At 35.2% G+C, this 57,671-nt stretch carries 50 protein-coding genes and 2 pseudogenes (1 of these 52 running past the window's edge); 40 read left to right on the top strand and 12 right to left on the bottom strand.

From position 1 onward, the window contains the following. Window positions 1–44: 44 nt before the first annotated feature. A complete protein-coding gene (locus B371_RS24340) occupies window positions 45–173 on the top strand; it encodes a hypothetical protein (protein WP_255348680.1) in 129 nt (42 codons plus the stop codon). Between the two features lie 157 nt (window positions 174–330). Then, window positions 331–615 carry a hypothetical protein gene (locus tag B371_RS0120520; RefSeq protein ID WP_019416209.1) on the top strand — a complete coding sequence of 95 codons (285 nt, stop codon included), beginning with the start codon at window positions 331–333 and terminating at the stop codon, window positions 613–615. Between the two features lie 67 nt (window positions 616–682). On the opposite strand, the gene B371_RS0120525 is transcribed toward B371_RS0120520, so the two are convergent. Then, window positions 683–1,654 carry an IS30 family transposase gene (locus tag B371_RS0120525; protein WP_019416210.1) on the bottom strand — a complete coding sequence of 324 codons (972 nt, stop codon included), beginning with the start codon at window positions 1,652–1,654 and terminating at the stop codon, window positions 683–685. Between the two features lie 875 nt (window positions 1,655–2,529). Between B371_RS0120525 and B371_RS0120530 the strand changes: the two genes are divergently transcribed. The 7 genes from B371_RS0120530 (at window position 2,530) to B371_RS0120555 (ending at window position 11,811) form a co-directional block, all read left to right on the top strand. Further along, complete coding sequence (locus tag B371_RS0120530; RefSeq protein WP_019416211.1) at window positions 2,530–4,281, top strand: sensor histidine kinase; 1,752 nt, start codon at window positions 2,530–2,532, stop codon at window positions 4,279–4,281. Beyond that, the gene (locus B371_RS0120535) at window positions 4,274–4,909 is read left to right on the top strand and encodes a response regulator transcription factor (RefSeq protein ID WP_019416212.1); all 636 of its coding nucleotides are present in this window, start codon (window positions 4,274–4,276) and stop codon (window positions 4,907–4,909) included. The genes B371_RS0120530 and B371_RS0120535 overlap by 8 nt, the downstream gene beginning before the upstream one ends. A 151-nt stretch (window positions 4,910–5,060) precedes the next feature. After that, window positions 5,061–6,494: a S8 family serine peptidase gene (locus tag B371_RS22280; protein ID WP_050995819.1), complete on the top strand. Its 1,434-nt coding sequence runs from the start codon at window positions 5,061–5,063 to the stop codon at window positions 6,492–6,494. Between the two features lie 259 nt (window positions 6,495–6,753). Further along, the gene (locus B371_RS24205; protein ID WP_255348681.1) at window positions 6,754–7,701 is read left to right on the top strand and encodes a S8 family serine peptidase; all 948 of its coding nucleotides are present in this window, start codon (window positions 6,754–6,756) and stop codon (window positions 7,699–7,701) included. Continuing rightward, a complete protein-coding gene (locus tag B371_RS24345; RefSeq protein WP_255348683.1) occupies window positions 7,623–9,203 on the top strand; it encodes a S8 family serine peptidase in 1,581 nt (526 codons plus the stop codon). Before B371_RS24205 ends, B371_RS24345 begins: the two co-directional genes overlap by 79 nt. 910 nt (window positions 9,204–10,113) lie before the next feature. Continuing rightward, a complete protein-coding gene (locus tag B371_RS0120550) occupies window positions 10,114–10,374 on the top strand; it encodes a hypothetical protein (RefSeq protein ID WP_019416213.1) in 261 nt (86 codons plus the stop codon). 459 nt (window positions 10,375–10,833) lie between these two features. Continuing rightward, on the top strand, window positions 10,834–11,811 hold the full coding sequence (locus B371_RS0120555; protein ID WP_019416214.1) for an LCP family protein: 978 nt from the start codon (window positions 10,834–10,836) through the stop codon (window positions 11,809–11,811). Window positions 11,812–12,070: 259 nt separating this feature from the next. Here the strand turns inward: B371_RS0120555 and B371_RS0120560 are convergent, their stop codons facing one another. From B371_RS0120560 to B371_RS22295, 3 genes are read right to left on the bottom strand one after another with little or no spacing between them, the layout of a single operon-like run. Further along, window positions 12,071–12,919: an alpha/beta fold hydrolase gene (locus tag B371_RS0120560; protein ID WP_026023156.1), complete on the bottom strand. Its 849-nt coding sequence runs from the start codon at window positions 12,917–12,919 to the stop codon at window positions 12,071–12,073. Between the two features lie 54 nt (window positions 12,920–12,973). Further along, complete coding sequence (locus tag B371_RS24215) at window positions 12,974–13,219, bottom strand: hypothetical protein (RefSeq protein ID WP_019416216.1); 246 nt, start codon at window positions 13,217–13,219, stop codon at window positions 12,974–12,976. Window positions 13,220–13,233: 14 nt separating this feature from the next. Continuing rightward, window positions 13,234–13,875, bottom strand: coding sequence for an alpha/beta fold hydrolase (locus B371_RS22295; protein ID WP_019416217.1), 642 nt, complete (start codon window positions 13,873–13,875; stop codon window positions 13,234–13,236). A gap of 278 nt (window positions 13,876–14,153) precedes the next feature. Here B371_RS22295 and B371_RS0120570 point away from each other — a divergent pair, with 278 nt between their 5' ends. Further along, the gene (locus B371_RS0120570; RefSeq protein ID WP_019416218.1) at window positions 14,154–15,242 is read left to right on the top strand and encodes a diguanylate cyclase; all 1,089 of its coding nucleotides are present in this window, start codon (window positions 14,154–14,156) and stop codon (window positions 15,240–15,242) included. A 124-nt stretch (window positions 15,243–15,366) separates the two neighbouring features. Here B371_RS0120570 and B371_RS0120575 read toward each other — a convergent pair whose 3' ends face one another. Next, window positions 15,367–15,936: a GNAT family N-acetyltransferase gene (locus B371_RS0120575; protein ID WP_019416219.1), complete on the bottom strand. Its 570-nt coding sequence runs from the start codon at window positions 15,934–15,936 to the stop codon at window positions 15,367–15,369. A gap of 467 nt (window positions 15,937–16,403) precedes the next feature. Between B371_RS0120575 and B371_RS0120580 the strand changes: the two genes are divergently transcribed. Further along, the gene (locus tag B371_RS0120580; RefSeq protein ID WP_019416220.1) at window positions 16,404–16,607 is read left to right on the top strand and encodes a hypothetical protein; all 204 of its coding nucleotides are present in this window, start codon (window positions 16,404–16,406) and stop codon (window positions 16,605–16,607) included. 407 nt (window positions 16,608–17,014) lie between these two features. Beyond that, window positions 17,015–19,474, top strand: a complete 2,460-nt coding sequence (locus B371_RS0120585) for a cell wall-binding repeat-containing protein (protein WP_019416221.1) — start codon at window positions 17,015–17,017, stop codon at window positions 19,472–19,474. 144 nt (window positions 19,475–19,618) lie between these two features. Here the strand turns inward: B371_RS0120585 and B371_RS23170 are convergent. From B371_RS23170 to murJ, 3 genes and pseudogenes are all read right to left on the bottom strand, one after another. Beyond that, window positions 19,619–20,009 (bottom strand): annotated as a pseudogene (locus tag B371_RS23170) (IS30 family transposase); the annotation flags it as partial. A 444-nt stretch (window positions 20,010–20,453) separates the two neighbouring features. Further along, complete coding sequence (locus B371_RS0120590; protein ID WP_019416222.1) at window positions 20,454–21,896, bottom strand: O-antigen ligase; 1,443 nt, start codon at window positions 21,894–21,896, stop codon at window positions 20,454–20,456. A 14-nt stretch (window positions 21,897–21,910) separates the two neighbouring features. Next, window positions 21,911–23,422, bottom strand: coding sequence for a murein biosynthesis integral membrane protein MurJ (murJ, locus tag B371_RS0120595; protein WP_369751131.1), 1,512 nt, complete (start codon window positions 23,420–23,422; stop codon window positions 21,911–21,913). A 231-nt stretch (window positions 23,423–23,653) separates the two neighbouring features. On the opposite strand from murJ, the gene B371_RS0120600 reads away from it, so the two are divergent. Then, window positions 23,654–28,291, top strand: coding sequence for a cell wall-binding repeat-containing protein (locus tag B371_RS0120600; RefSeq protein WP_019416224.1), 4,638 nt, complete (start codon window positions 23,654–23,656; stop codon window positions 28,289–28,291). A 550-nt stretch (window positions 28,292–28,841) separates the two neighbouring features. Further along, window positions 28,842–29,456, top strand: a complete 615-nt coding sequence (locus tag B371_RS0120605) for a CoA pyrophosphatase (protein WP_019416225.1) — start codon at window positions 28,842–28,844, stop codon at window positions 29,454–29,456. A 134-nt stretch (window positions 29,457–29,590) separates the two neighbouring features. On the opposite strand, the gene B371_RS0120610 is transcribed toward B371_RS0120605, so the two are convergent. Then, window positions 29,591–30,100 (bottom strand): GNAT family N-acetyltransferase, encoded by a 510-nt coding sequence (locus tag B371_RS0120610; protein WP_019416226.1) that lies wholly within the window; start codon window positions 30,098–30,100, stop codon window positions 29,591–29,593. A 212-nt stretch (window positions 30,101–30,312) separates the two neighbouring features. Between B371_RS0120610 and B371_RS0120615 the strand changes: the two genes are divergently transcribed. After that, window positions 30,313–31,050 (top strand): SurA N-terminal domain-containing protein, encoded by a 738-nt coding sequence (locus tag B371_RS0120615; RefSeq protein ID WP_019416227.1) that lies wholly within the window; start codon window positions 30,313–30,315, stop codon window positions 31,048–31,050. A 98-nt stretch (window positions 31,051–31,148) separates the two neighbouring features. On the opposite strand, the gene B371_RS0120620 is transcribed toward B371_RS0120615, so the two are convergent. Together B371_RS0120620 and B371_RS24220 are read right to left on the bottom strand one after the other, a co-directional pair. Continuing rightward, complete coding sequence (locus B371_RS0120620) at window positions 31,149–31,769, bottom strand: LysE/ArgO family amino acid transporter (RefSeq protein ID WP_019416228.1); 621 nt, start codon at window positions 31,767–31,769, stop codon at window positions 31,149–31,151. Between the two features lie 190 nt (window positions 31,770–31,959). Then, window positions 31,960–32,119 (bottom strand): annotated as a pseudogene (locus tag B371_RS24220) (hypothetical protein); the annotation flags it as partial. A 499-nt stretch (window positions 32,120–32,618) separates the two neighbouring features. Here B371_RS24220 and B371_RS0120625 point away from each other — a divergent pair. The 12 genes from B371_RS0120625 (at window position 32,619) to B371_RS0120685 (ending at window position 43,625) form a co-directional block, all read left to right on the top strand. Further along, window positions 32,619–33,638: an ABC transporter substrate-binding protein gene (locus B371_RS0120625; protein WP_019416229.1), complete on the top strand. Its 1,020-nt coding sequence runs from the start codon at window positions 32,619–32,621 to the stop codon at window positions 33,636–33,638. A gap of 108 nt (window positions 33,639–33,746) precedes the next feature. Beyond that, entirely contained in the window at window positions 33,747–34,607 is an 861-nt protein-coding gene (locus B371_RS0120635) for a proline/glycine betaine ABC transporter permease (protein WP_019416231.1), read from the top strand. A gap of 58 nt (window positions 34,608–34,665) precedes the next feature. Further along, on the top strand, window positions 34,666–35,841 hold the full coding sequence (locus tag B371_RS0120640; RefSeq protein WP_019416232.1) for a glycine betaine/L-proline ABC transporter ATP-binding protein: 1,176 nt from the start codon (window positions 34,666–34,668) through the stop codon (window positions 35,839–35,841). Between the two features lie 261 nt (window positions 35,842–36,102). Further along, window positions 36,103–36,447: a cupin domain-containing protein gene (locus B371_RS22300; protein WP_019416233.1), complete on the top strand. Its 345-nt coding sequence runs from the start codon at window positions 36,103–36,105 to the stop codon at window positions 36,445–36,447. Between the two features lie 333 nt (window positions 36,448–36,780). Beyond that, window positions 36,781–37,506, top strand: a complete 726-nt coding sequence (pxpB, locus tag B371_RS0120650; RefSeq protein ID WP_019416234.1) for a 5-oxoprolinase subunit PxpB — start codon at window positions 36,781–36,783, stop codon at window positions 37,504–37,506. After that, window positions 37,494–38,447, top strand: a complete 954-nt coding sequence (locus tag B371_RS0120655) for a biotin-dependent carboxyltransferase family protein (protein WP_019416235.1) — start codon at window positions 37,494–37,496, stop codon at window positions 38,445–38,447. Before pxpB ends, B371_RS0120655 begins: the two co-directional genes overlap by 13 nt. A 32-nt stretch (window positions 38,448–38,479) precedes the next feature. Then, complete coding sequence (locus B371_RS0120660; protein WP_019416236.1) at window positions 38,480–39,202, top strand: SDR family oxidoreductase; 723 nt, start codon at window positions 38,480–38,482, stop codon at window positions 39,200–39,202. A gap of 31 nt (window positions 39,203–39,233) precedes the next feature. Beyond that, window positions 39,234–39,986 carry a LamB/YcsF family protein gene (locus B371_RS0120665; protein ID WP_019416237.1) on the top strand — a complete coding sequence of 251 codons (753 nt, stop codon included), beginning with the start codon at window positions 39,234–39,236 and terminating at the stop codon, window positions 39,984–39,986. A gap of 179 nt (window positions 39,987–40,165) precedes the next feature. Next, window positions 40,166–41,185: a TRAP transporter substrate-binding protein gene (locus B371_RS0120670; RefSeq protein WP_019416238.1), complete on the top strand. Its 1,020-nt coding sequence runs from the start codon at window positions 40,166–40,168 to the stop codon at window positions 41,183–41,185. A gap of 71 nt (window positions 41,186–41,256) precedes the next feature. After that, window positions 41,257–41,793 (top strand): TRAP transporter small permease subunit, encoded by a 537-nt coding sequence (locus tag B371_RS0120675; protein WP_019416239.1) that lies wholly within the window; start codon window positions 41,257–41,259, stop codon window positions 41,791–41,793. Between the two features lie 36 nt (window positions 41,794–41,829). Next, entirely contained in the window at window positions 41,830–43,131 is a 1,302-nt protein-coding gene (locus B371_RS0120680; protein WP_019416240.1) for a TRAP transporter large permease, read from the top strand. Window positions 43,132–43,403: 272 nt separating this feature from the next. Beyond that, window positions 43,404–43,625: a helix-turn-helix transcriptional regulator gene (locus tag B371_RS0120685; RefSeq protein WP_019416241.1), complete on the top strand. Its 222-nt coding sequence runs from the start codon at window positions 43,404–43,406 to the stop codon at window positions 43,623–43,625. A gap of 478 nt (window positions 43,626–44,103) precedes the next feature. Here the strand turns inward: B371_RS0120685 and B371_RS0120695 are convergent, their stop codons facing one another. Beyond that, window positions 44,104–44,862: an IclR family transcriptional regulator gene (locus B371_RS0120695; protein ID WP_019416243.1), complete on the bottom strand. Its 759-nt coding sequence runs from the start codon at window positions 44,860–44,862 to the stop codon at window positions 44,104–44,106. Between the two features lie 381 nt (window positions 44,863–45,243). Here B371_RS0120695 and B371_RS0120700 point away from each other — a divergent pair, with 381 nt between their 5' ends. The 13 genes from B371_RS0120700 to B371_RS0120760 form a co-directional block, all read left to right on the top strand. Next, window positions 45,244–46,332 carry a TRAP transporter substrate-binding protein gene (locus B371_RS0120700; protein WP_019416244.1) on the top strand — a complete coding sequence of 363 codons (1,089 nt, stop codon included), beginning with the start codon at window positions 45,244–45,246 and terminating at the stop codon, window positions 46,330–46,332. Between the two features lie 63 nt (window positions 46,333–46,395). Then, a complete protein-coding gene (locus B371_RS0120705; RefSeq protein ID WP_237721567.1) occupies window positions 46,396–46,917 on the top strand; it encodes a TRAP transporter small permease in 522 nt (173 codons plus the stop codon). Window positions 46,918–46,920: 3 nt separating this feature from the next. Next, window positions 46,921–48,225, top strand: a complete 1,305-nt coding sequence (locus tag B371_RS0120710; protein ID WP_019416246.1) for a TRAP transporter large permease — start codon at window positions 46,921–46,923, stop codon at window positions 48,223–48,225. A 125-nt stretch (window positions 48,226–48,350) separates the two neighbouring features. Next, window positions 48,351–49,547 (top strand): acyl-CoA dehydrogenase family protein, encoded by a 1,197-nt coding sequence (locus B371_RS0120715; protein ID WP_237721569.1) that lies wholly within the window; start codon window positions 48,351–48,353, stop codon window positions 49,545–49,547. A gap of 14 nt (window positions 49,548–49,561) precedes the next feature. Beyond that, window positions 49,562–50,680 carry an acyl-CoA dehydrogenase family protein gene (locus B371_RS0120720; protein ID WP_019416248.1) on the top strand — a complete coding sequence of 373 codons (1,119 nt, stop codon included), beginning with the start codon at window positions 49,562–49,564 and terminating at the stop codon, window positions 50,678–50,680. Window positions 50,681–50,756: 76 nt separating this feature from the next. Continuing rightward, the gene (locus B371_RS0120725; protein WP_019416249.1) at window positions 50,757–51,536 is read left to right on the top strand and encodes an enoyl-CoA hydratase/isomerase family protein; all 780 of its coding nucleotides are present in this window, start codon (window positions 50,757–50,759) and stop codon (window positions 51,534–51,536) included. A gap of 33 nt (window positions 51,537–51,569) precedes the next feature. Next, complete coding sequence (locus tag B371_RS0120730) at window positions 51,570–52,718, top strand: acetyl-CoA C-acyltransferase (RefSeq protein ID WP_019416250.1); 1,149 nt, start codon at window positions 51,570–51,572, stop codon at window positions 52,716–52,718. 12 nt (window positions 52,719–52,730) lie between these two features. Then, on the top strand, window positions 52,731–53,504 hold the full coding sequence (locus B371_RS0120735; protein WP_019416251.1) for an SDR family NAD(P)-dependent oxidoreductase: 774 nt from the start codon (window positions 52,731–52,733) through the stop codon (window positions 53,502–53,504). A gap of 16 nt (window positions 53,505–53,520) precedes the next feature. After that, window positions 53,521–53,955 (top strand): MaoC family dehydratase N-terminal domain-containing protein, encoded by a 435-nt coding sequence (locus tag B371_RS0120740; protein ID WP_019416252.1) that lies wholly within the window; start codon window positions 53,521–53,523, stop codon window positions 53,953–53,955. Between the two features lie 5 nt (window positions 53,956–53,960). Beyond that, window positions 53,961–54,365 carry a MaoC/PaaZ C-terminal domain-containing protein gene (locus tag B371_RS0120745; RefSeq protein WP_019416253.1) on the top strand — a complete coding sequence of 135 codons (405 nt, stop codon included), beginning with the start codon at window positions 53,961–53,963 and terminating at the stop codon, window positions 54,363–54,365. A 29-nt stretch (window positions 54,366–54,394) separates the two neighbouring features. After that, window positions 54,395–56,545 (top strand): acetate--CoA ligase family protein, encoded by a 2,151-nt coding sequence (locus tag B371_RS0120750; RefSeq protein WP_019416254.1) that lies wholly within the window; start codon window positions 54,395–54,397, stop codon window positions 56,543–56,545. A gap of 31 nt (window positions 56,546–56,576) precedes the next feature. Beyond that, window positions 56,577–57,548, top strand: coding sequence for a nitronate monooxygenase family protein (locus tag B371_RS0120755; protein WP_019416255.1), 972 nt, complete (start codon window positions 56,577–56,579; stop codon window positions 57,546–57,548). Between the two features lie 51 nt (window positions 57,549–57,599). Then, window positions 57,600–57,671, top strand: the 5' end (the start) of a protein-coding gene (locus B371_RS0120760; protein ID WP_019416256.1) for a PaaI family thioesterase. It continues 345 nt past the right edge of the window; 72 of the gene's 417 nt are visible here — the first part of the coding sequence; its start codon is at window positions 57,600–57,602; its stop codon lies beyond the right edge, outside the window.

Consider the following 57,671-nt stretch of genomic DNA (forward strand, 5'->3'; position numbering starts at 1 on the left):
GTTCTTAGTCTTCGTTCCATGCGTTCATGCGGGGTTTTCAGTTCGTGGTAGTCCCACAGGAAAGATTAGGACCAAAGCAATTTGGTCCTAGTCTTTGCGACGAAGCTAGCGTAGCGATGCAGGAGCAGATGTTTTACGCCGCATTGCGCTACAATCAAACGATACCTGATTAAAATAAATGGATAATTAATATTAAAAGCAATTAAATGTTCGTGTTTATTATCGAATTGAGGAGTTATGAAATTGACTCAATTATATGACATTTAATTTTTAAATTAAGATTGTGAAGAAAAATTAAAGAATCCTCAAAGTTTATAAGGAGGAATATTGATGTCTAAGATGAGAAGAATATTTTTTTATATAGGTAATTTATTCATTGGAATTATTTCTTATTATTCTTTTTTATATTTTTGGATGCTCTTAAGTTGGGGAGATCCTATTCGCTTTTTCTCTGTTGAGACACTTATTACTTTATGTATAAGTACTGTTATTTTTCTCGGTTACAACTACTTATTGCTGAGGCAAGAAATAAATCCGAAAAAGTATTGGTGGATTGCGTTAGGAGTTACATTATTTTCTATTATAGCTATTGTGTCAATAATCGAGTATTCATAAAATGATTGCATAGTACGTATAACCGTTTGACTGTGATCTATGAATCACTTTTTCCAAGTCTGTTTTGTCAAATTAAGCGAGACAGAATATCCTGATCGACATGTTCAGTAACATGGTCCATGAAACACTCAATGGGTGTCTGGTAATTCAGTGATTTTCTGGGTATATGGTTTCTTCGTAAGGCAACACTAGATATATAGTCTTGTCCAACAGGACGAAAATCCATTTCTTTTGGTAATCCATTCTGACGAAGAAGGCCGTTAGAATTTTCATTTAATGCTCTTTGAGAAGGTGTTCCAGGATCAGCGAAATAAATATCAATATCATGATGATTACTGATGTTTTTCCAATTGGAAAATTCTTTACCACAGTCGAATGTAATTGATTTAAATAAGTGTTTCGGTAAATGATCAAACCATTGATTGATGGCTTCTTCAATGTTGATTGCTTTTCTCCCAGCTGGTTTAATGGCAATAATGCACTTACTAACCCGCTCGACTAGCGTGATGACTGCACTCTTATGGTGGCGTCCGACGATTGTATCACCTTCAAGATGTCCGAATTCTTTTTGATAGTTTTGATGTTCACTATCTCTATCGAGAATGCTGCGTCTGAAAGCCTGTTTCCCTCTCGTTTCTTGGTGACCGTTTGGTTTTCTTTTGCCCTTCATCGGGAGATTTTCTTGATTGAAAACACCTGATTTAAACAATCGATAAAGTGTGCTTGTACTACAAGAAATGGACTTTTCGTTTCGACCAACAATGACATCAGGCGTCCAATTTTGACGTGTTTTTTCATTAATATAGTCAATTTCAGAAGAAGGTAATTCAATATTTGTTCGACCGCAATTTGATTTGTTCTCTTTATAGGTAAGGTAGATATCAAGCGCTGTAAGACCATTCAGCAATTGCCTAATGACTCGATAGATTGTTTCGTGACCACGCTTTAAGTTTAGGGCTATTTTCCGTCCACTATGACCAATGGAATAGTATTCTTCTATGAATATCAGTTCTGTTTTGGTAAGATGGGAATAGGACATGTCTGATACACTCTCCTTATTAACTTTTGTCGGTTATAATTGAGTGTATCATGACATGTCTTTTTTTGGTGTCTCGCTTAATTATACAATCCGCGAAGTTATAACCTTAAATTGACAGGTAAGTTATTGCGCTTACAATTGTTATTGTAATCTGTTTAGTTAGATATCTAATTCGTATGATGAAGAGGTGTGGAAACAAGAAACCTGTAAACTGGGAAATGTATATTTGTGATCGGAAAAGAGAAAAAACACTGGAGTATTTTCTCAGTGTTTTTTTGTTCTAATTTTAAGTAAGCCTTTTGAAACTATTCATGAAGATGAATAAACGCATCAAAGTGGGAAGATAGAATAAGTTTCTAAATAACAATTCTTTCGTTATGTTATTATTTAGTTTAATATCACGAAAGATTCTGATTTAAAAGGGTAGTTTAGTTATATTGAAAGTGATCTCTACTGAAAATCACCTATTTCTTCTCCCTCTTTTCACTGGATGTCTACGACTTCTGCATTCCCAAGGGACGTTTTCTGGAGCAGGTAAGAATTATAAGCTACAGGAGAAAGAATGTCTTCATATGAAGTCATTTGAAAAAACATTCACTGATCACGGTTGAAGATACTAAGATTTAATAGAAGAATAAAAAGATTAAACATCCCTCAATGACGAGTCAGCATAATCGGAAAACTGAAACATGTATTTTTAATCTTATATAATTTCATCAGTTGAACAATTTATTTAAGCATGAGGAAATAGGAGAATCATAACTAAAAGATACAATAACATTTTGATAGGGTGAATATTATTGAAACTTAAATCTTATAGGCAATCCCTGGCACAGATATTTATGATGGTAATCTCGTTTATTGGGTGGTCAATTGTGTTTTACTCAATTATGAATTTACCTAGTATTAAGAATCCATTCTTATTATTATTTTTAATGGCTTTTATTTTAATATGTGAATACTACCCCATGCCTTTCCGAAAAGGCAATTCCTCACTTACTTTTCCAGTTATTTATCTCATTTATTTAGTGCATGGATTAGAGATTACGATTGTTCTATATTTTATCAGTGTTTTATTAACTGCTTTACTTAATAAAAGACCAATTCGGATTATCTTCTTCAATCCGGCTCAGTTGGTTCTTAGTTTGACCTTAGTCCATATATTCAACGCTTGGATAATGCCACTAACCCAATTCTCGGAATTTCCGGCTACTTTATTATCCTTTTTAGTATTTATTAGTTCATTTTATCTTATCAATAATCTGATTGTGGATATTGTTCTTTTCCTTAGACCTGAAAAATATTCATTTTCCATATGGGCTGAAAAAGGCCGAGGAGAAATCTTTAGTTTTTCAATTTCGTTAGTTTATGGATTTCTCATCCACTTTTTAGGTGAAAGAAGTAGCGGGGAAGTTGATGTTTTTTCATACTTTTTTTTCCTCTCACCTTTAATTTTCCTAGCCATAATAAGTTCGACTATTATTCGCTTAAGAGCAGATAAACAAAGATTGAAAGCTTTGTTTCATTTTTCGTCAGAATTAAATAAATCCATACCTATAATTGACTGGGAAGATAATATTAAGATTTTACTAAATAAAGTAGTTTCATATGAAGAAAGTTTTTTATTTACAAGAGATGAAAAAAAAACGTGGCGGCTAGCTATTTCAGAAGGCTATCAAAAACTACATAATGAACAATTTGAGGATTTAGAAGAATTGAATCGTGTAAGGGTCACCACTGTTTATAACAAAGGGGAGTTAAACAGTTCACCTTTATCCAAATACTTTAATGATCACATTCACGCAGCTGTTTACGCTCCTCTTATTCTTGATCATGAATTGGTAGGCTGCTTAATTTTGACCAAGACGCGCACAAAAAGTTTTGTCGTACAAGACGTACATTCAATCTCAACAATTGCCAACCAATTAGCCATCTTTCTAAAAACTCAAATGTTATTTTCTGAAAAAGAACAGAGAATTTTGTTGGAAGAACGGAATCGTATTGCACACGATATTCATGATGGAATTGCACAAACTTTAGCAGGTGCAGTTATGAAACTTGATATAGCAGAAAAGAAAGTAACATCTGAGCCAAAAGTAGCCCAAAGTCTAATAAGTGATAGCAACAATGTTTTAAGAAAAGGATTAAAAGAAATTAGAGACTCTATTTATGCACTGCGTCCTTATCCGACTGAACAAGTGGGGTTGCATACAGCAATAAATAATAAAATTGACGAACTTAGCCAGGAGACCGACTTAGATATTTCTTTTGAAAGTAGAGGAATTCAAATCAGACTCAGTTTATTAACTGAAAAAGTTATTTTCTCTATTATTCAGGAAAGTATTCGAAATTGCATGAAGCATGCGCAAGCTTCAAAAATCAATGTTTTATTAAGCTATCAAAAGGAGCAAATTTATTTAAAAGTAAAAGATAATGGAATTGGATTTTCTTTGTATGAAGCAATGACAGCTGCCATGAAGGAACCACATTATGGAATCATTCAAATGAATGAAGATGCTGCAAAAGTAGGTGCTACGCTTCAAATTGATAGTCGTGAAATCTCTGGGACAGAAATCATAGTAAGAATTCCTAAGTTGGGATATGAGGGGGAAGAAGTGATTGATTAATGTAGTCTTAGTGGATGACCATGCAATCTTAAGGGATGGTCTTAAAACCATAATTGCTCAGGAAAATGATATGACAGTTGTTGGAGAAGCCACAGGTAGTATTCAATTGCGGGAAATATTAAAAACAGTGAATCCAACTGTTATCATAATGGATATTAATATGCCCGAAATGAACGGAATTGAATTGACTAAATGGGTGAAAAGTAAATACCCAACTATTAAAATAGTTATTCTGACGATGTATAAAAATGATGAATACTTTATGGCATCCATTAGAGAAGGAGCTGATGGTTACTTACTCAAGGATTCCCCATCAGAAGATGTAATCGCAGCCCTCCGAACAATTAGCAATGGAGAATCTGTGATTCCTGCTAGCATGACAAAAAAATTGATTTCTCTCCATCATGCTGAAAATAACACTGAAGATAACTCGTTGACTGCACGAGAAATGGAAGTTCTTTTAAAGTTAGTAGAGGGATTATCAAACAAGGAAATTGGTAAAAGGTTATTTATTAGTGATAAAACCGTTAAGATACATGTGAGCAACATATTTAAAAAGTTAGATGTAAAAAGCAGATCACAAGTAATTATTTACGCAGTACAACATAATTTAGTTCCATTATTGTAACAAATTAACTGACGTTCTCTACTACTTAAGTTGTAGTGGGGGACGCCTTTTTGCGTAGATAAAATATGCCTGAAGTTGAATATGGATTAGTAAAGAATTATGAAATGATTAGTATGTCTTAATATTCTAAATTCAGAGGAGCGGTTATTCAGTGAAAAAAAGTATTAGCCTCATATGCATTATTAGCTTAGCAGTAGGCCTTGTTTTTAATTCATCAGCTTTTAATCAAAAACCCATGGCTGCAAGTGAAGAAATAGTGATTGATTCTAAGTTAGCACAAATTCTGAAGGTTGCAACATCACCCGTCGAAGTCATTATTTCCTTTAGAGATGGGGAGAAAGTTGAACAGAATAATTTACAAACGCTTAAAAATGTTGGAATTAAAGATGCAGTTATTTTTAATAATCTCCCTATTGTCGGCGCTCTTTTGACAACAGACCAAATTGATAAACTATCCACGGAACAAAGTATACAATCCATTTACTACAATGCACCATTACAGTATGAAAATGAAAACTCTACCATTACAACTGGAGTTGACCAAGTACGCGAAGATAATGAGTTACAAGCTGCTAATGGAGGGTTTCCAATTACCGGTAATGATATCGGTGTGGTCATAAACGACAGCGGTGTTGATGGAACACATACGGACCACTCCCTTGGGCGCAATCTTAAGCAGAATGTATTGGCAAGTACAAACCTCAACAGCACAATTGGATTAGTGCCAATCACATATATCGAAAACGTCCCAAATACAGATACAAGTTCCGGTCACGGTACTCATGTAGCAGGGATTGTTGGGGGAACTGGTGCAATGTCTGGAGGGAAATATGAAGGTGTAGCGCCTGGAGCTAACTTAATAGGATATGGTTCCGGAGCAGGAATTGCCATACTAGATACAATCGGGGGCTTTGACTATGCACTTACCCATCAGCGGGAATATAACATTCGTATTATCACAAACTCTTGGGGTGATACTAGTGACTCAAACACTGATTTTGATCCAAACCATCCAATAAATATAGCAACCAAAAAATTATATGACCGAGGTATTATCACAGTTTTTTCTGCAGGAAACTCAGGTTCTAGCGAATCGACGATTTCAGGTAATTATAAAAAGGCACCTTGGGTAATCACTGTTGCGGCTGGAAATAAGGATAAGGAGCTAGCGGACTTCTCTTCCCGAGGGGTGAAAAGTAAAGGAGGAAGTGTTGTGGTCGATGGTGAGACTTTCCATTGGGCAGATCGTCCAACAGTAACTGCACCAGGTGTTGATATTATTTCTACACGTGTTGTTTCGCCACTTTCACCACTAAGTGCACAAAAAGATGTCAATATATCGCCAGCACATTTACCCTACTATACAACATTTAGCGGTACGTCCATGGCAGCACCCCATGTTGCTGGAATAATTGCCTTAATTTTAGAAGTAGATCCGACTCTTTCGCCTTTAGAGATTAAAGAATTGTTACAACAAAGTGCCACTCCTATGGAAGGTCATGAAACATGGGAAGTTGGTGCCGGATATGTAAATGCGTATGAAGCGATAAATACCTTAATAAATACTTCACTGACTATGAATTAAAAGAGTTAATGTTTATCCAGAGTAAGAGTAAATATTGAATAATTGGGTTCCGGTGGAATATTAATGTATTAACCAGTATTGACTCATTAAAATAAAGAACTGTTTTGATTAGCAACTCTCTTACAATATACTGCTTTGGTTGTAAGCAATTATAGTACGTTAGCTTTTAAAAATATGTCCTTAGCTTAATAGATTAAAGATTTTAAAAAGGTAATAATTACAGTGTGAGTTATTAAACTTGATGAAAAGAGGTTGGAAAATGAAAAAACTGATTATCATTTTGGCAATAATACTATTGGCTTTCCCAACAAGTTCTATCTCACAAGCAACGGAACTTGGCACTACTAATACAATAGTAGACAACAAAGTCTGGTCGTCTCTTAATGAAATTGGAACAGCAGAAGTGATTATAACGTTCAAGGGAGATCAAAAGCCCACTGATTCTCAAGTTAAATTTGTAGAAGGATTAGGAATTAATTCTGCTGTCACGATGCATAGCCTGCCAATTATGGGTGCTACTGCAACAAAACAGCAAGTTGAAGATTTAGCAGGAAATGATGAAGTACGATCCATTTATTTGAACGAAAAATTAACTTATTTTAATGCAGACGCAACTACTATTACAGGTGTTGATAAAGCACGCACTGATGAAGGATTTAGAAAACAAAACGATGGCTTCCCTGTATCCGGCAACGGAGTTGGAGTAGTTATAAATGATAGCGGTGTGGATGGAACTCATAAAGATCATGAATTTGGTAGAAACCTTGTACAAAATGTATTAGGCACGACGAACTTACAGGGTACTGGAATTGTACCAGTTTCCTATACTGAAAATGTTATCAATACAGATACAAATTCCGGTCATGGCACACATGTTGCTGGTACTGTTAGCGGTACGGGTGCACTTTCAGGAGGTAAATATGAGGGGGCTGCTCCAGGAGCTGACCTAATAGGCTACGGTTCAGGTGGTGCACTATTCATATTAGATGGTATTGGTGGATTTGATTACGCCATTACACATCAAAGAGAATATAATATTCGGGTCATTACAAACTCATGGGGTTCTTCAGGTGACTTTGATCCAAATCATCCAATTAACTTAGAAGCAAAAAAGCATTTGACCGAGGTATCGTCGTATTATTTGCAGCAGGCAATGCAGGGCCCGCTGAAAATACACATAATCCTTATGCTAAAGCACCTTGGGTAGTATCAGTTGGTGCAGGTGAAAAAGACGGCACTTTAGCTGATTTCTCTTCAAGAGGAACAAAAGACGTAGGTGGAACTTTTGATTTAGACGGTAAATCATGGACGTGGACAGATGCTCCAACGGTCGTAGCTCCGGGAGTTGATATTATCTCAACCCGTACAGTTGCACCTGTCACTACTTTAGCAGCAGAATTGGATGCAGAGTTGATTGAACCAGCTCACCTTCCTTACTATACAACAATGAGCGGAACTTCTATGGCCACTCCACATGTAGCCGGAATAGTAGCCTTGCTTTTAGAGGCTGACATTACACTTTCACCTGACGAAGTAAAAACTACTTTACAACAAACGGCAACAAACATGCCTGGCTATGAGTCTTGGGAAGTCGGTGCTGGTTATGTGAACGCGTATGCAGCATTAGATATGGTTTTTAACGACAAAGCATATGGCGCTACTTTAATTAGCTCGAAAGATTTTAATGCAGAAGTTGTTACAGAAACAAAAAATGAAGATTTTGCAGTAGAATACACAGTGTCTACTAGTACACAGCACATATTTACAGTAGAAGAAGGTTTATCTACTGTATTTGCAAAAGCTAATGCTGCTGGTGTTCTTGAGCAGACCGGAAATCCAGTAAATCTTGTACTTATCGCTCCAAATGGAACGGAGTATAGTTCGGGGATAAGCTTGTTGTTCCCGACAACTTATGATCGTACTGTGATTGTTAACAATCCTATTGCAGGCGAATGGACATTAGAGATACGTGGCCTTCACGGCAACACATTAAACCCTGTCGGTCTTGCTTTACCTGAGACAGTAAAAGGTTCGATTAAATTTACAAAAGTAAATGAAATCACGGGTCTGACCGATATTGCTGGTCACGAAGCAGAAGCTGCAATTGCCATGGGTATCCAAAACAGATTGTTTGATTCAAATGCTAATGGCTCATTTAAACCGGATGCAAAATTAACAAGAGCTCACTTAGCGAAGTATTTAGTCATGGGTGCTGAGATTCGTCAGAACTTGCCTACAACTAGCAGTTTTACAGATGTTTCACAGGCAGATAGCCCATTTGCAGAAGCAGTTACTGCAAACGGAGCTGCTTTCAGAGATTACAATCAAACGTTCAAAGGTGTTATGCAATCAAAAACGAACGGTTCATTTGATCCTAATGGTTCTGTATCAAAAGCTGAATTAGCTTATTCTCTTGTTCAAAGCTTGGGACTTCAAGACCAAGCTGAAGCATTTGAAGGCAATGTAACCGTGCAATATAAGGATGAAAGGGTTGCAATACAAGATGAAGCAACTATTCCAGCGCATCTAAAAGGCTATGTACAATTGGCATTAGACTTAAATATCCTGAATGCCACATTCTCAGTTACACAAGGAAAATATGATTTGGAACCTACTGTAAACGCTTCATTTTCACCTGCTGAACAAGTATCACGTGGTGATTTTGCTGTAGCGTTTAGCCGCTATTACGGAGTGTTTTTCTCGAAATAATATAAAAGATAAGAAACAACATTGCTCAAAGGCGATGTTGTTTTTTTTTGATTCATTTATTTATAAGAAATGATCCTTGGAAATTCGCGTCCATCACTTGAAAATCGTCATTGGTTTTAATTGTAAATAAGATATACTGGATGTAAGTTAAATATTCTATAAGTGCGTGTTCAAAAAGGAGCATAAAAAGAGCCGAGTAGCAAGTCAAAGAAGAGATACGACAGCTATTTTTAGCGGACTTTTTGAACAACCTCTATAAATAATTCAATAATATGAAAGGAATGATATATTGAAAACATCAACTGGATTATTAATCCTTGTCGTTTTAATGCATTTCATTACTCTTTCTAATATCACTCTTTTTGATGGAAAATTAAATGGAATAGCATTATAGGCTAGTACAGGGTTATTCATTGCGGCGATAACTTTCTATTCAAATGGGTAGATCTAAAGAAAAAAAGACCGTAAATGAGAAGTAACGTATTACTTGCACCTAGGGTCCTTCATTCTTCAGGTTATAGAGCAGTAGTTTTGCCGTCCAAAGCGACCCGGTAACCGAAGTCGATACAGTTGGATAAATTAGTAAGTAAATAATAAATACTTCTGACAAAAAGGTTAAAACAAAGCCGGATTTCGTAAACTTTATCTATAATAGAATTACTCTAACTATCCAAGCAGTAAAAAAACTTTCATCTATGACATCGTTCAAGTATTAAGAATTTCACAAGACATATCCAGGAGTAGTCGGAATTGCATTTTCGGCTACTCCTTTTTGTGAAAAAAAGAATGATTAGTAGGTTTCATTTAACGATACAGGTTAACTGTAATTTGTTTTTAGTTGCCCTTACCATCATGGTAAACGAACATAGACTACTATTGTTAGTTAAACAAAAATAGGAGTTGAGTTAAAATGAATGATCATTACCGTTATAACCCACATCACCAGAATCAAAATCCTCATCACAACCTATATCATTTTAAAAACAAGGTGTTGAACGAAGTCGAGGGAATTGTTCAATACGGATTAAAAGAAGGGCAATATACTTCCTACACACATGCATTACGAGAAGTTTCAGCTATTGCATATCTTATGGGTATGGGATATGAACCTATGATAGCCAGACAAATGGTTGAATCTTGGGAAATCAACGAAACATTTTATCCGCAATAATACTCAGGAAAGATAAAGGCAATAGGTCGTTTTAATTTAATATTTGACGAATATTCATTAACTATGTGTGAGGCTATAAAACTGTATAGGAAGTTTTGTAGGGCTATACAATATTCAATTACAAAAGGAATATGGAATACGTTATGGAAAAGCTTTTAGATTAATTTAATTAAGAGATTACTGTCAATGTAGCCCCTTTTGAATGGGGCTCTTCAAGTTTATATCAATTAAAAATAATCGATAAAATGATTTCGCTTTCACTTTAAGTCCTACTTGATCTTTAAGATCAATAAGAATTAAACTTGTAAATTTTACTAAAAAGTATCTTTGATAAGTATATATTCATTTGATATGTTGATTAAACTCTTAAAATGTTAAAAGGCATAGATTAATAACAGGAAGCTAATTTTTATTTTTTCTCGGAGTTGCAAACAATTTTTTTAAAAAGGAGTACATACAATGAACCGCCACGATTATCGAAAGACGAAGGCTAAAAGAAGTAGGACAATCGTTAAAATTGGGCTGGTTTTCTCTTTAATTTTGTTAGGTAGTCTAACAACGTATGGTGTTTATTTAATGAAAAAAGCTGAAAGCGCTGCGGGAAATGCGTACGAAACCGCTGGTGGTCGTATGAAATCGGAGCTCCGAGACAAAGAAGTGGAACCGTTAACGGATAATGTCTCCATTTTATTCATCGGAGTGGATGATAGTGCGAAAAGAGAACAGGATGGAACAGACACTAGCCTTTCGGATGCCTTGATGTTCGCTACCTTGAATAATACAGAGCACTCTATAAAACTGGTTAGTATACCACGTGACACTTATACGTATATTCCGGCTGCGGGTTATGCAGACAAAATCACACATGCATATGGCTATAACGGTCCTCTATCGACCATTGAAAGTGTGGAACAATTACTCGAAGTACCGGTCGATTACTATGTGAAAGTGGATTTTGACGCATTCATTGATGTGGTCGAAGCAGTAGGCGGAATCGAAGTTGAAGTCCCTTATGATCTGGAAGAGCAGGATGAGAATGATCAACAGGGAGCCATTAAGCTTAAACAGGGATTGCAGCATCTTGATGGCAGAGAAGCATTGGCACTCGCGAGGACCCGTCACTACGACAATGATATCCAGAGAGGACAACGACAGCAAGTGATCCTGGAAGCAATTTTAGACGAAGTGCTCTCAGCTAGTTCCTTTATGAGATATGGAGAAGTGATTGATGCAGTTGGAAACAACATGAAAACCGATATGACATTAGATGAAATGCAAGCATTTTTTGAATATGCCAAAGACGGGATGCCCTCAATTGAAAACCTAACACTTGCTGGATATGATGATATGTCCACTAACTTCTACTACTGGAAACTTGATGAAGAGGAGTTGCAGCAAACTCAACTTCTACTTCAGAAACACTTAGAAATAGAGTAATTAAATTTCCAAAGTGATGGTAATAAAACTATAAGTAATCGACTCCGGGAACATCTGGACATTTAAGCAGTATCTGTATAAGCTTCAAATAAAGCTCGCCTAGTGCATAGGTGGGCTTTATTTAACGGTTACGAATAAGAGTAGAAAAGAAGTCCATTAGAATTCAAAAGAGGATAATTTACTTTAAATAATGCATCATCTTAGCATTAATGTCTACACCCTACATTCCGCAGCAGGATGCCTGTACTAATATCTCGTTTCATACACTGAGAGATAGATTCCAATTCTTACGTATTTCATTAACTACAACATCCGGTTTATCCCAATGCAACATATGGGTTGTATCTTCAATCAACTGGACATGGCCATTGGCTTTTTGTCTAAATATATCTGATGCAATAGTTCGTTCATCATCCATTTGCATTGGTAACGTCGCCCTCAATAATTGGATATGTGGTGGCAATTGTTGATAAATGTCTTCAGTTTCATGCTTATGCATGGCTTGAATTATATGTTTTGCCGTTGTTCCTCTTGCATGCCAAATTACTTTATTGTTCAATTGGATACCTAGATCTTTAACTGCAACTTCCAAAAGAGGAGACCATCTAGAGTAGACTCTTTTTTCAGTTGTTAGGAACTCAACCCAGTTATTAAAGACGTATTCTTCAAAGTCTTTTTCGTAATAAGCTATTTCTTGCTCCATAGATTTTCCCCCGCGCCATTTAGTCTGGTACCCACCATCAATGAGAATTGTGCCTATCACCCTATTAGGGAAAATAGACAAGTAATACAGTGATACAAAACTTCCCCAAGAATGGGATAAGAAATAAAATCTATTAATTTCAAGAATATCTAAAATACGATGAAGCCATAAAGCAAGATAAGGATATTCATATTTTTCGGCATCCAAAAAAGGAGGAGTTTTACCGTGTCCAGGAGCATCTAATGAAACTATTCGATAATCTTCTTTCAATTTTTCAGCAATTTCAATAAAGCTTAGGCTAGTACTACCTAATCCATGAAGACAAAAGATTACCGGATGCCTTTTGTCCCCCCATTCCGTAATATGTACATCTAAATCATTGTCTTTAATATAATATCTTTTCATCTTCATTCAATTTAACCACCTTTTACTTGGGCATTGTTCCAGCTATCACCCTATTCAATAAGAAGTTTGTTTAATAACTTTAAGGATTCCATTAACCACAATATCAGGACGATCTAGGTGCACAGCATGAGTTGATTGTTTGGCAAATAATAATATACTGTTTCGGGAAAGAGTAATTTGCTTCTTAATTAATTCGTGCCATGTTTGTTCAAATAATTGTATTTCCCACTCCGGTAAACCTTCTTCAATCCCGATTCGGGTATTAAACTCCTTATCTCGACCAATGACTAAGAGAGGCACATTATTTATTCCTCCTAAACTCTTGATAACTTGGCATCTTTTCCCCAGTTCTTTATTTCAGAGTGCATAGCTTTATATAAGGAAGGTTTTTGTTGAAATTCAATTAGTCTTTGTTGTATTTCATCGGGCAATTGCTTTTGTTTATGTGTAAGAATAGGGTTTATTATTTCACTTAATTCATCTTGTTTCATTAATGAATAAGAGGTACATTTTTCAAGCCATACTTCATCGGTAGATTCCCTATTTAAAACAGGTAAATCTAACTTATCCAAAATATTTAAATCCACTGAAGTAGAATCTACTAATACTAAAGCTCTAACGTTTTTATTGTACATTTTGACGTAATGCTGTGCACATAGACCACCGTAAGAATGACCAACTAATATTACAGGTTCTGCTATTTTCAAAAGGGCTAATAATGCATGAAGTTCTTCTGCAGCATCATGAGTATTTCGGTTATCATCACCTATTTCACTCTCACCAAGTCCAGGTCGATGAAACATCAAAACTTGATTTGTTTTACTTAATGTCTCGAAAACTTCGTACCACTCCTCAAATGAGCAACCCATCCCGGTCAGGATCACAATGGGAATACCGTGTTGACCCTTTTGTAAAACCTCAACTTTCTTGTCATTTATCACCACAAAATGCTTCATATTAATTGCCCCTTTATTGAATTATAACAAGAAACTAAATTCATATATATGTATGAAAATGGATTGATTAAAAGGCCAAAAGCGTTGCTATGAACTTTGTTTATAATCATCATTTTCACTGAACCTGATATGAGTAAAAAGGTGTATTTATTTGTATACTATTACAAATAAATACGAGTATAATAGGTATAAAGTATATTAATTCTACTTGATTTCCTTGGACTTAGTGGCTATTATTGGTAGAATGATTACAGGATTTTAAAATAGGAGTTTTGTATATGGAATCAATGGTATTTTTCTTTTTAGAGAATATGGCGTTAATTATTGCCTTGATGTTTTTAGCTTTGAAAGGAAAGGAATTACTCCTTTTAAATATTAAGAGCCCTTTTATGTGGTTGTGGTTATCTTCTTTTTTCATAGGTTTTTTAACTTTTTCGGTTATGTATAACTCATTAGATTATGAGGGAATGCATTTGGATTTAAGAGAGGTTCCTTTATATTTTATCTCTTACGTGGGTGGATGGAAGTTAGGGATTATATCTAGTATTTTTCCTTCATTTTACCGATTTCACCTTGGAGGCCCTACGGCTTTACATGGGATTTTATTATCAATTTTACTCCCTGTATTAATTGGTGCTTTATTTCACAATAAAAAAACATTTAATCCAACTCTTAATATAATTAGCATTAAACGTATGATGATAGGACTTGTCATATTTGAAATCATCAAATCATTTTTAATGATTTGGACAACGCCAGCTACACTTTCTATAACAATAGCGATGTTCTTTTTTGCATTTATTGCCGTTTTAGCTATGGGACTTATGTTGAATGATGCTCACCAAAATATAATTTCAAGAAGAGAACTTGAATATCAATCCAATCGAGACTCAATGACTAATTTACCGAATATACGATATTTTAATAGAAAAGTTGAAAACCTTATTTATCAAAAAAAACCAATTGCTATTTCCATGTTTGATATTGATTATTTTAAATCTTATAATGACACACATGGTCATCAAAAAGGTGATTTGTTACTTAGAACCCTAGGGCAACTTTTAACTGATAGTGTAAGTAAAGAAGATTTTATCGCTAGGTATGGGGGAGATGAATTCATTATTTGTTTTTCTAATGTATCTAACCCAGAAGATGTTACTAACGCTACGAATTTGTTCCTAAAGAACGTCGAGGAATACAATTTCGAAGGAGAAGAAACACAGCCAGGGGGTAAATTAACCATTTCTATGGGGGTTAGTTTTTCATCTGAAAATCAAACATTAGAACAAATAATTGAAGAAACCGACAGTGCTTTATATCATTCAAAAAAACATGGAAGAAACCAAATCACTATATACGGATTATGATTAATATAAAGTGTTAAGTATCTAAAGTTTGTTGCCATATGAAACTTTCTTAGCATACATATTATGTAACTCTTTCATAGAGTGATATGAAAACAGGAAAGCCCTGCTCGGAACAAGATTCCGATCAGGGCTTTTTGATGATTTTTGCATAAATGCACGTATCGGTTAATTGTTTTCCGTCTACTGAGAGGTCCTCATTTTCTAGAATCCCTTCCAGTCGGAAACCTAACTTTTCAGGTACGGCACGACTTTTCAAGTTTTCCGATTCTGTTCGTATTTCTACTCGTTTCATTTCAAGATCATCAAGTGCGTAACTGCATAATTTTTCAATGGCCTCCATCATATAACCATTTCCACTATGCTTCGTATCGATCCAATAACCTATTTCCAGTTTTTGAACTTCCCAGTCGATGTTGTGAAAACCTGTGGTTCCGATGAATTCTTCCGTATCTTTATTAAAAATTAGGAAGCGTAAAGCGGTTCTACTTACAAAACTAGCAATGGATTGTCTGATGTTTGCCTCTGTATCTTCTGGGGTTGGCATGGTTTGTGCAAAAGGTAACCATTCTTTTAACTCGTCTATTGATGATGCAATCGCACGATTCACGACTTCTCCATCACCTATTTGAGGCATACGTAAAACCAATCGCTTTGTTTCAAGTGTTGTAACTACATCTTTTAATAGGCTATTCATACGAATTCTCCTTAATAAGAAATTATTCCTATACTTTTATAATAATGGGTTTTCGTTTGTAATATCAAGATAAATTATCTAAAGGATGACGTTACTTGATTCAGGTCACGACTATTTCTTACGGTTAATTCTAAAGCGGTTCAATGGACGTTCAGAATATTAGTCATATCTCTATTAAAAAGTCATCGTAATGGTCAATACAAACAATTACTAATTCTCTAGTATATAAGTAATACGATTAGCATAAAGAGGCCATTGAAACTCTTTTTTCAATGGTATTTAAATGTTGCGTTTAGAGTTTATTATATCAACAAAACTAGGAGGGAATAATCGGGATAATGTTTACAAAAGAGTTACATAGACTTAATAAATTGAGAGTCAAAATTTGATACGATGTAATTGATTCATCATTTCAAATAAAAGGAGAGAATTGTATGCATATGTGGAAAAAAATATAGGTTTCAGCATTGGCAATTCCATTAGTTTTTAGTGATTCTGTGGTAATGCAAGGGTTAGTTGCTGCAAGTAATGACGTCACTCGTGAGGAGATTATTAAATCTATAAACCAATCTATGGATATTGGATTTGGGAAAGGAAATTCGATTTCTAAAGGAAGACCAACAGTTGAACTACGTATCTTAGGTATAACAATATTCATACAAATTTCATGAACTATGACTATTACAAAGACGCAAATCAAACAGTTTAGGTCTTGCGAAAACAGCCACATTAAAGTTGGAAGACAGGGAAGAGTACCCATCTATAACTGCTATGGAATTAATTAAATATGATGCGGCTACTCTGGGTAATCACATTCTGCGACTTTTTTATTTGTTGCAGAAGCTAAATAACATTGAAAATTAATCAAATAGATTGTTAACACAAAAAAGTATCATACTATTCTATTAAAACTCTACTTTTTATTGCTATAGACCTTGTTAAATAAAAAGTTAATTGGTAAAATAAAACTGTATAGGAACGTTTTTATATTTTCATTATCATTGTAAAGTCTATTAATCTTTGCAAAAAAAATGTGAGTATGAAAAGGTATTCCTAAAAAAAAATAGGATGGTGGACAATGAATAAAAAATTCGTAACGGCCTTAACTGCAGCGACTTTAGCAGCTAGCATGTTTACTGTTAGTGCTCCAGTAACGGTCAAAGCAGCAGGAGATTTCTCATTAACCGTTTTACATTCAAATGATACTCACGCCAATTTAGACAACATTGCTAAAAAGGTAACACTAGTAAATGAATTGCGTGCAGCGAACCCTAACAATCTATTACTCGATGCAGGTGATGTATTCTCTGGAACTTTATACTTTAACGAATTTCAAGGTGCAGCAGACTTAGAGTTTATGAATATGATGAAATACGATGCAATGACATTTGGTAACCATGAGTTTGATTTAGGAGGCTCTGAAGAGGGCCATAAGGCATTAGCTGAATTTGTAACAAATGCAGATTTCCCATTAATTAGTGCTAATACAGATTTTTCTGCAGACCAATTATTTGCAGGCCTACAATCTCCTGGGTATGGTGGAAATACTGAATCAGGACAAATATTTGATGGTATTATTAAAGAAGTAGATGGAGAGAAAATCGGAATATTTGGTCTAACAACGGCTGAAACGGAATTTATCTCTAGCCCTAATTCAGTTGCGTTTAGTAATTATATTGATGAAGCAAATGCAGCAGTTGAGTATTTTGAAGGACAAGGCGTCAATAAAATAATCGCTTTAACTCACTTAGGCTTTGATGATGCATATGATAATGATTTATCATTAGCTGAAGCAGTTCCTGAGATTGATGTTATCGTAGGTGGTCACACACATTCAAAAATGGAAAATGGACATTTGGTTGAACGTGATGGTGCTGACACAATTATCGTTCAAGCAAACGAGTACAATAAATTCCTTGGTGAATTGGATGTAACGTTTAATGATGCTGGGGAGATTACAAGCCAAACAGCTCAATTACACACTGTGGCAGACGCAGTTTCAGATGAAACAGCAGCTGCAGCATTAAAACCGTATGCTGATCAAATTGAGGAACTTAAAAATAAATCAACAGGTGTTTCCACAACAGTTGTTTTAGACGGTGCTCGTGCAAACGTTCGTACTGGTGAAACAAACCTTGGAAACTTGATGACTGACGGTATGTTAGCCGCTGCGAAAAATATTGATTCAGATACCGTAATTGCCGTTCAAAACGGTGGTGGAATTCGCGACTCAATTGACGTAGGTGAAATCACATTTGGAGAAGTTTTAACTGTTATGCCTTTTGGAAATAACTTGGCAATAATGGAATTATCAGGTTACGATATTTATGAAGCATTAGAACATAGTGTAAGTCAATCACCTAAAGCGTCGGGTGCGTTTTTACATGTATCAGGTTTAGTTTTCAATTTTGATAACACCCAAGTAGCTGGTAGTCGTGTGTTAACTGCTTTTGTAGAAGATGAAGAAGGTAATTTAACTGAGTTAGATCCAGATGCAACATATAAAGTAGCGACAAATTCTTTCACTGCAAAAGGTGGAGATGGCTACTCAATGTTTGAAGCTGCTTATGATGCAGGAAAAGTAAGTGAACCTGGTAATCCTGACTGGGATACTTTCATTAATCACATTAAAGGTCTTGAAACAGTTGATGCTGGTCTTGAAGGTCGTATTAATCAAGTTCGTATAGCTGGTGATGATCGTTATAAAACAGCAATTGAAGTTTCAAAAGCTGGATTTAGTTCAGCTAAAACAGTTGTGATTGCACGTGGTGATGAGTTTGCAGATTCAATGACTGCAGGTCCATTAGCATACAAACTAAATTCACCAATTCTTTTAACACGTACGGATTCACTTCCAGAAAGTGTTATTGAAGAATTAAAACGTTTAGGTACAGAAAAAGTTATTGTTATGGGTGGTACTGAAGCAATTTCTAGCAAAGTTGTAAATAGCTTGTATGATTTAGGTATATCTGTTCGTCGTATATCAGGTGAAGATCGCTATGAAACAGCTGCAAAAGTAGCGACTGAGCTTGATGCAACTACTGAAGCAATTGTCGTGTCAGGTTTGAATTTCCCTGATGCTTTATCAATTGGTTCATATGCTTCACAATCAGAAACGCCAATACTTTTAACACGTGCTGACAGAATACCTGCTGCTACAACTGCTGCATTAGCAAATGTTGAAACAACTTTTGTAATCGGTGGAAAAAAAGTAGTAAGCGAAGCGGTAGCAAATGAACTTCCAACGGCAACACGCGTTGCTGGAGAAAATCGTTTTGAAACTTCTGTTGCTGTAGCTGAAGCATTCCACGCAGATGCATGGGCTTCATTCGTCTCGAGTGGTACTGGTTTTGCAGATGCATTAACAGGAAGTGCTCTAGCAGCACAACATGGAGCACCTATGATATTAGTGCGTCCTGAAAATGTTCCGACTGAAGTTAGTGAATATTTATTCGAAAATCCATTCTTGACTTACTTTGTTATAGGTGGCCAAGCAGCAGTTTCGGATGACACATTATTTTCACTTTATTACGAATAAGAGGGATATGTTAAGTTTTTAATGAAAACATAAAACCCAAACCTAGGGTACTTTGAAAAAAGTCCCCGGGTATTGGGTTTTTTGGTATTTAAGTAAGGTATGTATTTATGTTTTGTCAAATTAAGCGAGACAGAGTATTTTGATCTACATGTCCGCCCACATGTTCCATGAACTAGATATATAATCTTGTGCAATAGGACGAAAATCCATTTCTTTAGATAATCCATTCTGACGAAGAAGGCCGTTAGAATGCTCATTTAAATCTCTTTGAGAAGGCGTCCTGGATCAGCGAAATATATATCAATATCATGATTATTACTGATGGTTTTCCAATTGGAAAATTCTTTACCACAGTCGAAGATTATTGATATAAATAAGTGTTTCGGTAATTGATCGAACCATTGATTGATGGCATCTTCAATGTTGAATGCTTTTCTCCCAGCCAGTTTAATGGCAATAATGCACTTACTTACCCGCTCAACTAGCGTGTGACTGCACTCTTATGGTGGCGTCCGACGATTGTATCTCCTTCAAGATCTTGGCACATCGGATTAATGTGAAGAGTTTCCAAGCTGTGAAGCCTTAACTTGAATAACATTGTATCTTCTACACAGGTAATTGATAGTATGTTGATAACCCCTTTACGCCAGGTAGTTTAAAGAACTACCCAACTATAAAAAAAGAAGAAAAGGCCGAAATAGTATCTTCGGCCGCCACTCTTTATAAAATCAGTGCCTTTTCTTTCATCAACCCAAATCAAAAATACCGATATGCTCATTAGTTGAATGGGTGCGTCGGACGTAAATCCGCCGCAAGATTGCCTATAAGAAAGGGAGGAGCGAAGTGAAATTCGCTCCTCCCTAATATTTTTGAGGCTATGATGTAGTAAGGTTGCCGTCCAAAGCGACCCGGAAACCGAAGTCGATACAGACTGCTTACAAACAAATCAATAGCACTTTCTTGCGATAAAATAGATGTCTTATAAACTCAGTGGTTTTTTTAAGTAAGTAATTCCTAGGAATAAGAAGAAAATGAAAGTAAATATATCTGATTCCCATAAATTGTACACAAGACCCATAAAGAAAGCCCCGAGCAAAATACTAGTAATAAAATTATAATTCCTAGATTTACTTCTATTCTTCAGCGAAACGACAAGTATTGATAACAGGAAGACAGCGAAAAATAAAACTCCAACAACACCTGTTTGAGCAATTACTTGGATGTACTGATTATCTGAAAAGAACTTGAAGTTAATGCCGTACTCTTCGTAAATTGGTGACGAATAGCTCAAAGTTGCAGAATCTCCATAAGTACCAAAACCAGAACCTATAAGTGGGTTATCTTTGAAAATTTGTAGTCCCCTTTGAACGATAAACAATCTTCCTGTATTTTGGCTTCCTTCTAACGTATCGTCACTAAAAGTGGTACCCATACGATCAAAGAATCCGGATTTTCCTTCTACGTCAAATTGTTGAATTTTCTCTATTTTTTCTGTTCCATAACTAGTACTTTCAATAAAATTGGTTAGAAGATTAATAGGAAGTACAAAGAAAATTAGAGCAATTACAGGGTATTTAATAAGATCAACCATTAGTGTTTTATTTCTTGTTAGAATTAAATAAACAATTGCACTAATTCCAAATCCAATCCACGTTCCTCGAGAATAGGTAAGGATGAAAATAGCAACATTCAGAAACAGAATGATGTTAATTAAGTTCTTAGGAATGAATTCATAGAACCTTTTACAGTAATAGAAAAACATAAATGAAAGCCCTGTAAAAATAGCTAGTTCATTTGGATTACCGACTAAACCATAAATTCTTACACGGTTCTTAGCTGACAAAGGCAATTCCATCCATGACTGAGGTAAAAATAAGCTTCGGACAGATAGTTTTTCAACAATGGCATGAAACAAGATAATGAGTGTAGTCCACAACATTGCCCAAAATGCATGTAGAATATCTTGTTTTGTAACGCTTAACCGTTTCGCGATATAATAAACTAAGTAAAATAATACAAAAGTACGTACTTGGAAAATTATAGCTTGTAATTCTACTCCAGTTAATAAAGCTGACAACGCACCTACAACAACAAATCCAATATAACTAATTTCAAACAAATGAAATTTTAATAGAGATTTAAGGTTTTTTCTGAATAACCATATTACATGCAATAAAGCAGCAAAGATTAATGCGTCTCCAATTATTTTCATTGAAGAGTTATATTCAATTAAGTAAGGTCTCAAAGGCGTGAAAATAATCATTAAAATTAAAGCCTGTTTAGGATTAAATAATGACCACATAAATAGTACAGAGGCAAACAATAGCCCTAAAATAGAGATTCCGCTCCACGCTACTATGAAAAATGACATTAAGATGAGCAACCACATATATGGTACTGGTATTTTATTTATATACTTCATGAAATCCTCCAAATTTAATTTCCTTTATTGAATAATACATGTATTATTCGTGTTTTTGTTATTAACGACATTATTGTGTATACAACAATACCAATTATACTAGAAAGAATAAGATATAAAATAGTGGTTAATGAATGAATAAAAGGATTTATTAACCATAATACAAATACCATTATTAGAGTATTTAATAAAACTTTGGATGACTCTATCATTAATAATGGGTAATTTAAATGACCTAATGTACGATGGAATACAATTAAGTTTAATATAAAATATGTAAGCGCCATAATAGATGATGCTAATGGAATACCCAGATAGGTATTAAATATTTTAATAAACGCATAATTCAAAACCAAATTCAACGCAATTGAAAATAAACTTATTTTTAATATTACGGAACCTTTATTTTTAGCATAAAATGCTTTATTTATTATGTTTTGTAAACTGAAAAATATAACAGAACCTACATAATAATAGGCAACAGTTGCTGTGGATAATGTAGCTTGACGATCAAATGCACCGCGCTCAAATACTAGTTTGATAATATCGTCAATAAGCCATAACATACCTGCAACCGCAGGTAAAATGATAAAAAGAGTTAATAATAGTCCGCGTTCAATACTTTTTAGAAATTGAGACTCTTCTTTGTTTACAACTGCTTTGGATAGCATAGGGAAAATAATCGTTCCGATAGTTACACCAATTATCGCTTGTGGAAAATGGACGAGATTTTTAGCGTAATTTAAATAGCTTATAGCTCCACCTTGAAAAAAGCCAGCAAAAACATTATCTACTATCAAATTGATTTGACCAACCATGACTGTTATCGCGACCGGGACGAAAATTAGAGAGAAGGATTTTAATGTACTTAAATCCAACTTTTCATTTATAGCATGAACATCCTTAGGAATAAAAAAGATTCTTTTAAATAACAATGAAAGAATTGTTCCCACAAGGTACCCATATGCCATTGATGTCACACCAATTTTTTCAGCAAATAAAATACCGCCTAAAATAGAGGACAAAATTACAATAACTTGTGAAGTAACAGAAATTGAGAATTTGTTGACAGAATCTAAATACCCCTCATATAAGGAATTTACAGATACAAACATGATAGAACTAAAAAAGATAATTGCGACTAACACATTTAACTGATGTTTCTCCTCAGAGAATTCAGGATAAATGGTACCAAGAATAAATGGGGAAAGTACGATACCTAAAATTGAAATTGTGATTCCTACTATTAATGTACCTTTAAAGATTTGTGAGAAGAAAAATGATCCTTTTTCTTCTTTTTGGTATTTATAGTAACTAGGAATAAATGAATCTTTCATTCCCATCGAGAAAAGTAAAATGAAAATATTCGGTAAAATAAATGCCGTCCAAAAAGCTTCCGCTTGATCTGAGTCTCCAAAATAATAGGCGAGTACGATATCTCTAAATAAGCCGGAAAACTTTAGTATTAGAGTAGCAAGTATAAATAAAAAGCTGGAAATAGCTAGTTTTCTCTTCAATCTATACACACTCCAAATTAGTTATCTTAAAGAAACACATATAATTTAACTTTAACAGATTCATACTTACAACACTATTAAAAATATAATGTTCAATAAATAAACTAAAAATTATCTTCTTGACCATGTTAAACCTATATTGGTATAATCTGTGTTGAAGAGATTATCTGAAAAACTAGTTAATTCTATTAATTTAGGTATTTCTCTACTAAAACATGATTCCGGAGAGGAAATGATTTGATGAGTGGTAAGAACGTATGGAGAAAGTATCTCTCGACATTCCTGGTAACAGGATTAGTACTTAGTAACGCATCTTATATGTCGGCAGAGAGAAATGGGGAAGCACTAGATCCCAATATTGAAAAGGATGCTAAAGTCCTAAATGTTCTGTCAAACGAAAAAGCAAAACTTATTAAACAATTAGAAGCGAAAAAGTTTGAGAAAAAAGATTTAAAAGCAAATTTAAACCCAGAAGATGAAGTACGTGTCATCGTTGAAGTAGAGGGTTCATCTGCAATTGAAGTAGCTACTGGTAAAGGATTGTTATATAAAGAATTATCTTCTACTGAAAAAACACAAATTTCTAAAAACCTCAAAAGAACACATGATTCTCTGAAAGAAAAGATTTCTACACAAGGAATTGACTTCAAATCTAAATTTGACTATACAACTACTTTTAACGGGTTTAGTGGTCTAGTTCGCTATGCGGATGTGGAAAAAATTGAAAGCCTATCAAACGTTAAAAAAGTATATCTAGCAAACGAGTACGAAAAACCACAAATTACTCCAGACATGACAACAAGTCATGACTTCATCCAATCTTATCAAATTTGGGCAGATTCAAAGTTCAAAGGTGAAGGTATGGTTGTGGCAGTTATTGACACAGGCACTGATGTTAGTCACAAAGATTTCATATTAACTGATAACGCATCAGGTGAGGTAACTGCTGATGAAGTTACAGCAGCAGGTTTAAAAGGTAAATTCTACACGGCTAAAGTTCCATACGCTTATAATTACTATGATTTAAATGATACGATCATAGATATAGGACCAGCAGCATCTATGCATGGTATGCACGTGGCTGGTACTGTTGCAGCTAACGGCGATACCGAAAATGGTGGTATAAAAGGCGTTGCCCCAGAAGCACAAGTATTAGGGATGAAAGTATTTAGTAATGACCCGAATTTCCCATCAACATTCTCGGATATTTATTTAGCTGCAATTGAAGATGCAGTTACATTAGGGGCCGATGTATTGAACATGAGTTTAGGTTCTACCTCTTCATTCTACGAAGAAGATAGCGCAGAAGATGCAGCGATTACGAATGCTGTTGCAAACGGAATTGTAGCTTCGGTTTCTGCAGGAAACTCAGGAACAATAGGCTATGGCTATGATAGCCCATTCTACAAAAACCCTGACTATGGCTTAGTAGGAGCACCAGGTTTGAACAAAGACACAATCCAAGTTGCTGCAACAGGTAATTTAGTTTATGAATTTACACATACATTATCTAATGCAGATACAGCAATCACAGGTTTCGGTGTGGATGACTGGACGGATCTTGGAGAAGTAGAAGTTGTTAGTTTGAAAGCGTTAACAGGTAACCAAGCTGCTTTAGGTGCCGTAGCGGATTACAACGGAATTGATGTTGAAGGGAAAGTCGTTCTTGTTGAGCGTGGAGCGTTAACGTTTGTTGATAAAACGATGAATGCCGCCGCAGCTGGTGCAGCAGGAATTATCGTTTATAACTCAACTTCAACAGTGTTCTATAAAGATCAAGGTGGCTGGGATATTCCTTTCATGAAGTCAACACGTTCTGATGGATTAGCTTTTGAAGCACTTTTAGCTGATAAGAGTTCAATCACTTTAGGTATTAAGCAAGACGAGAAAAAAGAAAATCCAGAAGTTGGTCGTGCAACTGACTTTACTTCATGGGGTGTAACACCTGACTTAGAGTTTAAACCTGAGCTATCCGCACCAGGTGGAAACATTTACTCAACTGTAAATGACGATAAATATACGGTCATGAGCGGTACATCAATGGCAGCACCACATGTTTCTGGTGGGGCAGCGTTAATTCAACAATATCTAAAAGGTGATTCACGTTTTAGCGAATACACAGCTGATCAACGTACTCGCTTAGCGAAAAAATTATTAATGAACACAGCAGATATTACACTCGGTTTAGAGGGTGATGAAATTTCTCCAAGACGTCAAGGTGCAGGTATGATGCAATTGCATGCAGCAGTAAATACACCAGTCGTTGTAACCGACAAATCAACTGGAGAAGCAAAAGTAAACCTTAAAGACTTCCAATCTAAAACATTCTCGATGACTGTTACTGCCGAGAATTTGACGGATGAAGAAGTTAAATATACTGTGGGCGCTTCTGTTCTTGCAGATAGATTCGAAGAATATGGTGACACTGTTTACAACCTATTACAATCTGGAGACTTAAAAGACGTAATAGTAACAGCACCCGAAACAGTTACAGTTCCTGCAAATGGACAAGTTGATATAACAATCTCGGTTGATTTAACAAATGCTCAAGTATCAGGAATTAACAATGATGGCGATGAAATCTTCAAAGATCTTGAAGAAGACGTATTCGTTGAAGGATTTGTGAAGTTGACTAGTGACATTGCAACAACTCCAGACCTAGTAGTTCCTTATATCGGTTTTTACGGTGAATGGGATCGTCCTGCGATTGTTGACAACTTTGAAGCTGATGACAAGTTCTATCAATATTTGTTTGATGCATACAAATTCTCAAATATGCTAACAGATGGCGGTAAATATTTCCAAAAACCAGTTGAAGTTAATGGGGAAGAAGTTTATGTGATTTCTCCAAATGGCGATGGATTATCGGAAGATATTCTATCATTACCGTCACTATTGAGAAATGCTAAAGAACTTGAAACAAATGTTTTAAATAGTAATGGGGATACGCAATTAAGTTCTGTAAACAAAGAACAAGATGTTCGGAAAAACTACTACAATGGTGGAAGAGGTAGCTGGTATAGTTATAATGATTCTCGTACCTGGAATGGTAAAGTTAAGAATGAGATAGTAGAAGACGGTTTATATAACTATGAGCTAAAAGCTAAAGTAGATTATGAAAATGCTGAGTGGCAGTCTACTAAAGTACCAGTTTATGTGGATACAATTGCTCCAACTGCAGAAGTTGCGTTTAACAAAGAAACAAATGTAGCGAGTTTTACATTTGCAGACGAAGTTGGTACAGCGAGATATGCATTATTTGTCAATGGGAATAGAATAACAACAGGTTATTTTAACGCTTCAAATACAGAAGTAAACCTAGGTGACTATGATTTAGAAGCGTCAAGTGTAGAAGTAATTGAAGTCGTTCCAATCGACCATGGATATAACATGGGATATGCAGCAAACGTAATAGACGATACTGATTTCCCAGTTATACTTTTAGGTGGTAACACGCCATCACCTTATGGTCTTTATAATACAAAAGACATTTTAGTAAAAGGTACAATTAAAGAAGCAATGCTCGATACAGTAACAGTTAACGACCAAGATGTTGCATTCACTTTTGACACTATCAAAAATGTTTACAACTTTGAAACTACAGTATCATTTGATACTGAAGGACGCAAAGACGTGAAGATTGAAGCTGTAGACGTAAATGGTAACTCATTTGCAATTGCACGTTCATTCTTCATTGATGTAACTGCACCTACTGTTGGTCATGATGCTCCAAAAGTTGTAAATAATGATGTTTCAAAATTAGACTTTAACTTATTCGTTAAAGATAACTTCAATGCTGTTAAAGTAACAGTAGATGGAGAAGTAGCATTTAATCGAGCTTATATAGAAGAAACGAAAATTATAAACCCAACAAATGAAACAGTGGCAGTATCCGTTGATTTATCTGAAGGGGTAAATACATTCAATGTAGTTGTTGAGGATGCAGCAGGCCATAGAGTTGTGAAAGAAGTGACAGTAGAACGTTCTGCTTCTGAATTACGTGCTGAAAGAATTAATGGTTCTGACCGTTATGAAACAGCAGTTAAAGTAAGTCAAAAAGGTTGGGATACAGCAAGTACTGTTGTCCTTGCTCGTGGCGATCAATATGCGGACGCATTAGCTGGTGTGCCATTAGCACATCATTTAGGTGGACCATTATTATTAGCTAAATCAACTTCACTTCCAGCAACAACTTATGATGAAATTAAGCGCTTAGGTGCTTCTAAAGTGGTTGTTCTTGGTGGAGAAGGTGCAATTGCTGAAAACGTTGTAACGAAACTCACTCAAGATGGAATCGTTGTAGAGCGTATTTCTGGTATAGACCGTTATGAAACAGCAGCTAAAATTGCTGGTAAATTCGGAAAGTACGATACAGCAGTAATTGCTAGTGGCTTAAACTTCCCAGATGCATTGTCTGTTTCTAGCTATGCAGCTGAGCAAGGTTTACCAATCCTATTAACAAGAGATTCTTCATTACCAAAAGCAACACAAGATGCACTAGTGAAAGCTGGAGTTTCGAAAACATATGTAATTGGTGGTGCAATTGCGATTAATGATAGCGTGTTAGCTTCATTGCCTGGTAGCTACCGAATTTTTGGTGAAACACGTTATGAAACATCACTTGCAATTTCTGAGTTCTTCGCAGATGATACGAAGAGAGTTTTCGTTTCAACTGGTACGAACTTCGCAGATGCTTTAGCTGGTGGAGTCTTAGCTGCTAAAGAAGGAAGTGGCGTCTATATTGTTGGTAAAACAGTTACTCCTGAGCTTGGTAAGCATTTACAAGACTTAGGCGTAGAGTATGCAGATGTATTAGGTGGAGATGTTGCAGTACCTGAAAGCATCTTAATAGAACTTGATAAGTATTTAGGTAACTAATCAATTGTAAAACCCCACTTTCTAAACGGAAGTGGGGTTTTTCTTGTAGATAAACAAGTATATAATTATAGAGTGCCATGAACCCAGTGTTCATGGCGTTTTTATGTTGTGGAAGGCTGCGACTCCAACGGTACAGGGTGTTCATGTGAGACCCTACAGGAGCAGGTTTTTCAAGCGACGATAAAGCTGATGGATCGTCCGCGTAAAGAGTCCGGCTGTAACGGAAATCACTAGACTTAATTAAAAGGCTATCTTATAAAGGACCGGGCGTACTTTGACCGATTTTTCTTATACCATTGGGAAACTTCACTGGGGTTATAAGAAATCTTGAGCTACAGATATTACAATTTCAGTCTTTTTTTGTTATAATCGTTTTCTTGAATCAACCCAACATGAAATCGAAGGATCAGTGGTACAAAACCTGTGATGATTCGAGAGCTTGGAGTTTATAAGCTAATGTTTAATTTTAAAAAAAGTAATCTTCTTTCATTACGTGATTTCATTCATGGTACCATATGAATATACGAAATATTCATTTAGGGGAGATCTTATGTTTATAGAAAAGCTTAAAAATGAGTTAAATATAAATCAGCCTCTTTTTATAGGAGAAGAGACAGCCATGCGTTCTGCAGTTCTAATTCCACTAGTAAAGGTGGATGAAGAATGGCATGTGCTTTTTGAAGTTCGTTCACTGACAATGAGGCGTCAACCAGGGGATATTAGTTTTCCAGGTGGCAGAATCGATCCAACAGATGCAACACCACTAGATGCAGCTATCCGTGAAACCCATGAAGAGTTAGGTATTGATCCATCAGCGATTCAGATTCTGGGGCAAATGAGTGTTTTTATTCCAACATCAACATTTGTTGTCTATCCATTTGTAGCGACCATCGATAACCCTCTTACATATAACCTCAACAAAGAAGAGGTCGAAGAGGTATTCACGGTTCCGGTCAAGTGGTTGTTATCTCATCAACCTTATAAGCATATGGTTCCTGTTCAACCACAGCCATTAATTGATTTTCCTTACGATAAGATTGCGAACGGTGATCAGTACCAATGGAGGCCCCGGGCGATGGAAGAATGGTTTTATGAGTATAAGCAGTATACGATATGGGGCTTAACAGCTCGTTTGTTAAAACATTTTATCGATACCATTAAATAGATACTTTCTAGAAGAATTTTTTCGGATACTTGCTTTTCCCCATGTATCAAACAGAAGTTTGCTAAATAGCATAAGAAGCTAATCACACTAATTTTATTAGGTGAGTAGCTTCTTTTATTTTGCGAATACAGAAGTTATTTAGTCCAAATATAGTGAATGAACTTTAATTTTTGTCCATTCATTTCAAATTCTTCATCACTACATTCTATAAACTTAAATCCGTTTTTTTCTAAAACTTTTTGAGACGCAATGTTAGTAGTTGTTGTTTTTGCTTTAATCTGTTTCAAGTCTTTCACAATCATTGTTTCTAATAGTAACTTAAGTGCATTATTAGCTACACCTTTACCAATGTGAGCTTGTCCAACTCTATAACCAATGTGACCTAACTTTTGATTTTCATCTATATAAACTAAGTTCATTCTTCCAATAATAGAACTCCTTATATCTTTAATTAAATAAAAGTAAGAAATTCCTTGAGTTTGTTCTTCTAATAAGGCTTCATGCTTTTTTCTAAAGGTGTTCAAAATATAATAATCATCGCCACGAGTAGGTACCATTTCCTCAAAAAAACCTCTATTTTCAAGCTCAAATTCAAACAAATCTTCAATATCAATATCTTGTAATTGTACAATTGAAATGCTCATAAAAAATTCCCCCAATTCAGTATTAAAATTTAAAGACATAGAATATATTCGAATTTTTTATAATTTATATCATTTCTCGTTACATCTAAAAATGTGAATACAATCATTGTATATTATAATGGAGGGATATGAGTTTATTTTATCAGCAATATTCGTTAAAATGCTTACTAGGCTTATACTAAGAAATGAAAGATTGAAGGGAGTTTACACCATTGAATTTTAAAAGATTATTACTGCCACTATTAACAAGTGCTTTAGCATTAAGTTTAGCTGCTTGCAGTGAAGAAGAAGAAACAACGCAAAAAGGTACTGATGAGGAACAAGCTGCTGTCGAAGAAATGCAGACTAAGCTAGCTGAACAGCTAGTGGACAATAGTAAGGTAGTTGCTGTTGTCAATGGTGAAGAACTAAAAGGTGTTGATTATAATGCCGCAGTGACATCAGTGCAAGTACAATTGCAGCAATCAGGGCAGGATCCAACAACCAAAGAAGCTGTTGAATTAGTTAAAACTCAAGCGCTAAATAGGCTTGTTAATCAAACATTAATTTTGCAAAAAGCAAAAGAATCTAACCTAACTGCATCTGATGCGGAAGTTGACGAGAGATATGCAGCATTTGAAAAGCAATCCGGTGGAGAAGAATCTATGCAGCTAGCGTTGGAAGCACAAAACATGGACGTCAACACATTGAAAGAAGATATTGCCGAGTCTATCATATTTGAAAAATATCAAGAAAAAGTTGTACCTGCTGATGAAATAACTTATCTAGAAGTTAAAGCATACTATGATCAGGTTGCAGCACAAGCTAAAGAAGCAGATCAAGAACTGCCTCCAATTGAAGAAGTCAGTGAAGAAATCAAAGGTATTCTTGAAGAACAGAAACAGCAAGAACTACTATCCGCTCATGTTGAAGAGTTAAAAGTAGATGCTGAAATTGACTTAAAGATTTAACATAAATACTAAGAATTCATCATCCAATGAGGTGATGGATTCTTTTATTTATTAGGGTTCAAATCTTTTCTAGCCCAGACATTCCAATAGAATTAAACTTAGTTTATGGTTACTAAGAATGTGTAAGCGAAGTATAATGCCATGCCCCATATGACTATTGCAGAGATTTTATTTATTCTACCTAATAATTGACCGTTTACATCTACTTTGCCAACCTGCCTTCCTAAAATGGCTAAACCGAAAAACCAAAGCCATGATACTACTATACATGTAATAGTAAAAACCCACTTTTCAAAGTCAATATAACTCAAAGAACTGGTTCCAATGACCCCAATTGTATCTAGTATGGCATGTGGGTTTAACAAGGAGACCGAAGCGGCAAATACAATTTGACGTTTCGCTGAGAATCTAACAGTTGTGTTTTGATTAGGTACATTTATTTTGCTTTTCCACATCGTCCATCCCATGTACAGTAAGAAAAAGAATCCCACTACGTATAATAAGTTTCTCAGCACATCAAAACCTAATACTAATAATGAAACCCCAGTAACTGCTAAAGAAATAAGCAATGTGTCACAAACACCAGCTGTCACAACAGCTGGTAGAGCTTTTATGAATGGTTTTTGGATTGCTCCTTGAGTGAAAATAAATATATTTTGAACACCTAACGGTAAAATCAGGCCGAATGCTAGTATTAAACCATGTAAGAATGGTTCCATCCTTCAATCTCCTTTTATATGTAAGCTAAAATTATTAATCCAGTTTTCATTATAAGTTAAATTTAATTAAAAGGAACCAGTATACCTTAATAGAAAAGTAATCTTTTAAAAGATGCCATAAATTGAGAGTAATTATAAATACGTACAAAAAAAGGTCAGTAAAAAGTAAAGTAAATTACTTTCACTGCCCCTATATTAAACAGTTTCCGGAGTCAAATGGTGTAACTGTAATCTCTGGACGACTTTCAAAACGTATATTAACCCCCAGTTTGTCCTAGCCTTTCGCTGATATAAAATGGTTTCCCATCATGCTTATGCAACCCATTGATCATATTCATACGTATCAGTTCAGGTAAGGATTCTTGTACTTTTGTATAAAGAAAAATTGACTTATTACATTTTGGATCAATACATGTCATTTCTTTTGCTATACGGAAATTATGTAGGTGAATCTTTACAAGGAGATCATTTTTTTAAATTAAGGTCCCATCCGAAAGTGTAACATCATGACCTTTGTAACGCGTTAGACGAACATGGAAAATATTGTATTTAATACTAATTTTTTCGAGACATTCTAAACGTGTACAGAATAAGTAAATATAATCAAATATACCAGGAGGAGAACAATAAGCGAATGTTTACGTAAGAAAATCCCCATCTTTATTATCATCAACACTTATCAAAAGAGTGGTGAAAAAAGGAAGATAAATGTCTTAATATATGTATAGTTAAAAAGAACTATAATTAGGACGAATCTTAATTTAAGGAACATTTTGAGTAATGTTAAGTATATAATAGATAGGCAGTTCTATAAATAAGCAGAGAAAATTACTAGGAGGATTTTATTAGATGAAAATTTTAACGAGAAACCGATTAATAAAAAAATCTATGCTTTTAATGATTGCAGCCATGCTCATTTTAGTTACAGCATGTGGAAACGGGGAAGATGAGAATGCAAATCCAACCATTAGACTAGCTGATGGCACCTGGGATAGTGTTAAGTTCCATACAGCAGTTGCACAGTTTATCATTGAAAATGGTTATGACCATCCAACTAGACTAATACCGGGTTCAACTCCTGCGATTCTTACTGGAATTGAAAATGGAGACATTGATGTATACATGGAAAATTGGACAGATAATCTGGGTGAACAATATCCAGAGATGATTGAAAAAGGTGACATGATTGAACTTGGCGTAAACTTTGATGATAATGCTCAAGGTTGGTATGTCCCAACGTATGTAATTGAGGGCGATGCTGAAAGAAATATTGAGCCAATTGCACCTGATTTAAAATCAGTGTCAGATTTGCCGAAGTATTGGGAAATCTTTAAAGATCCTGAAGATCCTTCTAAAGGACGTATCTACGGCGGGATAGCAGGATGGGAAGTTGACGAAACCTTATCTGTCAAAATGGAGACATTTGAATTAAATGAAACATATAATTACTTTCGCCCTGGCTCGGAAGCAGCACTTAATACATCCCTAGTTAGTGCGCATGAAAAGGGAGAACCTTGGGTCGGATACAACTGGGAGCCTACGTGGGTATCCGGTAAATATGAAATGACTCTTCTAGAGGAACCTGAATATACGGAAGAAAGATGGGCAAATGGATTCGCATCTGCTTTCCCGGCGAATACATGTACAGTTAATGCACACAAAGACTTACCTGATAAAGCACCCGAGGTTACAGAATTTCTAAGTAATTACCAAACAAACAGTACTTTAATTAGTGAAGCGTTAGCGCAAATGGAAGAAAACGACCTGAGTATCAATCAAGTAGCTACATGGTTTTTACAAGAACACGAAGATGTTTGGATTTCATGGGTACCACAAGATGTTGCTGATAAGGTCAAGGCAGCTCTTTAATCCACAAGAAGAGATGCTCACTATGCTAAATAACCTTATGGTTGCTACTAAAATAAAGAATGGAGGGAAATTGGATAACCCATCCATCTTGGGGATACCAACTAACCTATGAATAATTTTCCCAACATAACTTTGGAAATTGGAATATATGCAGAAATGCTAATTGATTGGCTTATGGATAACTTCGAAATTGGATTTGATGCGATTAGCTTCATTCTTTTACAAATCTTACTAGGTATTGAATCGTTTCTACTTTGGTTACCTTGGTGGGTAATCGTAGGGATTGTATTTGCTTTAGGATGGCGCTTAATAAATTTAAAAACGGGAATCTTTTTTGGAGCTATGATTTTTCTCGTAGGAACATTTGGAGGCGAAGGCCTTTATTGGGGCTTGATGATGTCTACACTTGCCTTAATTTTGGTGGCAGTGTTGGTTTCCCTTACGATAGGAATCCCCCTCGGTATTTGGATGGCCTACAATCAGCGCATACAATCAATTGTTACACCTATTTTAGACGGCATGCAGACAATGCCTAGCTTTGTTTACCTTATTCCTGCAATGGTTTTCTTCGGACTTGGACTTGTTCCTGCCGTGTTTGCAACAATTATTTATGCAGTACCACCGGTGATTCGTCTGACTAATTTAGCAATTCGAGAGGTTTCTCAAGAGATGATTGAAGCGGGACAATCTTTTGGGTCAACTCCTTGGCAAATTTTAAGGAAAATTCAGCTACCACAAGCACTTCCAACGATTATGACCGGGGTAAACCAGACAACTATGATGGCGCTTGCGATGGTCGTTATTGCCTCTATGGTTGGTGCTAGAGGATTAGGAATGGAAGTATTAACTGCGTTGGGTAGGTTGGACACTGCTAGAGGATTCGAAGCTGGAATTAGCATAGTCATTTTAGCTGTTATAATAGATCGACTTTCTCAGGCGGCAACAAACCGCTTTAAAGCCAAAGAATAATTGTTAAACATCAGCGTGCTAAAAGATAGCTGATTAACTTTAAGAAGGAGTTTAACTTATGACAACCAAATTAAAAGTTGAACATGTCAGCAAGATTTTTGGACGTAATCCCAAGTCTATTCTAAAAAAAATGAATAAAGATGGTGGCACAAAAGAGCAAATTGAAGAAGAAACAGGTCATACAGTTGGAGTTCATGATGTTTCATTTGAAGTAGAAGAGGGAGAAACTTTTGTTATCATGGGATTATCAGGGAGTGGGAAATCAACCCTGATTCGTTGTTTGAACTTGTTGAATGTCCCAACTGGTGGAAAGATTTTTATTGGTGATGAGGAAATCACAGCCTATAACAAAAGTCAGTTAAGAAAATTTAGACAAGATAAAATTGCTATGGTCTTTCAACACTTTGGTATTTTAACTCATCGGACAGTTCTTAATAATGTGGAGTATGGGTTAGAAATTAAAGGTATGCCGAAAAGCGATCGGGAGAAAGTTGCTAGAACAGTTATAGAGACTGTGGGTCTCGGAGGCTGGGAAGACAAAATGCCGAGCCAGCTTAGCGGTGGTATGCAACAACGAATAGGTTTGGCTCGAGCTCTAGCGACCGAACCGGATATTCTATTAATGGATGAACCATTCAGTGCGTTAGATCCATTAATTCGCCGTGAAATGCAGCAAGAGCTACTTGATATTCAAAACAAATTAAAGAAGACAATTATATTTATCACACATGATGTCAACGAGGCCTTTAAATTAGGCGATCGTGTTGCCGTCATGAAGGCTGGGAAAGTTGTTCAGATTGGTACTCCTGAAGAAATTCTATCTAATCCTGCTGATGCTTATATTAAAGACTTCGTTCAGGATATTGATCGTACTAAAATTTTACAAGCCAAAAATGTTATGTTTAAACCTACTGCTATTGGAACAATAAAAGGCGGTATTAAGTTAGCTATAAAAGAAATGAAGGACAACGGGATTTCTAGTCTATTCATATTGGATAGCGAACGTAAACTTCAAGGGATTATTACTATTGATGATGCTATTAAAGCTAATCAAGAAGACAAAAAACTGTCTGATATATTAAGAAATGATTTTGAAACAACAGATTTGGAAGCCTATGTACAAGATTTAATTCCTAAAGCGACTGAGAGTAAGTTCCCTATTGCTGTCGTGGATGAAAATAGCAAGCTTTTAGGAATTATAGTCCGCGTATCTGTACTTTCAGCATTGGTATAAAAGGAAGATTGTAGTACATACCAATTTTGTTTTAACGCATCTTTAAAATTGAGTGTGTTGTATTTAAAGATATTATATAGGATATTTTGAGCGGCCGAATTAATCTTCGGTCGCTTTTCTGCATATAGGTAATAGGTATTTTATAGAGGAATTCCGACTGTTTATAGCGAATGAAGAATTAATCAATCTGGGGATATAAAATCGATTAATAGAGTAGCTACGATTTATGTTAATTATTATTTAAAGAAAGGGGTTTTTTTGATGTCAGGAAAACAAAGTGAAAATCTAAAGAAATTAATGGTTAGTAAAAATGACGAGCCATATGTATCCGACCGGGCAGCAAAGGGAGCAGCTTCGAGATGGTTAGAAACAAAGTCAGAACGAATGAGGGTAATTATATTCCCCCCTGGATATGAGGGTGATCATGTTTGCTATAAAGGACATTCAATTTATGTGATTTCAGGAGTCTATAAAATGGATTTAGAGGATACGGTTGTGGAGTGGCAAAAGGGAGATTCCTTTATCATTCCGAATAATGTACCTCATCGATCTTTTAATCCTAGCAAAAATGAAGCGAAAATAATTATGTTTGACAATCATACATAACCAAATAAGTGAAATTACCGAAGATATAATTAATCAAATAAGCGATTCAATAACCCATGTAATGCCAACTTTTAAAATGAACCAGGGAAATGAGGAGGGGTATTAAACGGGAATAGCTGAAAATGAGGGTCCATCTGACAGAGGTGAAAATTGGGAGGATCTCATCCAACCAGAATAATTAAACTCCTGATGGTATTTAAATCAAAAACACTCGAAAATTTCTATTGAATAGCTTATACTTAAACTGAAGTTTCTAATTATTCTAGTAATTATAGTGAAATTGAATTATTGATAATTGCTGAACTTAATGCTGTTAAGGGGTCCTAAATATTTATGAATAACAAAATTAAAATTACATATGTCCCAATGGGAGATCAAATTTTAGTTCTTCAATTTGAGGATGTTCTATCTATCGATAATAATCAAATGGTTCAAAGTTGTGCAAGCATGATAAGGCAGGAAAATATAAATGGGGTTTCTAGTGTCATTACAACGATGGCCAGTATTGCGGTAAAATATGACTCTTTAATCATACAATTTAACCCATTGAAGAAAATGTTGCAAAAACTATTACTAGTACATAAGGAACAAGCGAAAATAGAAAATAAGACAATTACAGTACCTGTAGTATTTAATGAACGCTTTGGTCTTGATTTAGAAGAGGTTTCCCAAACAAAAGATATATCAAAAGATGACATTATCAATATGATTACTGCTAAAAAATATTATGTATATATGGTAGGATTTATCCACGGAGTTCCTTACATGGGAAATGTGGACAAACGTCTTGAACTGCTTAGGAAATCAAACCCAAGATTAAAAGTACCTAAGGGAAGCATTGGCATAGCGAATGATATGACAAATATCTATACTCTTGAATCTCCAGGTGGTTGGCATATTATAGGGTGGACGCCAATGGAGGTTTTTGATGTAAAGAAAAATCCTCCAAATTTATTGTCAGCTGGTGATTATGTAAGGTATGAAAATATTTCTGAAGAGGTAGCTGAGAATTGGGATAAGATTAAACAAAAAGAGTGGGATCAACAATGGAATACATAGAATGTAAAAAAGCAGGGCTTCTAACAACAATACAGGATTTAGGCAGGCAAAAATTTCAGCAATATGGTATTTCTTCAGCAGGTGCAATGGATAGCTTATCACTGCGAATAGGTAATATTATTACAGGAAATCCTGAACACTTTGCCGGAATAGAAACAACCCTCTTAGGACCTGAATTGATTTTCCATGGTGATGGTATTATTGCTATTACTGGAGCAGATTCTTCACCAAAATTAAATGGTGAATCTATTGAAATGTGGAGTGCAATTCAAGTTAATAATGGGGATTTGCTTAGCTTTGCAATTCCAAACAGTGGTTGCAGGACTTACGTTTCAATAAGTGGTGGGGTTAATGTAGAGGATATTATGGGGAGTAAATCTACCTTTCTAAGAGGGGAATATGGTGGATTCGAAGGAAGGGCCATAAAGTCAAAGGATTTTATAAAAGTCGGTCCACCAGTAATAGATTCCATGAAATTAAAAGGGAGAAAATTACCATTTCATCATAGACCGGACTCTTACTTCAAAAAAAATATAAGATTTATTTGGGGACCTCAAGACAATAGATTTACAGATAGTTCTAAGGAAGATTTTATTAAAAATACTTATGAAGTTACAAATCAGTCCGATAGGATGGGTTATCGTTTAGACGGAACAAAACTGTTTCATAAAGATAATGCAGATATCTTAAGCGATTATATTGCTCCCGGTGCAATTCAAGTTCCATCTAATGGACAACCAATAGTGTTAATGGCTGATTGTCAAATGTCAGGAGGGTACACAAAGATTGGAATGATCATAGGTGTAGATCTTCCTTTAATGGCTCAAAAGAAACCCGGAGATTCTATTCAATTCGAGTCAATACCCATTGAGGAAGCACAAAACTTATGGGCAAAACAAGAGAAATGGTTGTACTTATTAAAAATGGCAAACCATAATTAACCTGCACTATCCGACGGGAGTGATAAATTAGCATGGAATCTTTACGTGGAAAAACCGCAGTTATAACTGGGGCTAGTCGTGGAGTGGGAAAGACTTTAGCCATTCAATTAGCTGAAGAGGGTGTGAATTTAATTCTTTTAGCACGTGATAAACAAAGACTTACTGCTTTAAAAGAAGAACTAAGCTCGTATGCCGTTAATATAAGCGTAATGTCAGTTGATTTGACTAATGCTAAAGAAATAAGTCAATTAAAAGATAATTTCACTGGAAATTACGAGAGAATAGATTTTCTAATTAATAATGCTGGTGTTGGGCATTATAACCCAATCTTGGATTGTACAGAAGAAATATGGGATGAAGTGATTAATACTAACCTAAAAGGTGTGTTTCTTTTAACAAACGCAATACTTCCTATTATGATTGAAAATCAAGATGGAATGATTGTAAATGTTTCTTCTGTATTGGGAATGAGAGTAGTTGAGAATCAATCTATTTACTGCGTTTCAAAGTTTGGTTTAGAGGGTTACACAAAAGCTTTAGCACTCGAAATGAAGTCTCATGGTATAAGAGCCATTTCAATTAACCCTTCCACTATCAATACAGGATTTAGGGATGATATGAAAGGGAGAGAGGTATTCTCTAAAGAATCTCAAGAAAAGATGTTGTCTACTGAAGATGTGGCATCTGCTATAAAATGGGCGCTTATGACTAATCGAAGAGTTTTACCTGCAAACATTGTGTTGGAGAATCATTAATTAATACAAAATCCAAGGAGGAATCATAATTATGAAAATAGATATAAACTGCGATATGGGAGAAAGTTTTGGAGTATATAAATTAGGGATAGACGAAGAAGTGATTAAGTATGTTTCTTCCGTTAATATAGCGTGTGGATTCCACGCTGGAGACCCAAATGTAATGGATGAAACAGTCAGAATTGCCAAGTTACATGGAGTAGGAGTTGGAGTTCATCCAGGGTTTCCAGACTTAATTGGATTTGGTCGACGAAATATGGACATATCAAGAAAAGACTTAATGAACTTAATCATTTATCAAATTGGTGCATTAGATATTTTCTGCAAAAAACACGACGTTCCCATGCAACATATTAAGCCCCATGGTGAATTAAACAATATGGCTGATAACGATAAGGAACTAGCAACTGCAATTGTAGATGCAGTACTAGCAGTCAAGCCGAACTTGCCCATTTTTGTAAAGCCTAATACTCAGTTACATAAGGTTGCTAAAGAAAAGGGATTACCATTTATAAAAGAATTGTTTGTGGATAGAGCATATAACAAGGATCTTACGCTCGTTTCAAGAAAAAATGAAGGTGCTCTGATTACTGACCCTGAAATAGCAGCAGATAGAGTTGTAAAGATGATTTTAGAAGGTAAGATTATAGCAATAACAGGAGAGGAAGTTGCTGTTGAAGGAGAAACTTTTTGTGTTCATGGAGATACACCAACACAATTAAATCTTATTAAAGTGTTAAGACAAAAGCTTGAAGAAAATAATATAAAGGTATCTTCCTTTTAATAGGAAAAAATTTCGAGAATTCTTAATATTTTCTGAAAAATATTTTGATAACTTATTGTAAAAGTTTTATTAGTAAGATAGAATGTTGACTTAAGTTATGTTTTATATTATTAGACTATTCTGATTAGCGTAATATATTTACATTGGTAATAAATACAACACAGAGGAGGAAAACAATAATGCGTAAATCAATATTTTTATCTACATTGTTAGTATTATCAATGGTGCTTTCAGCTTGCGGTGGTCAAGATGAGGGTTTAGAGGCTGGAGAGTCCGTTACATGGATTGCTAACTCTGGTTATCCAGAAGGTAATCACTTAGGTCAGGCCGTTATTCAATATGGTGATAAAGTTAGTGAAGTGACGGACGGACAGATAGAAATAGAACTTCGTGCGGATGGTGCTTTGGGATATGAAGGTTCTGAATTACTAAAGGTCGTTAGAGATAATACTGTAACTATGAGTGATATGGTTTTAAGTAGTGTTTCTGGAGATGAACCATTATTTGGCTTAAGTACTCTACCTTTTCTTTATAGAAACTTTGATGAAGCTAAAACTTTAAATGAAATAGCTCGTCCTTATTACGATACAGTTGCCGAAGAAAAGTGGAATCAAAAAATCCTTTATGTAATCCCTTGGCCGATATCTGGTTTCTGGACTAAAAATGAAATTACGTCATTAGAAGACATGAAGGGTCTTAAAATGCGTACGTATGATGCAATGGGAGCACAGGTCGTTGAGGCAGTAGGAGGAACTCCATATCCACTACCGTTTAGTGAAGTATATTCTGGACTATCTACAGGAGTAATTGACTCAGTACTGACGTCTACTACTTCAGCTGTTGACGGTAAGTTCTGGGAAGTACTGGATTATTACTTGCCAATTAGTGTAATGATGGGTACTAATGCACTTACTGTAAACCTCGATCAATTTAATAAATTAGACCAAGAAACACAAGATGCAATCCTACAAGCTGGGAAAGAAATTGAAGAAGACGTTTGGAGTAGAGTAGCTGAAATTGATGCTAAAGCGGAAGAAACTACTACTGAGAATGGAATAACTACAGTTGAACCAAGTGAAGAGTTAGTAAGTGAGTTAGAGACAATTACAGAAGAAATTAGACAGAATTGGTTAAAAACTGCTCCTCCTGAAGCTCAACAAATTATTGATAAATATTATGAAGCAATCGGTCGTGAATAAATAGCCAGATAGGCAACTCGGCAAAAGAACGTTTTTGTCGGTTGCCTTTTTCTTTAACAAGGAGGAGAAATATGGAGAAGTTTGTCCGGATAATAGATAAAACATCTAATGCATTTGGTGTCCTAGCAGGAATTCTTATGATTTTAAGTGTTGTCTTAGTTATAACTGAGGTAATTATGCGATCTGCCTTTGATAGTACAATCTACATTACATCAGAATACTCTGCTTATTTCATGGTTGGGGTTACTTTTTTGGGTTTAGCTTACACTTTAAAAGAAAAGGGTCATATTCGCATGGCCTTTCTCCAAAAGAGGTTTAAAGGTCAGAAAGCTCGCCTGATCCTTGATCTATACACGTTCACTGTGGGATTAGTGTTGTTTAGTATTCTTACCGTAGCCACATTTCAGTTCTTTTTAGACTCTTTAATGACGGGATCCCAGTCAATGCAATTAAGTAAAACATATTTGGCTATTCCGCAATTTGCACTACCTCTTGGTTCACTACTAATCACACTACAGTTTGTTTCTGAAATAATTAAATCAATTGTCAAATTCCGTTCCGGAGAACTAGGTGAAGATGAAGATGAGTCCCAAGCGTTAGGACATTGATAATATATCTACTTAAACGTAAGGGGTGAGAACAGCTTGGATTTAACTATTGTTTCTTTTACTATATTAGGTTTATTAATTTTATTTTTAGGAAGTAGTCTTTGGGTTGGTATCTCATTGATGCTGGTTGGGATACTCAGCTTTCTATTTTTTACGAGCACACCTCCATTAAATGTAATCACTAATATTTTATGGAATGAGACGAACAGTTCAACAATGATGGCACTCCCATTGTTTATATTTATGGGAGAAATATTGTTTAGAAGTAAAATAAGTGAAAACCTGTTTAAAGGTTTGTCTCCGTGGATGTCCTTTTTACCAGGACGATTAATTCACGTAAATATTGTAGCTAGTAGTATGTTTGCTGCCGTTAGTGGTTCTTCTGCTGCAACTACGGCGACGGTTGGTAGAATAACGATGCCAGAATTGACAGGTAGAAATTACAGCCGTTCTCTTAGTATAGGGAGTTTAGCTGGAGCAGGTACTTTAGGGTTCTTAATTCCCCCTAGTATGATGATGATTGTTTATGGTATTTCTGCAAACGTAAGTATCGGTAAACTATTTATCGCTGGTATTATTCCAGGAGCCATGCTTGCAATTGGTTTTAGTGGTTATATCATGATTCGCTGTTTAATAAACCCTGAACTCGCACCCAAAGGCGAGAACTATACATGGACGGATCGATTAAAAGGTCTTCCTCTTTTACTTCCAGTAATACTTTTAATGGTACTCGTATTAGGTAGTATTTACGCTGGTTGGGCAACACCTACTGAAGCAGCTTCAATTGGGGTTGTTGGAGCATTGTTTTTCGCTGTTATCTCAAAAAGCTTAACAAAAGCCTCTTTTTGGGAAGCGGTTTTTGGTACAATTAAAACAAATGCAATGATTATGTTAATCGTAATTTCTGCCTCTTATTTATCCGTAGTAATAGGATACTTAGGACTTCCTGGCAAATTAACTGGATTTATTGGAACTCTTGGACTATCAAAATATGAGTTAATACTAATTTTGGTTATCATGTACTTATTACTTGGGTGTTTACTAGATGGATTCTCCATGATTGTAATGAGTCTTCCATTAGCTTTACCTTTAATTGTTGCTGCCGGATTTGATCCTCTTTGGTTTGGTATCTTTTTGATCATAATGATTGAAGTTGCTCAAATTACACCGCCAGTAGGATTTAACCTGTTTGTAATTCATGGGCTCACCGGGGATGACGTACTGAAGATTGCGTGGTATGCACTACCATCGTTCTTAATCATTTTATTAGTAGTGGTTCTTATTACGATTTTCCCGGAAATTATATTATGGTTCCCTAATTTAATGATGGGAAGTTAAAGTTTTACAGTAGTAACCTACAAAGGAAATATTCTTTGTAGGTTTTTTTCATTTATAAACGTGTTTTCTATAGTTTAATTCTCGCTAAACCGATAAATGTGAAGAGTTTCCACTTGTAAAACGTTGTTTCTTCTACATAGGTAACTCTTTCCTACGCCAGGTAGCTAAAAACTGCCCAACTATAAATGCTAGCATAAGAATGTACATAAATGATTGTCTAAGGATGTACAGTTTCACTGACATACATGCATAATAATTTTGAGGTGAATATTATGCATTTTAATGTCGACGTAACTACTAATTTAGAAATTAATAGTCTTACAGACTTACCTAAATTAAAAATTCTAATGGAGAATCTAAATATGAAAATTAATAAAAGCATGCTGGCTCGTGAAATGGGTGTAGATCGAAGAACCATAGATAGATATCTGAATGGCAATATACCTAAAGTTACTCGTACACGTTCAAATCATTGGAAATTCCTATCGTCTTAAAGATCATTTGAAGAAGGAAGACTAACAAAAGTGTACATAATTACGTTGATATTTATACCCATCTTAAAAAATGAAAAAAAGACAGAAATAGTATCTTCTGCCGCAATTTAAAATATTAGTGTATTTCCTCTCATCAACACAAATCAAAAATACGATATACCAATTGGCTGAAGGTTCTCGTTGGACGCAAACCAGCCATTTGCCGTCCAAAGCGACCCGGAAACCGTAGGTGAAACATATGGAAAATCAATTTTTACTAACACTCAAATCAAGGACCGGGCGTGCCCGTTTTTCTTAAAAAATAAGAAAGTATATGAAATTGGTGTGTGTGTGCTATGAATTCGGTATTCCAGGCATTTTAAGGAGTAGGTTCTATTATGATACCGATGATTTTTGCTCAAGGCGGACGCTTTCCGCTTCAATCAAGTAAATTTTTTCGAATTTAACATAAAAGAAAATGTCGGGAGTAGTCTATTGATTACTTAAATTCATTTGAGATTAACAAGCCAGTTTTTTTAACAGATTCGATATATAGATTTAATTTTTTCTCGTCTACTCTGGCAGTAGGGATAATTATCGTTACCCCTGCAATTACTTCGTCTAAGCGATTTCTTATTGGTGCGGATACAGAAAATGCACCTTTTACTCGTTCACCCCAACTGACAGCAAAGCCTTCTTGATAAACTTTTGTAAGTTCTTTCATCAATTCTTCCTTATTCATAATCGTATTCTCCGCTATTTGTTTAAATTCTATTTCACTTAACAACTCGCACAACTCTTCTGAAGGTATGTGTGCCGTTAATAATTTTGCAGATGCACCTGCGTATAAAGGAGAAGTCTGTCCTATATAAGTTATTGTTGTTAACTCATGTCCACCACTTACATAACCTATGCATTTTCTTTTTTTTTGATAAATAATATTTAACGCGACTGACTCGCCAAATTCATCTCTAAGTTTTTCCATATAGGGTTTGGATGTCGAGAGTAAGTGAGAGTTTTTTTCAACTAATTGTCCCAAAAAATAAAGTTCTAATCCTAGTTGATATGTTTTTTTCTTTTCATCTTTATCTATAACTCCTTGTAAGATAAGGGTATTTAATATTCTTTGTAAACTTGATTTGGAAACACCTAATTTACGATGTAGATCGGCTAGTGATAATTCTGGTACATTAACAGAAAAAGATTTGAGTATTTGCATTGCCCTATCGATGGTTTGCATTGAATCTCCTTTAGACAAAATCTAACCTCCCAATTACTTACTTGAATAATAAATCATAAACAAACTACAACCAATAAACCCTTATTTTACTAGATAATACAAGATCAATCAACACTACTCCTCCAGTAAAGTATACGAGTTAAGAGATGTTGAATTTCACTATTACAACTACCCCTTACATGACAGAAGGGAGTAATACTAAACACAATTACTACCAAGCCAATGCACATTTCTGGAAGTTTCTTTACACTCACTTTAAGAAAATATTTGAAAATAGAATATTTTAATAATTACAAAAAAGTATTGATTGTTAAATAATGTTCGTGTTAATATAAAATTAATATACTGATTATCAGTACGCGTTACCGGTTATCGGTATAAAGATAAGGGGGAGAGAGTATGAATCCAAGAATAAAGTTTTATATGATTTTAAGTTTACTTCTTATGTCCATAATGATTCTAAGTGCTTGTGGTGAAGATGAGAGTACAAATGAAAGTAAAAATGTAAGCGCTGACAAAGTTGAGGTCATTGAACTAGATGTGAACAATTGGACATCTTCAACACACCACTATGCTTACAATGTGTTTGAACCATGGAAAGAACTTGTTGAAGAAAAAACTGATGGACGAGTAGTAGTAAATATTTTCCACGGGAGTGCCTTAGGTAAATCAAGTACAGTTTATCAGGATGTCAGTGGTGGATTGTACGATGTTGGTTTGATCGTTGCAAATTATTTTTATGATACAGGCTTTTTCCCATATACAGTCGGGAACTTACCATTTGCTTTTGAAGGACCAGAAGAAGCAGCAAGTATACTACAAGAATTTGGAGACAAGTATGCAAAAGATGATTTAACAGACATTGTTGTATTAGGTCCAACCGCCACTGATGGTTATGATTTGTTTTCCACTAAACCAATCAAATCCGTAGCAGATTTAAAAGGATTAAAAATGCGTGTGAATGGTAAAAGTGAGATTGCTTTTGTTCAAGGTTTAGGCGGTGTTCCGGTAAGTTTAGCCACGGAAGATACCTATGAAGGACTTCAAAAAAGTACTATTGATACAGCTTTCTACACGCCAATAGGAGCAGTAGGATTGAAATACTTTGAACCAGCACCTTACATTACAAAACTTGCAGTATCTGTTACTCCTATAATACCGATTATAAATAAAGACTTTTATGATAGTCTTCCAGCAGATTTAAAAACAATTTTTGATGAAGAATTGAATCCGAAATTAACTGAATTAATTACTGCGAGTTATGAAACAGAGCTTGAATCATCTCATAAAGAGCTAGAAGAATTCGTAAAAGAGCGGGGAGAATTTATTACTCTTTCAGATGAAGAACTAGAGAATTTTAGACTACTTGGAGAAGAAGCTTGGACAGCATGGATCAATGATGCAAATGATAAAGGATATCCAGGCGAAGAAATGGCACAATATTTATTTGAACTTCTAGAAGAGGCTGGCTATCCAATACCTTATTAAAATTACTAATATATACTTCTAACCTTATTTTAATAGGGTTAGAAGTATCCATTAAGAACAGAGGTGAAAAAATTGAATCTATTTGCTAGTATCATTAATACTGCAACACGTTTCACCAGGTATATTGCCTTATTGGTTATGGCTTCAATGATGTTTTTTATCACGTTTGGTGTTGTTAACAGATGGTTATTTACCCCCATTATTGGAGACATAGAACTTGTGCAATTAGGAATGGTCGTTTTAATTATGTGTGGTCTAGCGTATACAGAACAGGCAGGTAGTCATATAGCAATTGGACTAATAGTAGATAGATTTCCCGTAAAAGTACAGAAAATTTTTGAAATTTTCACGAATTTATTGACGACTGTGGTTACGTTGACAATTGGTTTTATTTATATCGGTGTAGCATTGAATCATCAAAATCATATGCAGTTAAGTACTGGACTTTTGAATATCCCTTATTATCCAATCGATTATATTATTGTTCTTGGTTTCGTAATGTGGGGAATGCAAGGACTATTGAAACTAGTCTTACCCATTGTTTCAATCTTTCAAACAGACCAGGAATCGCGGAAGGAGGTCTAGAAAATGGCAGTTGAGGTAGTCGGTTTACTAGGAATTATATTGATGTTAATTTTGATGTTTCTAAGAGTTCCTATTGCCATTGCAATGGTGGTCCCAACATTTCTCGGGATTCTTTACTTAAAAGATTGGAATACATTAACAACTGCTGTTGAAACAATTATTTGGAATCACAGTTTTAGTTACACTTTAAGCACCATTCCTATGTTTGTTTTGATGGGTGAATTGTTATATGTCTGTGGAATAAGTGGAGAATTATTCGCAACTTTTAGAGCTTGGTTAAGTAGATTAAGAGGCGGTTTAGCTATGGCCACTATAGGCTCATCTGCTTTGTTTGCTGCAGCATCGGGATCAAGCTTGGCAAATACAGCTACAATGGGTGTTATTGCATCTAAAGAAATGATTAACTCAGGTTATAACAAGTCTCTTACAGGCGGCTCAATTATCGCTGGGGGAACATTAGGAGTATTAATTCCTCCTAGTACTCTATTTATCATTTATGGAATGATGACAGAACAATCAATTGGTCAATTACTAGTTGCAGGTATCATTCCAGGGATTCTCCTTATGGTGTTTTATCTAGTTACGGTTTACATTGTTGTTCTGATTAAGCCACGACTAGCCCCTTCTATAAAAGAAAAAGTAAGTTGGAAAGAAAAATTTATTTCATTAAAAACAACGATATGGATTCTTCTGTTATTCGCTTGTGTAGTAGGTGGCATGTATGTAGGGTTATTTAATCCAACAGAAGCTGCAGGTGTGGGTGCATTTTTAACACTAATTATTGCGTTGCTGAGAAGAAAACTTACTTTGATATCGTTTATTGAAGCCCTATCTTCTACTTTAAAAACCACTGGATTTTTATTTGCCATTATTATTATGGCGTTTCTATTAAATTACTTTTTGATAATTACTAAAATACCATTTTTATTATCAGATTTCCTTAACGGATTAGCTTTACCGAAGTTTGCTTTATTCGGGATAATTATTTTAATGTATATTTTACTTGGTGCGATAATGGACTCTCTTGCAATGGTTGTAGTGACATTGCCAATTATTTTACCTCTTATTATTTCGATGGATATGGATCTTATATGGTTCGGAGTAATTATAGTTCTAGTCATGGAATTAGCTATGATTTCACCTCCTATTGGAATGAATTGCTTTGTTCTAAGAGGCGCGGCGCCTGATTTATCTTTAGAGGATATATTTAAAGGTGCGGCAATATTTATGATCCCAATCGTATTACTAATAGCAATTTTGTATTTATTTCCAGAGATTGCATTATACTTGCCGAATAATATGTATTAACCAAAAAGAAAACTTTTTCATTGCTGCTTCTTTTTGATACTATTCCACCTCCCAGGAGGTGGAGATAAATACATACTTATTGAGCTGTTTTCGATAAGAATTCAGCTTAAATTAAAATGAAAGTGGTGGATAAATTGGACATTAAATTTTCCGAAGAATTAGAGAAATATAGAAATGAAGCCAGAGAATGGCTAAAATCATCTCTGCCTGAATGGTGGAATAATTACGCAGATAGAATGATAGATAAAGATCGCTATAACAGTTTTTTAAAAAGTTGGGATAAGAACCTGTATGAAGGAGGATATTCCGGGATTTCTTGGCCGACAGAATATGGAGGACAGGGAAAGAGTGTTTTAAAGGAAATGGTGTTTGAAGAAGAGGTGGGCAGATTAGATGCTCCACGTGGACATAACTTTTTAGGGAAAATATTGCTAGGACCTACATTATTGGCATATGGAACTGAAAAGCAAAAAAAACATTTCTTACCACGTCTTATAAAAAGTGAAGATATATGGTGTCAGGGATTTTCTGAACCTAACGCTGGATCAGATCTTGCAGCTCTACAAACTAAAGCGGAGTTAGAAAATGATGAATGGGTAATCAGTGGCCAAAAGGTTTGGACAACTGAAGCACAAAATTCCAATTGGTGTTTTGTCTTAGCACGTACTGATTCCTCAGCTTCTAAACATAAAGGCATTACATACTTTCTTGTACCGATGGATGCTGAAGGAGTATCTATAAGACCATTGAGAAAAATAACAGGGGAAAAGGACTTTAATGAAATCTTTTTTGATAATGTCAGAGTCCCGAAAGATAACTATATTGGAGGATTAAATGAGGGATGGAAAGTAGCCATGACAACTCTCGCATTTGAAAGAGGTATTTTAGCTTTAGGACGACAAGCAAGATTTCAAACAGAATTTGAGAAAGCTTTGGAATATGTAGAAGAGAACAAATTAGCAAGTGGTGACCATGTCAAAAACAACCATTATTTTAGACAAAAGTTTGCTCAATCTTTTATAGAGTTAAGAGTTATGAGATATCACAGTTTGAAAACAATTAGTGATTATACAAATAATGATGGAAAGCTTGGACCAGAAATGTCATTACAAAAACTATATTGGTCTGAAATGCGTTCTCGTTTAGGCAATCTTTTAATGGAAGTTCAAGGTGGAAATGTATATATGGCAGAGGAGGATTCATTCTCAGCAGATTACTTTACTAATATTTACTTTACAACAAGAGGTGAGACTATTTATGCAGGTACCAGCCAAATCCAAAGAAATATAATAGCAGAAAAAGTCTTAAACTTACCTAGATAAAAGGAGATGTAAAGATGGAGAAATTCAAATTTGAATTAGAATTTGAAGAAAGTCTAATGCAAAGTACAGTTAATAAAGCTTTTAAGAAAACCTACCCATCTAGTGAACTCCGTAAAGACATAGAAGAAGATGAAAAAAAAATAAATAAACAAGTCCATAAATTATTAAGCGATCAAGGTTTATTAGCAATGTTGAATCCTGTAAAACATGGTGATATGAATTTAATGCTTTGCACTATTTTAGTTAGTGAAGCAGGTAGAAGGTTGCTGACATTTCCTATTATTGAGCACCTCATGGCTTTATATATTCTAAAACAAGAATCAATTTCTACAGAAATTGAAGATTTTGAGTCAGGTGAAAAAATTGCCACAATTGGATGGAACCAAGATTTAGAGTTTAGTGTGATTAACGGAGATTACCATGTAAACGGAATTATTAATTCAATCCCATTTGCAGTTGATACGGACCGGATTATCGTCCCGATAAAGAAAAAAAATAACAACGAAAAAGATCTGGTACTAATTATTAAAACCGAGGGCTTTAAATCACAATTAAGAAGCATGAAAGTGCAAGATTTTACTTATCCCCTATTCGAACTGAAATTAAATAATATAAAAATTGATGAAACTTTGATTAGGCGAATTGAAATTAATTTAACTGATTTTAGTCGTATTTCCGATTTACTTTTTGCAGCAGAATTATTAGGAATCTCTCAAGAAACATTGAAGATGACTTTAGAATACTCGAAAGAAAGAAAACAATTCGGTGTTGAAATTGGGAAATTCCAAGCTATTAAACATATGTTGGCTGACATGCACTTACTATGTGAAAGTTCTAAGGTTTCCGTTGAGTTTGGTGCGTGGACTTTAGAAAATATGGGAGAAGATTATGAAATTATCTCATCTATTTCGAAAGCTTATTCTTCGGATGCAGCAACTCGTATTGTAGAGAATTCGATTCAAGTTCATGGAGCTATAGGTTTTACATGGGAACATGACCTTCATTTCTATTTAAAGCGTGCATACCGTCTTGCGAATATATATAAGACTCCTTATCAAGAACGTGAAAAAGTTGCAACTTATTTAATGGGAGAGTTTTCAGATGTTTCTAGTAAAAAAGGTGTGTTCCAATAAGATAAATTCATATATAGAATCCCTAAATTAAAATTACCACTTTAATTTAGAAATTTTATGTTTTGGAGGCTGCTAAATGCAAACAAATAGTGTCATTTATTCAGTAAAAAATGGTGTAGGTTTTATAAAATTAAATCAACCAGAATCTCGTAATGCCCTTTCAACAGAAATAAAAGAAGGGTTACTTCATTCATTAGATTTAGCAGAGGAAGACTCGGATGTGAAAATTGTTATTATCTCTGGGGAGGGAAATACTTTTTGTGCAGGCGGTGATATTAAAGGAATGGGAAAAAGGACAACCCTTGAGTCTGTTGAAAAAATTAATCTTACTAGTAGAATTCCTGTTCGAATGGAGGCATTTAGGAAACCCATTATTGCTGCAGTGACTGGCTATGCAGTTGGAGCAGGGTTCAGTTTGGCTTTGGCTTCAGATATTATTTTTGCTGAAGTAGATACAAAGTTTGGCCTTAGCTTCTCAAAGGTAGGCTTAATACCGGATTGTGGTGCTTTATACTATCTTCCTCGTTTGGTAGGCCCCTGGAAAGCAAAAGAATTAATTTTCTCAGGAGAAGTGATTTCTTCTGAAGAGGCAAAGAATCTTGGAATTGTTAACCGTATTTTTCCAAAGGGTAGGGTATTTTCAGAATCAGTTCTTTTTGCTGAGAACTTGGCGCAGGGTCCTGCTCAAACAATGCAATTTGTAAAATCTATTATAACGAAAACAGCAAATCACAGTTTGGCAGGAACAGTTGAATATGAAAATTATGCACAGTCGATTTTACAACAAACAGAAGATCATGCTGAGGGCATTAAAGCGTTTAAAGAAAAAAGAATGCCAGTTTTTCAAGGGAAATAATTATTATAAAAATATAGGATGTGGAGAGATTAGATGACAAATAGAGATGCAGTGATCATTGAAGCAGTTCGATTGCCTGTTGGAAGACGTAATGGAGTTTTTTCAGAAACTAGACCTGAACATATGCTAACTGCGGTGCTTAAAGGCTTAATAGAACGTAGTGGTATCAGTGCACAAGAAGTGGACGATGTTATAGTAGGTTGCGTTATTCAAAATCAGGAACAAGGCAACAATATTGCGAGAATTGCAACTTTAATGGCTGGTCTTTCTAAGGATACACCTGCTATGACATTAAACAGAAAATGCAGTTCTTCCCAACAAGCTATCCATCAAGCGGCTCAAGGGATATTAGCAGGTGATTATGATGTCGTTATAGCAGCAGGAATTGAAAATATGAGTAGACATCCATTAGGAACTGATAGGGTTGCCGAACCTAAAGAGTTAACTGATTCATATGAAATAATTCCTCAAGGAGAATCAGCTGAAAGAATTGCGGATAAGTGGAATATTTCACGCAAAGAATTAGATGAATTTGCAGTTAGAAGTCATCAATTGGCAGATAACGCTCGTAAGAATGGTGCATTTAATAGAGAAACCTTACCATTTGACGGAAAAAAAGATGGTGAAATAATAGAGGTTACTTCAGATGAAGGAATTAGACCGAATTCATCTGTTGAAAAATTGAGTGAGTTAAAATCAGTTTTTATCTCAAACGGCAAAGTAACTGCTGGGAATTCAAGTCAGATTAGTGATGGAGCTGCAGCGGTTTTAATTATGTCTAGAGAAAAAGCCGAATCATTAGGTTTGAAACCACGGGCTAAAATAATCGCAAGGGATGTTATCGGCTCGGATCCAACCATGATGCTAACAGGACCAATACCAGTTACAAAAAGGATATTACAAAGAGCAGGCTTAACAATTAATGATATTGATGTTTTTGAATGCAATGAAGCTTTTTCTGCAGTTACTCTTGCATGGATGAAAGAATTGGGAGTAGACAAAGAAAAGGTTAACCCACGCGGAGGTGCAATTGCATTGGGACACCCAGTAGGAGCCGGTGGAGCAAGACTTATGACAACATTGCTTCATGAGTTGGAAGATATGGATAAAACATATGGTTTACAAGTTATGTGTGCTGGTGGTGGAATGGCAACCGCAACAATTATTGAAAGAATAAGATAGTGGAGGTAAATGATGCAAGTTGAAAATCAAGTAGTAATTATCACAGGATCGGGAAGAGGTATTGGACGTTCTATAGCACTGGAAATGGCTCAAGCAGGAGCCAAGGTAATAGTAAACGATATTGATGAGGATGTTGCGTTTTCAGTTGTAGAAGAAATAAAACAAATTGGTGGAGAAGCTATAGCTGTAATTGGGAGTGTAGCTGAGTGGAATACAGCAGAGCAATTAGTCGAAATGGCCGTAAAAGAATTTGGTACAGTCAACATTTTAATTAATAATGCAGCTGTTACAAGACCTGCAATGATAGATAAGATGACAGAGGAACAATGGGATCTAGTTAATGATGTGGGTTTAAAGGGAGTATTTTATTGTATAAAAGCAGTTGCTCCTATTTTTAAAGAACGAGGAAAACAAAATCCTGAAGCATTATCAAACGGAAAAATTATTAATATTACATCAGTTGCGGCATTAACGGGTTCAATTGGTCAAATCAATTATTCAGCAACAAAAGCTGGTGTGGTAGGCATTACCATGTCGACTGCAAGAGAGTGGGGGAAATATAGAATCCAATCCAATGCAGTTGCATTTGGAATTGTTGAAACTCGAATGACTGAAACAATCCTAACGGAAAAATTTGTAGATATATATAAAAATAAAATCGTATTAAATCGTTTTGCAAAAACTGATGATGTTGTTCCGGGAATAATGTTTTTGTCATCACCAGGTGCAAATTACATAACTGGTCATGTTTTAAATATTTCAGGAGGATATCATATTGGTGTATAAAGGATGAGGTGAAAAAATGATAGATAGAAATATCATTGGAAGGATAAGTACCCCTGAGTACTATGAAGTTGAAAAAGGCGCCATTCGTAAATTTGCCACTGCAATTGGTGACGAAAATCCAGTTTATCATAATGAGGAATATGCTAGGGAAAGAGGATATATTTCACTTCTTGCTCCTCTAACATTCCCAACGACTTTTAGAGGGAAGGTACAGGACTGGTTTAAAAGTTTAGATAAGAACCGATTATTGCACGGAGAACAGGAATATAAATATGAGCGTCGTTTCTACGCAGGTGAAAAAATAAAGTTAATAGAAAATGTAGTCGAAGTATATGAGAAAAGTGGTAAAAATGGAACAATGACATTCATTGTAAGGGACCGAGAAGGATATGATGAAGCGGATAAAAAGGTCTTTACAGAAAGGTCTACTTTCATCGTAAGAGAGGAGTAGTAGAATTGACAACTTTTAAAAAGGCGTACGAAGAAATCTCTTTTCCGGAGTTAACAAAAAGTCCAATTACTAGAGTTCAACTATCTCAATACGCAGGAGCATCAGGGGACTTTAATCCTATCCATATAGATGAAGAATTTGCAAAGAAATCTCCTCTAGGTGGTGTTATAGCTCATGGAATGCTTTCAATGGGTTTCTTAGGACAATATATCGAGAAAATTGTTGGGAATCATGGAGAGGTGAAGAACTTCAAAGTACAATTTCGGGGAATGGTTAAACCTGGAGATACAATTTCATGTGAAGCAGAACAGAAAGAATTATTGGAAAATGAGGTTACCTTCTATTTAAAAGGGATAAACCAAAATGGAGATATAGTTGTTAAAGGAGAAGCCAGGATAGAAAAAATATGACGTTTACCAATTTACAAGGAGGACTTACTTTGAACGAGCAAACTCATTTATTAAAACCGATGTTTTCACCAAAATCAATTGCTATAATAGGCGCATCAGGTGACGAGAGTAAAATTAGTTACAAACCGGTCTCAAATTTAAGAGAAGTTGGTTATGAAGGTGAAGTTTACTTAGTAAATTCAAAATATGAAGAAATCGCAGGATTTCCATGCTATAAAGACATTCAAAGCCTTCCGTTAAATATCGACCTAGCACTAATCTCCGTAAATGCCTCGAAGGTTCAAGGGTTATTGGAAGAATTACATGAAAAAAAGGTTAAAAGTGTAGTTATTCTCAGCTCAGGTTATTCGGAAATTGGTGAAAAAGGTGATAAACTAGAAAAAGAATTATCAGATTTTTCGAAAACAAAAAAAATACCGATATGTGGCCCAAACTCTTTAGGTTTAACTAATTTTAAAGAAAAGACCATAGTTTCTTTTTCAAGTTTAAAAGTCGGTGAATATGATCCCATCGCATTTATAACTCAAAGTGGAGCCCTCGGTTCCCTTACTTATACATTGGCTAAAGAAATGGGATTAGGTTTTCAATACTTCGTTTCATCCGGAAATGAAACCAGTGTGGATTTCTTTGATTATGTGAACTACTTTGCTGAAGAAGAAGAAATAAAAGTAATAGGTGGATACTTAGAAGGCGCAAGAGACTTCATTAAAATGGAAAAGGCAATAGAAGTATGCAAAGTGAAAAGTAAACCATTGGTTATAATGAAAGTAGGTAACTCGGTAAAAGGGGCAGAGGCTGCAAGCTCCCACACTGCATCACTTGCTGGTAATGCTAAGGTTTACGAAAATTACTTAAAACATAATAATGTTGTGAGAGTTTCGGATGAAGAAGAATTAACAGATACGTTGAACTTATTTACTAAAACTAAAAAACCTAAGACATCTGGCGGCGTAGCAATTATAACTCAATCTGGTGGAGCGGGAATAGTCATGGCTGATCAATGTGAATTAAGAAATATTCCGTTGGCAGAATTATCGAAAGAAACAGAAGAGAAATTAATAGAAGTATTGCCAAAATTCGCATCAGTAAAAAATCCTATTGATATTACTGCGCAAGTAAACCAAACACCAGAACAAATATTAGATGCAGTAAGAATTGTGCTTCAAGAAGATTCTGTAGAGTCTGTAGTCATTTATATTCAAATGACAGACGATCGATTTTTGCCAATTATGTCCGATTTATCCAAAATAGCGAAGAATGCCGATAAAATACTTGTCCTATGTTGGGCTGGCATACAGTCTAGCACTAAAGAGATTTTGTTCAAGTATAAAGATATTTGTTGGGTTCCCAACCCGACTAGAACAATCAATGCAGTTGCAAATGTAATGAATTATTATAAAGGATTAAAACCAGTAAATGTAGGAACAGAAAACAGTCCAAGAATTACAAAAGTGAACACGACAAAAATCACTGGAATTATGAATGAATGGGAGAGCAAGTCTCTCCTAAAACAATATGATGTGCCAGTTCCCAATGGGAGAATTATTCATAGTGCAGAAGATTTAAGAAACATAGATATACAGTTTCCTATTGTAATGAAGGCCGTGTCCTCTGATATTATGCATAAAAGTGATTATGGGTTAGTTAAATTGAATATATCATCTATGAAAGAAGCAGAAGAGGCATATAGAGAAATCTTAAGCAATAAACAAAAGTATTGTGATGATAAAAAATTAGAAAGTATCTTAGTCGAAGAAATGTCGCCAAAAGGAATAGAGGTAATTATTGGCGCAGTGCAAGATGATGTTTTTGGACCGTGTATCATGTTTGGTCTTGGTGGGATATTTGTTGAAGTAATGAAAGATGTTGTTGTAATGCCAACCCCCTTGACAGAAGAAACTGCGTTAAAGATGGTTCAATCGATAAAAAGCTTCCCCATTCTAGAAGGTGCTCGAAGTAATATAAAATATGATATATCAGGTTTGGTTAAAACACTGGTTCGTATTTCTGAATTTTGCACAGACAAAAAAGATTATTTAGTGGAATTTGATATTAATCCTTTAATCGTGCATAAGGAAGGACTTGGAGTGACTGCAGTAGATGCTTTGATCGTAGGTGAGCATAAGAGCGAGAATCAGTTTTCTTTAACCACAACATTTGAAGAAAATGGATATAAATAATTTCAATATTAGTCTAGTAAGGAGCAATTTAATGATTAAAAAAAATATCACTCAAATCAAAGATTCAATGGTGTTACCTGTTATTATGGCTCCCATGTTTTTAATTTCTAATCCTAATATGGTCATTAAAGCATGTGACTCAGGTATTGTGGGTTCTTTTCCAGCCTTGAATGCTAGAACTACAGATATTTTAGAAGAATGGATGAAACAGATTACCACTGAACTAGAGACGTTAAAAGTGAAGTATCCCCATAAAAAGATTGCTCCATGGGCTGTTAATTTTATTAGTCACCGTTCAAACAAAAGATATGACCAAGACCTTACAGTAATGAAAAAATATAAACCTCCAATTGTAATAACATCATTGGGAGACCCAAGTCCAGTGGTTAAAATTGTACACGAATATGGAGGCATTGTTTTTTCAGATGTAATCAATATTAAGTTTGCCAAAAAAGCAATAGAGAAGGGAACTGATGGTTTAATTCTTGTTTCTAACGGTGCAGGAGGACATGCTGGAATATTAAATCCCATTGCTTTTATTCATGAAGTTAGAGAATTCTGGAATGGTCCAATTGTTTTAGCTGGAGCAATATCTAAAGGTCAGGATATTCTTGCCGCTGAAGTATTGGGAGCAGATTTTGTATATATGGGTTCAAGATTTATTGCCTCTAAAGAAAGTTTGGCTGTTGATGAGTACAAAAATATGGTGATTACTTCGACGATTGAAGATGTCTTATACACAGATGCCTTCAGTGGTATAAAGGCAAATTATCTTATTCCTAGTATCGAAAGGGCAGGACTCGATCCTAGTAACCTTGTAGAAAAGAAAGAAATAGATTTTTCGTCTGTGAATAGTGACTCTCAAGTAAAGGCGTGGAAAGATATCTATGGAGCTGGTCATGGTGTTGGTGGGATAAAGGAAGTTCAATCAGTTTCAGAAATTGTAGCAGAGCTTCAAGCATCTTATAATAAAGTGAAAATAGCAATTATAAATGATAACTAAATTATTAGATTGAAAATCATGTGATGTGAAACGATAAGGTGGTTTTTAAAATTGCAAAAGGTCATACAGAATATTCGTGAAAGCTTCGAAAAAAGTGCATTCTATTCAAATATGGGGTTTGAA

Origin of the sequence: Paenisporosarcina sp. TG20 (assembly GCF_000286315.1) — a bacterium.
Lineage (GTDB): Bacteria > Bacillota > Bacilli > Bacillales_A > Planococcaceae > Paenisporosarcina.

Excerpts from the sequence above, each read along its gene's own strand:
- B371_RS0120560 (WP_026023156.1), bottom strand. The coding sequence starts at position 12,919 with ATGAAAAGATATTATATTAAAGACAATGATTTAGATGTACATATTACG.
- B371_RS0120600 (WP_019416224.1), top strand. The coding sequence starts at position 23,654 with ATGAGTGGTAAGAACGTATGGAGAAAGTATCTCTCGACATTCCTGGTA.
- B371_RS0120710 (WP_019416246.1), top strand. The coding sequence starts at position 46,921 with ATGGCAGTTGAGGTAGTCGGTTTACTAGGAATTATATTGATGTTAATT.
- B371_RS0120685 (WP_019416241.1), top strand. The coding sequence starts at position 43,404 with ATGCATTTTAATGTCGACGTAACTACTAATTTAGAAATTAATAGTCTT.
- B371_RS0120740 (WP_019416252.1), top strand. The coding sequence starts at position 53,521 with ATGATAGATAGAAATATCATTGGAAGGATAAGTACCCCTGAGTACTAT.
- B371_RS0120550 (WP_019416213.1), top strand. The coding sequence starts at position 10,114 with ATGAATGATCATTACCGTTATAACCCACATCACCAGAATCAAAATCCT.
- B371_RS0120520 (WP_019416209.1), top strand. The coding sequence starts at position 331 with ATGTCTAAGATGAGAAGAATATTTTTTTATATAGGTAATTTATTCATT.
- B371_RS0120670 (WP_019416238.1), top strand. The coding sequence starts at position 40,166 with ATGCGTAAATCAATATTTTTATCTACATTGTTAGTATTATCAATGGTG.
- B371_RS0120620 (WP_019416228.1), bottom strand. The coding sequence starts at position 31,769 with ATGGAACCATTCTTACATGGTTTAATACTAGCATTCGGCCTGATTTTA.
- B371_RS0120700 (WP_019416244.1), top strand. The coding sequence starts at position 45,244 with ATGAATCCAAGAATAAAGTTTTATATGATTTTAAGTTTACTTCTTATG.
- B371_RS0120585 (WP_019416221.1), top strand. The coding sequence starts at position 17,015 with ATGAATAAAAAATTCGTAACGGCCTTAACTGCAGCGACTTTAGCAGCT.
- B371_RS0120755 (WP_019416255.1), top strand. The coding sequence starts at position 56,577 with ATGATTAAAAAAAATATCACTCAAATCAAAGATTCAATGGTGTTACCT.
- B371_RS0120640 (WP_019416232.1), top strand. The coding sequence starts at position 34,666 with ATGACAACCAAATTAAAAGTTGAACATGTCAGCAAGATTTTTGGACGT.
- B371_RS24205 (WP_255348681.1), top strand. The coding sequence starts at position 6,754 with ATGAAAAAACTGATTATCATTTTGGCAATAATACTATTGGCTTTCCCA.
- B371_RS0120590 (WP_019416222.1), bottom strand. The coding sequence starts at position 21,896 with ATGAAGTATATAAATAAAATACCAGTACCATATATGTGGTTGCTCATC.
- B371_RS22300 (WP_019416233.1), top strand. The coding sequence starts at position 36,103 with ATGTCAGGAAAACAAAGTGAAAATCTAAAGAAATTAATGGTTAGTAAA.
- B371_RS0120525 (WP_019416210.1), bottom strand. The coding sequence starts at position 1,654 with ATGTCCTATTCCCATCTTACCAAAACAGAACTGATATTCATAGAAGAA.
- B371_RS0120660 (WP_019416236.1), top strand. The coding sequence starts at position 38,480 with ATGGAATCTTTACGTGGAAAAACCGCAGTTATAACTGGGGCTAGTCGT.
- pxpB (WP_019416234.1), top strand. The coding sequence starts at position 36,781 with ATGAATAACAAAATTAAAATTACATATGTCCCAATGGGAGATCAAATT.
- B371_RS0120725 (WP_019416249.1), top strand. The coding sequence starts at position 50,757 with ATGCAAACAAATAGTGTCATTTATTCAGTAAAAAATGGTGTAGGTTTT.
- B371_RS0120625 (WP_019416229.1), top strand. The coding sequence starts at position 32,619 with ATGAAAATTTTAACGAGAAACCGATTAATAAAAAAATCTATGCTTTTA.
- B371_RS0120735 (WP_019416251.1), top strand. The coding sequence starts at position 52,731 with ATGCAAGTTGAAAATCAAGTAGTAATTATCACAGGATCGGGAAGAGGT.
- B371_RS0120605 (WP_019416225.1), top strand. The coding sequence starts at position 28,842 with ATGTTTATAGAAAAGCTTAAAAATGAGTTAAATATAAATCAGCCTCTT.
- B371_RS0120655 (WP_019416235.1), top strand. The coding sequence starts at position 37,494 with ATGGAATACATAGAATGTAAAAAAGCAGGGCTTCTAACAACAATACAG.
- B371_RS0120720 (WP_019416248.1), top strand. The coding sequence starts at position 49,562 with ATGGAGAAATTCAAATTTGAATTAGAATTTGAAGAAAGTCTAATGCAA.
- B371_RS0120675 (WP_019416239.1), top strand. The coding sequence starts at position 41,257 with ATGGAGAAGTTTGTCCGGATAATAGATAAAACATCTAATGCATTTGGT.
- B371_RS0120610 (WP_019416226.1), bottom strand. The coding sequence starts at position 30,100 with ATGAGCATTTCAATTGTACAATTACAAGATATTGATATTGAAGATTTG.
- B371_RS0120665 (WP_019416237.1), top strand. The coding sequence starts at position 39,234 with ATGAAAATAGATATAAACTGCGATATGGGAGAAAGTTTTGGAGTATAT.
- B371_RS0120555 (WP_019416214.1), top strand. The coding sequence starts at position 10,834 with ATGAACCGCCACGATTATCGAAAGACGAAGGCTAAAAGAAGTAGGACA.
- B371_RS0120570 (WP_019416218.1), top strand. The coding sequence starts at position 14,154 with ATGGAATCAATGGTATTTTTCTTTTTAGAGAATATGGCGTTAATTATT.
- B371_RS0120635 (WP_019416231.1), top strand. The coding sequence starts at position 33,747 with ATGAATAATTTTCCCAACATAACTTTGGAAATTGGAATATATGCAGAA.
- B371_RS0120730 (WP_019416250.1), top strand. The coding sequence starts at position 51,570 with ATGACAAATAGAGATGCAGTGATCATTGAAGCAGTTCGATTGCCTGTT.
- B371_RS22295 (WP_019416217.1), bottom strand. The coding sequence starts at position 13,875 with ATGAAGCATTTTGTGGTGATAAATGACAAGAAAGTTGAGGTTTTACAA.
- B371_RS0120575 (WP_019416219.1), bottom strand. The coding sequence starts at position 15,936 with ATGAATAGCCTATTAAAAGATGTAGTTACAACACTTGAAACAAAGCGA.